Below are 57,671 nucleotides of genomic sequence, written 5' to 3'. Positions count from 1 at the left end.
TCCAGTCCGCAGAAGAGATGAATACTTGCGGATCACCATCGTTGTGCACCACCAACACGCGTGGGTGTTCTAAAAATCGATCAATGATGCTGATGATTTCAATGTTTTCGCTAATCCCTTCTAACCCAGGAACCAATGAGCACATGCCCCGAATGATCATGCGAATTTTCACCCCAGCGCTGCTGGCCGCATAGAGCTTACTGATCAACCCTTTATCGACCAAATTGTTCACTTTGAGGGTAATTGAGGCTTTTTTGCCCGCTTGCGCGTTGTGAATTTCTCTATCCAATAAACGATAAAGTTGCGAGCGAGAGTTTCTGGGAGAAACGATGAGATGACGAAATTTTATCGGTCGGAAAGGATTCATGATGTAACTAAACACGCCTCTCACTTCTGCAGCGAGTTCTTGATCCGCCGTAAGCAGCGAAAAGTCGGTGTAGATACGGGCAGTGCGTTCGTGGAAATTACCCGTACCGATGTGCGCGTAGCGAACGAACCCTTGCTCTTCGCGACGTGTGATCAGTAGTAACTTGGCGTGAATTTTCATCCCCGGCACACCAAAAATGACGTGCACGCCCGCATCGGTTAGGCGTTTTGACCATTCAATATTGGCCTCTTCATCAAAGCGTGCTTGTAGCTCAACGACCACTGTGACCCGCTTGCCGTTATGCACCGCATCGATCAATGAGTTCATCAAGCGTGAATTCTTTGCAACACGATAAACATTGATTTTGATGCTGACGACTTTAGGGTCGAATGAGGCTTGACGCACCAATTCCGTAATATGCTCAAAGCTATGATAAGGGTAGTGCAGGAGAATATCTTGATTGCGAATGGCATCAAACGCGTTGGCGTAGCCTTCAAAATCTGCGCAGGCCAATGGTGGCAGCGGTTTGTTCTCCAAGTAGTCACGTCCAACGTTTGGAAAGGCGATAAAGTCTTTGAAATTGTGATAACGACCGCCAGGAATCAAACTGTCGTAATGAGAGATTTTGAGCTTATAGCAGAGATATTTGAGCATGTCCTCGGGCATGTCTCGCTCGTAAACAAAGCGCACTGGCAAGGCGGTTAGGCGTTGGCTGAGGCCTTCAGACATCTGCTCTAGCAAGCTGTATTCAACTTCATGACGCAAGTCGTATTCGGCGTCTCGGGTCATTTTCATCGCATAGCCATTGAGCTCGTCGTAGTCAAAAAAGCCACGGAAGATATCGTTAAGGCAAAAGCGAATGATGTTGTCGAGCAAGATAATGGTTTTCTTACGTTTGCCTTTTTGCTCTGGCACCATAATGAAGCGAGGAAGGTGATCGGTGGGGATTTCCAGTAAGGCATATTTGGCCTGTTCTTGTTGTTTCAACTCCACAGCGATGTACGCGTACTCGTCTTTCAAAAACTGCAGTACGTCAATTTCATCGGTCAACATCAGCGGAGTGATGTGAGGCAACACTTCTTTCTGGAAATATTTGATGATCCATTTTTGTTGAGCTTCATCGAGTTGGCTTTCGTTGACGAGAAAAATATGCCGCCTTGCCATATCTCGGATCAGTTCATTGTAGAGTTCATCAAAGCGTTCGTTGAGTTTTAAGGCTTTGCTCTGCATCTTTGACAACAAGTGCTTTGAAATGTCGTTGCCACCTTGCTCTCGATTAATCAAAATTCGGCGTTTCACATCCGAAAATCGCACTTTGTAAAACTCATCCAAGTTATTGGAGAAGATACCAAGAAAGCGAATGCGCTCAATGAGCGGCACGGTTTTGTCGGCGGCTTCTTGTAATACCCGTTCATTGAATGACAGCCAGCTAAGCTCTTTTTCTATATAGAATTTATCCGCACTCATAAATTGGCCTGACGTTGATCATGTAATTAAAAATGGACTCAATAAGGAGGCACAGTATGTGTTTTTTGTTACAGATTTATTTCATACCATGACTATCATAATAGTTGTATTATTTTCATATGGTTAATGTGATCTGTAATATAATTGTCATCTTAACGAAATATTATGTCAGCACGTCAAAAAGGGTAGAAAATTCGATGGCCAGAGCCGAGTTCACATTGCAGACCAGAGACAAGTCGAGATTGTTAAAAGATCGCCTAGTTCGTTTGGCTGTAACCAGTGGCGGTGTTGGGGTTTTGGCTGCCTTAGTGTTGATTTTTGTCTATTTAGCGATGGTGGTGATCCCACTCTTTTCGGACGCTAAACTAGAACCCAATAAACTCAGTATGCCTATTGCGACGAAGCCGCCTGTCGCGATTGCAGTTGATGATTATGGCCTTAGAGCATTGACTATTACCGAAGATGGTCGTCTAACGTTTTGGCAGCTAGATAGTGGTGAGGCAATACTCGAAACACAAATCAGTGAGAATCCGACCGCTTTTGCCAAGAGTGTTTCTGCTTTAGACAGCTATGGCTTTGTTTCTCAGCAAGGGCTAGTGACGTTGTTTAAACCTCGTTTTAACAGTTCGCTGGCGAAGAGTGTTCAGCGACCTGAGGTTGAGATTTATTCCCCTAGCTTTGATTTTCGTCTTGCGGCGCAAGGCAGTGATATCGCACGGTTTGCGTTCAGTAACTTAGAACCTTCTCCAACGCTAACTTGGCTAACAAACGATGGACGAGTCCACGTTCGTTGGCAGCAAAGTGTGCAAGGAGAGTGGGTGCAACGCGATTTCCAATTCGCAACCAGTTTTGATGCGGCATCGCAACTTCTTATAACGCCGGATGGAGAAACCCTCTACGTACGTTCTGGTTCTGAGCTGGTGGTGGCGAAGAAGCGTGATGAGCAATTTGTTGTGCGGGAGATTGTTGATCTCACCTTGGGTGATCAGAAGCACTCAGTGCGTCAAATAGACCTGCTTGCAGGAGCCTACTCTTTATTGGTCACTCACAATGATGGCCGGGTGTCGCAATGGTTTGATACCCGTCAGCAAAATCAGCGCAAATTGACGCACATTCGTGATTTTAAGTTAGCTTCAGAAGTGCAATTCCTCTTGCCGGATACGCATCGTAAAGGCTTCTACAGTTTTTATACCAACGGAACGTTACAGAGCCACTACACCACCAGTGAAAAATTGGCTCTGTTTTTGCGCGCCTATCAACAAGCTCCGCAAATGGCGGCCATGTCGAATAACGAACAATACCTTTTAACGTATTTTCCAGATCGATTAACGCTGGCGACGGTGGACAATCCATACCCTGAAATCTCGCTGTCATCGCTGTGGCAAAAGGTGTGGTATGAAGGTTATCCAGAGCCCGAGTTTGTCTGGCAATCCACTTCAGCAAGTGACGATTTTGAAGCGAAGTTCAGTATCGTTCCGATTGCTTTTGGTACCATTAAGGCCGCGCTGTTCGCCATGCTGTTTTCTGTTCCCATTGCGGTTCTTGGTGCCATCTATACTGGTTATTTTATGGCGCCGAAAATGCGTCGTATCGTTAAACCTTCCATTGAACTAATGGAAGCGATGCCAACGGTCATTATCGGTTTTTTAGCCGGTTTATGGTTTGCTCCGATCGTTGAACAGCATCTGATCAGTGTGGTGCTACTGATGGTTGTGCTACCTCTGAGTACCGTCTTCATTGGTGGACTCTGGACTCTGTTGCCCGCGACGATACGACATCGTATTCCTAATGGTTGGCATGCTCTGATCTTAATCCCGAGTATGGTGCTGGTCGTCGCGCTCGGAATACAGTTTGCTCCTGAATTGGAAGCGCTATTTTTTTCCGGCGATATTCGGTTATTTTTATCGCAGCATGGGATTGGTTTTGACCAGCGTAATGCGATGGTGGTGGGATTAGCCATGGGCTTTGCTGTGATTCCAACTATTTTTACCATAGCGGAGGATGCGATTTTCTCTGTGCCTAAGCATCTCTCTGATGGCTCGTTGGCGCTGGGCGCGACGGCGTGGCAAACGCTCACTCATGTGGTGATTCTCACCGCGAGCCCGGGGATTTTTTCTGCCATTATGATGGGGCTTGGGCGTGCTGTTGGGGAAACCATGATCGTCTTAATGGCGACTGGAAACACGCCGCTAATGGATTGGAATATTTTGGAAGGGATGCGCACCTTATCAGCGACCATTGCGGTTGAGCTGCCGGAATCAGAAGTGGGCAGTTCGCACTTCCGATTATTGTTTTTAGCCGCCCTATTGCTGTTTGTTTTCACCTTCGCCGTCAACTCGCTGGCCGAGTGGGTACGCCAAAGATTAAGAGATAAATATCGTGCGCTGTGATCATAGTCGAATGTTGGGAGAGCTAGCGTGCTGAAATGGATTCGTTCAGGAGCGCCGTGGATTTGGTTGACAGGGGGAGTGGTCAGTATCAGCTTGCTTTCGGTGTTGGCACTGCTGCTTTTGATCGGTTGGAAGGGGCTTAATTACTTCTGGCCTGCGCCTGTCTATCAGTGGATGATAGTAAAAACCTCACCTCAGTTGTCTCCACAAACATCGGTTGGAAGCCGTGTGATTGGCCAGGTTTATCAGCGAAACCAAGTGGACTATTCGCAACTGCCGCCATCTTTACAGGCTATTGTGCAAGATGAGCAAGAAGCGGTGCGTTTGAAAATCAAAGTGGCGAATCGAGGTTTGTATCCCTCCGAATTTATTTCGGTGTTGGAGTCGCAACTCAGTGAACCCACAACTCCGGAAGAGATTGTTGTGTTTGAACGCAGCAGTGGCGGCGATTTCTATGGCCGCTACTTAGCGTTTCGTGATGGCGATATACAGACTGACGAGAATATCTTCCCATTGTTGCGAGACAAGCTCGAATACGCTGAACGTTTACGTGAAGAAATTGCGCTGGTGGTTGAGCAAAACATCAAACCGTTAAGTTGGAAATTGGAACAGCTCCGTCTTGATAAGCGGCGCAAAGAGCTCAATGGCACGTTGAGCTCCGAGTATTTGCAGCAATATCAAGCGGAACGCGAACACTATGAACAGGAGTTAGCCAACTACGACCAGCAGCTTGACGGATTACGTTTGCAACTCACGGGTTATACGCTGCTGGTGGAAGAAATGAGTGGTAATGTGATCTCTATTCCTCTCAGTGAAATTTTGGATTTTTGGCAGCCAAACAAAATGAATGTTGGCGATAAAATTGTGCACTGGGGGAGAGAAATTTGGAAATTCCTCTCAGAAAATCCACGAGATTCCAACTCGGCAGGTGGCGTCTTTCCTGCCATATTTGGTACTGTGTTCCTTGTGTTGATCATGTCGATTATTGTGATGCCGCTGGGGGTTATTGCTGCCATCTATCTGCATGAGTACGCCAAAAATAACGCTTTTACACGAGTCATCCGTATCGCGGTCATTAATCTTGCCGGTGTGCCTTCCATTGTGTACGGCGTTTTTGGCTTAGGCTTTTTTGTTTACACCATCGGTAGTTCAATTGATAACCTGTTTTATGCAGAGCGCCTTCCTGCTCCAACCTTTGGTACACCTGGGCTGTTGTGGTCTGCACTGACCTTAGCCGTATTGACGCTGCCCGTGGTCATCGTGACCACTGAAGAGGGCCTAACACGCATTCCTAACTCGGTTCGACACGGCTCACTTGCGCTTGGAGCGACGCAATTTGAGACGTTGTGGCGCGTGGTGTTGCCGATGGCGACTCCCGCTATCATTACGGGATTGATTTTGGCGATTGCACGGGCGGCAGGAGAAGTAGCGCCGCTGATGTTGGTTGGTGTGGTTAAGTTAGCGTCCAGCTTACCCGTGGATGGCCAGTTTCCTTACATTCATCTTGAGCGTAAGTTTATGCACCTTGGCTTTCATATCTACGATGTGGGCTTCCAAACGTCGAACATCGAAGCGGCGCGACCACTGGTGTATGCCACGTCCTTTTTGTTGGTGACGGTCATTGTCGGTTTGAACTTAACGGCTATCAGTATCCGCAATAATTTACGCGAAAAATATCGAACATTGGGGCAAGACTAAGATGTATTCTTTCAATGACACATTGGGCTATCACGCCCCTTTAGATGTGAATAATCTGCCTGACGATAAAACGGCCATTACGATTGAGAACTTGGATCTGCACTATGGTCAAAGTCAGGCACTGTACGACATTTCGATGCGCATTCCCAAAGGGAGAGTGACGGCATTTATCGGTCCGTCAGGTTGTGGTAAGTCAACGTTGCTGCGTTGTATTAATCGCATGAACGATCTAGTGGAAGGATGCAAAGTGACAGGCAGCGTTAAGCTGTATGGCAGCAATGTTTACGATCCTAGTGTCGACGTTGCAACCTTAAGGCGTCGGGTCGGGATGGTGTTTCAAAGGCCCAATCCATTTCCTAAATCCATCTATGAAAATGTGGTGTATGGTTTACGCTTGCAAGGTGTGAAAAATAGCCGAACGCTTGATGACGCAGTAGAGCGATCTTTACGCTCGGCGGCGTTATGGGATGAAGTGAAAGACCGCCTGCATGAGAATGCCTTTGGTCTCTCTGGTGGGCAACAGCAGCGATTGGTCATTGCCCGAGCGGTCGCCATCGAGCCAGAAGTGCTGTTATTGGACGAACCTACATCGGCTTTGGATCCTATATCAACTTTAACGATTGAAGAGCTTATCAACGACCTAAAGACTCAATATACTGTGGTCATTGTCACTCACAACATGCAGCAAGCTGCGCGAGTGAGCGACTATACTGCCTTTATCCACATGGGTAAGCTTATTGAGTATTCGGACGCAGACACTATCTTCACCTCTCCGATGAAAAAGCAAACTGAAGATTACATTACCGGCCGCTACGGCTAGCACATATTTTAGATAAGGATCGTTATGCATTTCGGGCGTCATATCTCAGGGCAATTCAATGTAGAACTTGAGTCTATTCGTACTCATGTCTTGACGATGGGGGGCTTGGTTGAACAACAGCTTTCTTTTGCCATGCAAGCGCTGCATAACGACGATATCGACCTTGCCAGACGAGTGGTGCGTGATGATCACAAAGTCAATGCGATGGAAGTTTCCATTGATGATGCCTGCACGCGAATCATTGCCAAGCGTCAGCCAACCGCAAAAGATTTGCGCCTCATCATGGCGATCATCAAAACCATTACCGATTTAGAACGCATTGGTGATGTGGCAACTAAAATGGCCTATGTCGCCATCGAAAGCCCTTCATCCAAAGAGCGTCAGTTTAATGTTTCCTTAGAGCCACTGGCTCGACAAGCCATTCAGATGTTGCACTTGGTGTTAGACGCGTTTGCGCGGATGGACGTGGATGCGGCAGCCGAAGTGCACAAAATGGACGATAAAATCGATGCGGAGTATGAGGCGGTGATTCGCCAGCTTATGACGTATATGATGGAAAATCCGAAGAATATCCCCAACATCCTTCAAGTAATGTGGTCTGCTCGTGCGATTGAACGAGTTGGTGATCGTTGCCAAAATATCTGCGAGTACATCATCTATTTCGTCAAGGGAAAAGATGTGCGCCATTTGGGTGATCAAGGGATCAATGACGCACTAAGATAATCGTTAGAAACGTAAGCCAAAGCCGAGATTAAAGTTAGGCGAGGTATCGGATGGGATATATGTTGCATTGGTGTCAAACACGTTGAAGTCAACACCGGCGCGTAAAAACAAATGTTGGTTTGCTTGGAATACATAGCTACCACCAATGCTTAAACCATTCGCTGTTTTATGCTCTTCTCTTAAATAGCCATCATATTGAGCCAACCCGAGGCTTGCCTGAAAACCATGCTGTTTGCTGGCACCAAACATTTGTTGAAAACCAACGCGGTATGAATAGATTTCTTCATCGTAGATTTTGCTTTCATAACGCGTTTTCGCCAATTCGGCAAACACCGCATCAAAACCGAGAGTGTTTGTTAAACCCACTTGAATTCCGGCACCTTTATAAGGACCCAGTTTGAGCTCTGGTGAAATAGTGATTCCCGCGTAAGCACTAGAGCAAATAAGTGAAGAGAGAATTATCGCCATCTTTTTCATAATATTACCTAAAAGTTGATTGTATTAAGATGGAGTTCCATTCCTGTATGAGGTTATCTTAGTTATTAATTTTGTTTATGTATAAGTCGTAATGATTATCTCTTTAATAAGTCTTGCTTATTATGTGTGTTAAAATGAAATGGTTCCGCCCATCGACCAACTTACATTGGTGCTTTGGCTTCCGTAATAGGTACCATTAGGGCTTAAAATATTGGCTTTGAGATAAGGATAAATTTTCCATATTGATCGCATGGTGCCGATTGAGAATTCCCATTCGTTGGCGTGTCCTTGATTGAAATCGATCATGTCTGAGCGATCAATGGCGTAATGATGTTCGTATCGGCCAGTAACATAAAGAGACTGAAAATAGCGGGCTACAGAAGCATACATGGAATACTTATCAGAATCGTCCACTGTAATCCAAGTAAAGCCGTTGCGCGTAAACTCTCCTGTGATACCCAGCTTAGTCGAATAGTCATCAAAACGGTGCGTGGTTGAAAAATCTAAAAAATGGCTTTTGGTTTTCACCCCATCAACTTCTAGCATGTCATTCATCAGCCAATCATTTTCCAAGCCAAACTCGTAGTAGGCATTAGTGGTCCATTTTGATGACAAACGGTGTTGGTAGCCAACGCCAACGCCTAACCATTCATTACTGTCTGCGCCAATGTACAAATAGCTTTGTTCGGTGATGGCGGCTGATACACTGAGTTCAATTAAGTCCTTTTCAATTGAAACATTAAAGCCCGCTTGAACTGCTTCACTAATAATTAAGCAGTAAAAGGCCATTGCTTTTTTGCTCATGAAAATACCTGTTCAGAGAGTGGCTCCCACAATGGGAGCCAAAGAAAAGGAGAAGACGTTATTGGTTGATTCGCGCGCGAATCGTATCTCTTACTGCTTGACGGTCCAACTTAGGTTTTGCTGCTTCAAGTGCTGGAGCGATACCACCCTTAACGGTGTCACCACCGACATAAATAAGTTTGTCGTTGAAGTATATTTCAAAGTTTCCTTCGTATTTGCCTTGGGTCACGTATCGAACCATGTACTCATTACCGTCTTTATCTTGAATCACATAATCGTGGCCGTTCCAAATCTTTCTTACGATGTTGTATTCATTGCCATTGGCATCGGTAATTTTATCGCCGTCGATCACGTAAGAGTAAAGCGGTGAGTTCCACATCGGGGGTTGCTCAGGGTCATTCCAAGTTGGTGGCAAACGATCGGGCGCATTAACATTGTCTGTTGGGCCTCCCCATAGTGGTGGCTGGCGATCTGGGGTATTACCATCGTCAGTTGGGCCTCCCCATAATGGCGGCTGGCGATCCGGTGTGTTTACTGCGTCTTCTGGTGAGTGCCACACTGGTGGTAGTCGATCGGGTGTCGCTTCAGTGCCTGAATGACTAGCGTTGTTGGCGCTAGAGGAACAACCAGCTAAAACAAGTGAGCTAGTAATGACCAGTGACATCAGTGATTTTTTCATATCAATACCTACAATCTTGAAGTTGGGCTCACGGCTAATGAGCAAACGGGATTCGTCTAATCCTTCAGCAAGAGGCAAGTATTGATATGGTAGGGTTGCTTGTAACCATCAATTTGCCTCAGAAATTGATTCCTTGTTTCACATGACAATTTCTGATGGCAATGATGATTGATAAGTGTTTGGTTATCTAATATCAGTTAATTATCTTTATGATAATCTTAAGTTATCACTAAGCTGTTTTTCAAGGACAGCGTTGATCTCGTGGTGTATCCAATGCATTAACGGGTTATTGCGGTTTCTGCTGTGGTAGTAGCTAAATACACCATGCATAAACGGCCGACCAGCCACTAAAATGTCAAGCGCTCTTAGATTGGGGTACTGTGCGAGAGGAAATAAATTAGAGTGAGGCATAAAGTAGTTGGTATGTTGAACAATATCGATCACGGCAAGAATGATCTCTGAGCGAAAGCCAACGGTTGGAGTGGCGCCTTCTTTTTCCATTAGTTGCGCTGCATGGGTAAAGTTGTCATTCCATCCTGGAGTGATAATTGAAGCGATAGGGTAAGGTTCGAGATCTTTTGCTGTCACTGTTTGTTTATCAATCGGATGATCACGTCTTACAATCAGTTTTCCGGTCAGTTCGACCAGCTTTTTACAAGAAATATTCTGCAGAATGTCTTGCTCTAAGTTGACGCCGAAATCGATGGTTCCTTGTTGGATGTTGGTAAAGGTATCTTTGTTCCAACCCACCAGTTCAATCGTACAATTGGGGGCTTGAGTAATAAAGCGAGTGAATAAAGCCCCAGTCAAAGAGGCCATCACAATAGGTGAAAGCGCAATTTTAATTCGGCCAGAAAGCTCGATTGGATTGAACTCATAGGTTTGATTGAGGGCAGAAGCCAACCCGTCGAGATGGGGCGTAATAGCCGTCAACACAGTTTCGGTAAATGGGGTGGCTTCTAAGCCGGTGGGGACTTTGACAAACAGTTCATCACCAAAATGATGGCGCAGTTTTTGTAGTGCTTGGCTAATTGCTGGCTGTGAAACGAACAATCGCTTTGATGCTTTACGCATGTTTTTTTCTTGGTAGAGCACCATGAAGGTGCGCAACAAGTTTAAATCGAGAGAGTAAAATAGATCTTTGGCCATGTTGTATTAATCAGTATTTAAAAGGGACAAAGGTTTGTTCATCAACAGGAGAACGGACGTAGCCCTCTTTATTAAGCTCCGGTAATGTGACGGGTGGATGCACCACATCCTGATAGTCAATACTGCTGAGTAAATGACTAATGCAGTTGAGGCGAGCACGGCGTTTATCATCTGAGGGTACTACCCACCAAGGACAATATTTCGTGTCGGTATAAGCAAACATTTCATCTTTGGCTTTGGAATATTCTGCCCAGCGATTACGCGATTCGAGATCCATCGGGCTAAACTTCCAGCGTTTGATTGGCGTGTTGATGCGTTCGATAAAGCGTTTTTCCTGCTCTTCATCGGAAACGGAGAACCAGTATTTTAGGAGTATGATGCCCGAGCGCTGTAGCATGCGCTCAAATTCAGGACAGGATCGCAAAAACTCTTCATATTCCTCCTCACTGCAAAATCCCATCACTTTTTCCACACCAGCGCGATTATACCAGCTGCGATCAAACAGCACGATTTCACCGCCGGCAGGTAAATGCGCAACATAACGTTGGAAATACCATTGCGTTTTTTCTTTCTCTGTCGGAGCAGGCAATGCTGCGATACGACAGATGCGAGGATTCAATTTTTCAGTAATGCGTTTGATAACACCGCCTTTACCAGCGGCATCTCGCCCTTCAAAAATGACGACGACTTTGAGCTTTTTATGCTTAACCCATTCTTGAAGTTTGACTAACTCAATTTGTAAGTTCTCGAGTTCTTGTTCATAGAACTTTTTTTTCAGCTTTCCCATACGCCCTCCTTTGCTTTGTTAAATCATAGCATTGAAGGAGGGCGTTCGGGCAGTTAGCGGATTGATTTGAGAGCTAATACGGTATTGCGAATGGTGGCTGTATGAGTAATCGGGATAATAAAATCGTCTTGGTCCGCTGCGCCCATCTTGCTGTCAGAAGCAATAAAGGTCATTTTGCTTGGGCGAGTGCTCTTGCCTGAAAGATGCAGTTCTTTAACCCCTGTTGTCAGTGCCAGATCGGCAACGTTAACAGGGGAGACACCTGCGCCAGCCATGATAGCGAGGCGAGATTGGCTGTGAGCCACGAGCTGAGTCAGCATTTCTTTACCTAAAGGCGCGCTGGCGGCAAGCCCGGAAGTTAAGATTCGCTCGCACCCAAGGTCAATGATCTGCTCCAAAGCGGCAAAAGGTTCTCGGCATTGATCAAAAGCACGGTGAAAAGTCACGCCAAGATCTAGCGAGTGGGCGAGTTCGACCAATATGCGGGTTCTTGGGACATCAATATCGCCATCTGCTGTCAGCAGGCCAAATACCACACCTTGTAAGCCTGCTTGCTGAGCGGACAAAATATCTTGCTGCATGATCGCAAATTCATCATCGCTGTATAAGAAGTCTCCCTGTCTTGGCCTGATCATGGCGTAAATCGGAACCGTCGACAATTTTGCCGCAAGGGTCATAAACCCATAACTAGGGGTTAACCCACCTAATGCGAGGGAAGAACAAAGCTCAATCCGAGTCGCGCCACCTTCAAGAGCATTGTGTAGAGATTCGATATTATCGATACAAACTTCGACTTGGTAACTCATGTTTTTTCGTTTGAATAGAGAGAACAGAGGTTCATCATAGCAGGAGCATGGTGAAGAATAGGGGTAAACTTTTTCGCTTCAATTACCGGATTTAAGAGGATGTTTTGTGCGAAAAAGAAAAGCCCGATGCAATGCATCGGGCTTTGGAAGGACTTTACTTTATACTGATTGGCGCGTTGCGGTTTCCGCAATCTATTGTTTTATTACGCTCTTTGAGCGTTTCCAACCATTCACCCGTTTGAGCTCGGGCGTTAAAGAACCTTATTTTTTAAGGTCAGCTGCGTGCTCAGATAGGAACGCTGCAACACCTTGAGGTGATGCGTCCATACCTGCTTTACCTTCTTCCCATTGAGCAGGACATACTTCGCCGTGTTTCTGGTGGAAGTTCAGTGCATCAACCATGCGTAGCATTTCGTCGATGTTACGACCTAGAGGTAGATCGTTCACTACTTGGTGACGTACTAGACCATCTTCATCGATTAGGAAAGAACCACGGAAAGCAACGCCTGCTTCTGGGTGCTCAACATCGTACGCTTGACAGATTTCGTGTTTAACGTCAGCAATTAGAGGGTATTTAACTTGACCGATACCGCCATTTTCAACTGGCGTGTTACGCCATGCGTTGTGAGAAAACTGAGAGTCGATAGAAACACCGATCACTTCAACGCCTTTTGCTTTGAAATCTTCGTAACGGTTGTCGAATGCGATCAGTTCAGATGGGCAAACGAAAGTGAAGTCTAGTGGGTAGAAGAAAACAACAGCTTTCTTACCTTTAGTAAACTCTGCAAAATTGAAGTTATCAACGATCTCACCGTTACCTAGAACAGCTGCTGCAGTAAAATCAGGGGCTTGACGACCTACTAGTACCATTTTTTTGCTCCTAAAAATGTCTTATTTCTAAACCAGAGATTAAGTTTTTGGCTTAGTCCGTGTTTGTACGCGACAAACTATAGTACAGATTGTAGTATTGAAAAAAGCGAATTAAATAGATTAACTTCATCGAAAAAAGCGATAAGAGCAATTCTATCGAGTTAATCATACAAACGACGGTAAGTATTAATAATTTTATGAATAAATGGCCCAGTCTGAAGCAGTTACACTATCTTATTACTCTGCATGAAACGCGACATTTTAGTGATGCGGCTGAACGTTGCTTTGTGAGCCAATCGACGTTAAGTAAAGGCATACAAAATTTAGAAGAGTTGATCGGCTGTCCTCTCTATGAGAAGAAAGACAAAAAAAGCCCTTTGGTTTTTACTCAGGCAGGTGAACTGGTGGTAATGCATGGCAGAGAACTATTGGCAAAAGGGCAAGACTTGGTTGAGCTGGGTAGCCTTTGTCAAGGAGACAGCATGCAAGGGCAATTGAAACTGGGCTGCATTCCTACCATCGCACCATTTTTATTGTGCGATTTAGTACAAGAGATCAACCAACGTTTTCCTCAGCTGAATCTTCTATTACGTGAAGATACAACAACCAACTTGTTGACAGCTTTACGTCACGGCGAATTGGACGTATTGATCCTTGCTTTACCCGTTGAGATCGATGGGATGGAAAGTCGCGTTGTTGGGCAAGATCCTTTTAAAATGGTGATCAGTCGAAACCAAGTAGGGGCGATTAAAGTGCCAATAAAATATGACGACTTGCCTGACGAGTCAGTGTTTTTATTGGAAAAAGAGCATTGTCTGACCGAGCACGCGGTGTCGGCCTGTAAACTGACTGACAAAGAGAAGATTAACCCATTTAGTGCGACCAGTTTGCATACCTTAGTACAAATGGTGGCAAATGGACTTGGCACTACTTTTATTCCTCAAATGGCCATCGATCACGGTCTATTGGACAACCAAAACTTAGTGGTGATCGAGCCTCCTGGCCAGCAAGCTTATCGTGATATTGGGCTGGTTTGGCGGCCAAGTTCTTCACGCAGTAAAACATTTAATCAACTTGCAGAGGTTGTTTCAGAACTGCTTTAGCAAATAGTAGTAGCCAGTAAATCGCAGTAATCAATAAAAAGCGCACTAAGTTTAGTGCGTTTTTTAGTATTTTATTCTGATGGTGTAGTTTGACTTGTAAAATTTCACATAACTTTCTTAATGAAGCTTTCATAAAATTGTGAAATTTCACATTGTTAATTTTACATATACAACTTGTTTCTCTGTTTAAACTTCCACCTCAAATCTCCCCTGAAGTCTTAGCTCTACAGGCTTTCACTCCTTTTAGATGAATTCATACGCTTGTTTAAAACTGATTTTTGCAAGCTTACTTAGTGTAATTAAATTACGTAATTAATTACACATTGATATCAAAAATCAAGCACTTGTTTGAAACGGAATAAAACTTTGAATTTAACCTTTTGTTTACTTTTGAACTTTTACTCTAATGCTTGTTGGTGTAAGTTATTTAAAGGCTTGTAAGACTTATGTCTAGATTGTCATGTGACGTCTCATCATGGATGTTATAAGCGTAAAGACGAAATGCTGGATGGATTTTTGAACAAAGTGATGGTTTGGTTTTTGTGGTTTAAAACTTACAAATGTTGTTCTGAAATCGTCGAAAAGCAAAATGAAAGGAAGAAGAATGATGCTTGCTCAAACGCCCGAAAAAGAAAACACACAGGCTGAACAACAGACCCAAGGCATGCTTGAAGTAACAGGAACCCTGTCTCCTGAACATCAAGCAATTTTCCCTGTTGAAGCCCAAACCTTTTTATCTCAGCTGTGTGAGCGATTCTCATTGCGCGTCGATCAATTGTTAACTGCCCGAGAAGAGAGACAGAACAAGATCGACCAAGGAGAGTTACCTGATTTTCTTGCAGAGACTCAGGATATTCGAGAAGGGAGCTGGAAAATTTTGGGGATTCCCAACGATCTACAAGATCGTCGAGTAGAAATTACCGGGCCAACTGATCGCAAAATGGTGATCAACGCTCTAAACGCCAATGTAAAAGTCTTTATGGCGGATTTCGAAGACTCGATGTCTCCGGCTTGGGATAAGGTGTTGGATGGCCAGATCAACTTGCGTGATGCGGTCAATGGCACCATCTCCTACACCAACCATGACAATGGCAAGCATTATCAGCTGGGCAACAATCCAGCGGTGTTGATCTGCCGTGTCCGCGGTCTTCATTTAAAAGAAAAGCATGTAACGTGGCGCGGTCAGATCATTCCAGGTTCCTTATTTGATTTTGCTCTTTATTTCTTTAATAACCACAAAGCGTTGCTGAAAAAAGGCAGTGGTCCTTATTTCTATCTTCCTAAGTTACAGTCTCATCATGAGGCGAAATGGTGGAGTGAAGTGTTCCATTTCACTGAAGAGTATTTCGGTTTGGATACCGGCACTATCAAAGCCACGGTATTGATCGAGACGCTGCCTGCCGTCTTTGAAATGGATGAGATTCTCTTCTCGTTAAAAGAGCATATTGTTGGCCTCAACTGTGGCCGTTGGGATTACATTTTTAGCTATATCAAAACACTGAAAAAGCACCCAGACCGTGTGCTACCTGATCGTCAGGTGGTCACCATGGACAAGCCGTTCCTCAATGCTTACTCGCGTTTACTTGTCCGCACCTGTCATAAACGTGGCGCGTTTGCGATGGGAGGGATGGCCGCCTTTATCCCAGCCAAAGATCCACAAGAGAATCAAAAGGTATTGGATAAGATCCAGAACGATAAATCACTCGAAGCCAGCAATGGCCATGATGGCACTTGGGTTGCGCATCCTGGTTTAGCCGACACCGCCATGGACGTGTTTAATCGTGCTCTAGGTGAGCGTAAAAACCAGCTTGATGTCACTCGCCAAGACGATGCGCCGATTACAGCTAAACAGTTACTTGAGCCTTGTGATGGAGCAAGAACAGAACAAGGTATGAGACACAATATTCGTGTTGCATTGCAGTACATCGAGGCGTGGATCTCGGGGAATGGCTGTGTACCGATTTATGGCTTGATGGAAGATGCAGCGACCGCAGAGATCTCACGCGCTTCTATCTGGCAGTGGATTCAACATAGTAAGTCGTTAGATAACGGTGAAGTGGTGACCAAAGCGTTGTTTAAGCGTTATCTCGACGAAGAGATTCAAGTCGTAAAACAAGAAGTGGGGGAGACTCGTTTTGACTCAGGCCGTTTCCATGAAGCCGCCGAGTTGATGGCTAGCCTGACCACCAGTGATGAGCTAACCAACTTCTTAACCGTACCGGGTTATGACTACCTAGATTAATGAGTAAACCAATCAACAACCAATAACGTGAACCTTCATTGGCGGAGCAGGATGTACCGCTAACGAAATGGAATATATAGCGCACTCAATTTTAATAATCAGCGCTCATCAAAAGAGGGATAGACCGATGACAAACTTAACTCGCCGCCAGCAAATCGAAGCTCTGGAAAAAGATTGGGCAACCAATCCTCGTTGGAAAAACGTCAAACGCACTTACACAGCTGAGGAAGTCGTGGCCTTACGTGGCTCTATGGTGCCAGCTAATACCATCGCGCAGCGCGGCGCCGACAAGTTGTGGTCGTTGGTGAATGGTAGCTCGAAAAAAGGCTATGTGAATTGTCTAGGCGCACTAACCGGTGGCCAAGCGGTGCAGCAAGCCAAAGCGGGGATAGAAGCGATCTACCTATCGGGTTGGCAGGTTGCAGCGGATAACAACACCGCCTCGACCATGTACCCAGACCAATCACTTTACCCTGTGGATTCGGTTCCTTCAGTAGTAAAACGCATTAACAATTCGTTCCGCCGCGCAGACCAAATTCAATGGTCGAATGGTAAGTCGCCAGAAGAGGGTGGAATTGATTACTTCTTGCCTATCGTTGCTGATGCAGAAGCGGGCTTTGGTGGTGTGCTGAATGCGTATGAGCTGATGAAGTCGATGATTGAAGCGGGGGCCGCGGGTGTACACTTTGAAGACCAATTGGCTTCGGTGAAGAAGTGTGGCCATATGGGCGGTAAAGTATTGGTTCCAACGCAAGAAGCGGTGCAAAAACTGGTTGCTGCGCGTCTAGCCGCAGATGTTGCTGGTACAACGACATTGGTGATTGCTCGAACCGATGCCAATGCTGCGGACTTGTTGACGTCAGATTGTGACCCATATGACGCAGACTTTATTGTTGGCGAGCGCACTCAGGAAGGTTTCTATCGTGTTCGTGCAGGGATTGACCAAGCGATCTCACGTGGCCTTGCTTATGCGCCATATGCGGATCTTATTTGGTGTGAAACGGCAACTCCGTGTCTTGAAGAAGCGCGTAAGTTTGCTGAGGCTATTCATGCGGAATACCCAGACCAACTGTTGGCATACAACTGCTCGCCATCATTTAACTGGGAGAAAAACTTGGATGCTGAGACCATTGCTAAGTTCCAACAAGAACTCGCAGATATGGGCTACAAGTATCAGTTCATCACCCTAGCTGGTATTCACAACATGTGGTTCAACATGTTTGAACTGGCACACGCATATGCTCAAGGTGAAGGTATGCGTCACTACGTTGAGAAAGTTCAGCGTCCTGAATTTGAAGCGGCGGAAAAAGGCTACACCTTCGTTGCACACCAACAAGAAGTAGGTACGGGTTACTTTGATAAGATGACCAACACCATCCAAGGTGGTAACTCTTCAGTCACGGCACTGACGGGCTCTACCGAAGAAGACCAGTTCCATTAATACCTTTCCATCTTTAGGTATTAACCACTGCATGAGCGGCGAAAGCCGCTCTTTTTCCTTTCCTATCAGGACAAACAAGGATCTCGCAGCTAAGAGTGTCGCGGGAATTACAAATCGTCTTCGACTTCTAACTCTTCTGGTTCGGCTTCTTCTTGCAGCTCCAGCAGATTGATCGCGATAGTGACGAAATCGGTGTCAGTAATGATTCCCACTAAATGGCCTTTCTCTACTACCGGTAAACAGCCGACTTTATGTTTTTGCATGTAGATCGCACTTTCTTTTAGTCCCGCTTTGGGTTCAACGGTCATGATGCTGGTGTGCATTACTTCATACAAAGGGGTAGCAGCAGTGTAAGAGTTTTCAGCAGACGATTTGTGTAAGCTGGATTCTTGCGCGGAAAGCAAATCACGTTGAGTGACGATACCGAGCAGCTGTTTGTTTGCATCGACAACGGGAATGTGTCGAATATCCAGTGCTTCCATCATATTTTTGGCGTCACCTAATGTGTGTGAACGCAACAAGGTATGAGGGTGGCGAGTCATCATATCTTCGACTTTTATCATGGTGTCCTCCTAGAGTTCCGTTCTCTTTTTACTATAGAAACAAATGGCATAAATATCTGGGAGCTAGACCATTTTTCCGCAACAAAATTGATGCGAGTCAGTTTGCATTTTGGGCGTAAGTGTTGCGTTCTAGGTGAGTGTGGAAAAGACATTCCTCGCACATTTTTGGGCAAGGGATTTCACAATTAAACAGGCTGCATGAATATGAGCTCAGTTGAGCGATAAGTGGTCTTTATTATGTGGAAAAAAACAGTTCTTTTGTCAGGGATGTTGGCGATCAGCAGTGGTGCCCAAGCCATTATCATGGGGGAGGCGGATCCGGACGCAACGTATCGAGTGACCATTCGTGCCAGTAATATGGCCGAATTTCCAATTTGTGGCGGAACGGTCGTTGCACCTCGTTGGGTGTTGACCGCGGCACACTGTGTGGTGATGGGCGAAGGCACCAATGTCGCCAGTTACTATGTGACAAAGCCTAGTGAGATTTCAGTCACGGCGAGAACACCGGATCTTAATAGTTCAACAACGGACAATTACTTCACTGTTTCACATGTGGTGGTGCACCCGAAATACACTCGCTTAACGGAATACAAGAAGAATAATGACGATAGCTATACTTTGGTCAGCACCAGTTTAGATAGTGATGTTGCACTACTTTATCTCGACCGCCCCGTTACCGGAGCGCCTCTCTCAGATTTGCCCACAGCGGCAGAAATGAGCGAGATAGAAAGCCGACTCAATAAAGAATGGGATGATGAATTTGCTACCAACGTCCGAGTGAAAAATGTCACCGCGTCTGGCTGGGGGGCAACCGTCGCAGATGCGTCAACTCCAGCCATCACTTTGCAAAAAACACAGTTAACTTATCTGCCCATAGCAAATTGCTATCAACGATTAGAGCTAGGTAACCACTTACCGGGTATTATTGAAGCCCCCACCAATGTGACTAAGATCTGTACCATGCCCAATGAAGTGTTGCCTTGGCAGCCAGATGAACGCACTCAGTATGGCAATAATGTGTGTAAAGGCGACAGTGGTGGCCCTTTGATTGACGATGTCACTGGCAAACAAATTGGTATTGTGAGCGGCATTCCGCTCATTACGCCGATTTGCGCCTCGGTTACGCAGCCCAGTTTCTATACCAGAGTGAGCAATTACTACGACTGGATTCAAAGCTATATTACGGCTGCCAATCCTCCAAGCAGCCACATTCTAAAACCAGACTTCATTTTGAATGCGGGTTCTGGTGGTGACGGTGGTTCAGGTGGTGATAACGGCAATGGGACAGGCGGAAATGGCGAAGGTTGCCACGGGGGGATTTCAACCAACAGTTGCAGTTTTACTGGTACTGCAGAAGGTGGAACCCTTGGCGCGTTGACGCTTTTGGCCCTGTTTGTGCTGGGTAGGTATCGTCGAAAAGTCGCTTAACTTAGCCACAAGCCGTGTTTGCTATGTCTGCGCTCCACTCATTTGAGAGGAGCGTTATTCTTTCTTTGCGTCCCCCCTCAAGCTGGCGGGAAGTTGTTACATTCTCAATCTGAACTTTTCTTGCTATTGACTGGTCTCGCTCTATACTAGCCCACTGCGAAAATTTTACTCGCAACAGAACTCCTTTATTTCGACAAATTTACCAAGAGCAGTAGCATGCAAGTTTCAGATTTTCACTTTGACTTACCTGACGAACTGATCGCTCGTTATCCTCAATCGGAGCGTACCGCCAGTCGTCTACTTCAGCTAAATGGCAACACCGGCGCTGTAAAAGATGGCTCGTTCAAAGATGTGTTGGAGCTGGTTCAAGCAGGGGATCTTGTGGTGTTTAACAACACGCGAGTGATTCCTGCACGCATGTTTGGTCGTAAAGAATCTGGCGGCAAGTTGGAAGTCTTGGTCGAGCGCATGCTTGATGAGAAGCGCTTCCTCGCGCATGTACGCAGTTCTAAGTCTCCGAAACCGGGTACGTTAGTCTTTCTTGGGGAAGAAGACCAATACTCAGCAGAGATGGTAGCACGCCAAGATGCGTTGTTTGAGCTCCGTTTAAAGGCAGACAAAACCATTCTCGAAGTGTTGGAAGAAATTGGCCATATGCCTCTTCCACCTTACATTGATCGTCCAGATGAAGATGCGGATAAAGAGCGTTACCAAACGGTTTATAACCAAAAACCGGGTGCGGTTGCTGCACCGACGGCGGGATTGCATTTTGACAATCAACTGCTTGAGCAGATCAAAGCCAAAGGCGCTGAGTTTGCGTACGTGACGTTGCATGTCGGTGCTGGCACATTTCAGCCAGTGAAAGTGGACAATATTCTTGAGCATCACATGCACTCTGAGTATGCAGAAGTACCACAAGAGGTGGTGGATGCGATTAAAGCCACGAAAGCACGTGGTGGCCGCGTCATTGCGGTTGGTACCACGTCAGTACGCTCTCTAGAGAGCGCGGCGCAAGAGTCGTTGAAAAACGGCACTGAGTTGATGCCTTTCTTTGGCGATACGGAAATTTTCATTTTCCCTGGCTATCAATATCAGTTGGTGGACTGTTTGATCACCAATTTCCATTTACCAGAATCGACGCTGATTATGCTGGTGAGTGCGTTTGCCGGTTATGACCATACCATGAATGCGTATCAGCATGCCGTGGCCAATCAATATCGCTTTTTCTCTTACGGGGATGCGATGTTCATTGAGAAGAAAACGCAATAAGCAATAAAAAGCGCAACAAATGTTATCTAAAGTGAAGTAAGTTTCATTTTAGTGGTGCAGATCGGGATAATCTTGGCTGCATGCAAAACGAGTGCTAGCAGCAGGCTAGAGGGATGGATTCACTCCATTTTTTCGCAAGGAAAACGCGACCGCTCTGGTGGGACGGAAACGTCCGTGACAATACCGTCAGACTGTTTCTCTGACGTTGGAGGCTTCGTGAAATTAAAATTTGATCTTAAAAAGAAAAATGGCAATGCCCGTCGTGGTCAATTGACATTTGAACGTGGAACAGTGCAAACCCCGGCGTTTATGCCTGTCGGTACTTACGGTACCGTCAAAGGTATGACACCAGAAGAAGTAAAAGAGACGGGTGCAGAAATTCTACTAGGCAACACATTCCACTTATGGCTACGTCCTGGCCAAGAAGTGATGAAAATGCACGGCGATCTGCACGATTTCATGAACTGGCAAGGTCCTATCTTGACTGACTCAGGCGGTTTCCAAGTATTCAGCCTTGGTGATATTCGTAAAATTACCGAAGAAGGCGTGCATTTCCGCAACCCAGTAAACGGTGACAAGATTTTCATGGATGCTGAGAAATCGATGGAAATTCAAAAAGACCTCGGTTCTGACATCGTAATGATTTTCGATGAGTGTACGCCTTACCCTGCGACTCACGCTGAAGCGAAAAAATCGATGGAAATGTCTCTGCGTTGGGCACAACGCTCGCGTGACCATTTCGATAAGCTCGAAAACCCAAACAACCTATTTGGTATTGTTCAAGGCGGTGTCTACGAAGATCTTCGTGATGTGTCAGTTAAAGGCCTAACAGAGATTGGTTTTGATGGCTATGCGGTCGGTGGTCTTGCGGTTGGCGAACCTAAAGAAGACATGCATCGCGTACTTGAGCACACCTGTCCTCAGTTACCAGAAGATAAACCGCGTTACCTGATGGGCGTGGGCAAACCAGAAGACTTGGTTGAAGGAGTTCGTCGCGGTATCGACATGTTTGACTGTGTAATGCCAACGCGAAATGCACGTAATGGACACCTATTTGTGACTGGTGGTGTGATCAAGATCCGTAATGCGACACATAAAACGGATACAACCCCTCTCGATCCGCACTGTGACTGTTACACTTGCAAAAATTACTCTAAGTCGTATCTGCACCACTTGGACCGTTGTAATGAAATCCTTGGTGCTCGCTTAAACACTATCCATAACCTGCGTTATTACCAACGTCTCATGGAAAGCATTCGTAAAGCGATTGATGAAGATCGCTTCGAGCAGTTTGTGGAAGAGTTCTACGCTCGACGCAATCGCGAAGTGCCACCACTTGGTAAACAGGCATAAGTTCGCAATAGTAAAAAAGTGTTACGCCATCTTGTTTTTGTGAGTGAACTCGCTTGAAAATGAGGTGGCGTTACCCAATTTATTGGATTATTAATAAAAATTAATGAGGATGTTTTAATGTTTATCTCTCAAGCTCACGCAGCAGCAGAAGGCGCACAACAAGGCGGCATGTTCGAAATGCTCATCATGTTGGGTATGTTCGGTGTGATTTTCTACTTCATGATTTACCGTCCACAAGCGAAACGTGTTAAAGAGCACAAGAGCCTAATGGCATCCATGGGTAAAGGTGATGAAGTTCTGACCAATGGTGGTCTTGTGGGTAAAATCACTAAGATTGCAGAAGACAATGACTTCGTGACAATCGAACTTAACCCAAACAACGAAGTTGTGATCAAAAAAGACTTCGTTACCGCTGTGCTACCAAAAGGTACGCTTAAATCTCTATAAAACAGCTAGAGGATCCTCGCTGTGCTGAACCGTTATCCTTTATGGAAGTACTTGATGGTTATGTTTGCCATTGCCATCGCTGCCTTGTACGCACTTCCAAATATCTACGGTGAAGATCCGGCTATTCAAGTTACAGGGGCGCGTGGCGCCTCTGTAGATATGTCAACGCTGGATGCTGTCACTAACGCTCTTAATAAAGAGAATCTTTCCCATAAATCCATTGCTTTAGAGAATGGATCCATTCTTGTTCGTTTTAACGACACCGATACGCAAATTAGTGCTCGTGATGTGATCAGTGAAGCGTTGGGCAAAGACAAAATTGTTGCTCTGAACTTAGCACCTTCAACGCCAGACTGGCTTGAATCGATAGGTGCTGCTCCTATGAAACTGGGTCTTGACCTACGTGGTGGTGTGCACTTCTTGATGGAAGTGGATATGGATGCCGCGATGGAAAAGCTGGTGGGGCAACAAGAAGATGCTTTCCGTAGTGAACTTCGTGATGCAAAAATTCGCTATCGCTCTATTCGCCCTGTTGGCAGTGATGCGATCGAAGTGTTGCTCAGAGATGGTGAAGAGCTATCTCAAGCAAAACGTGAACTTGAAAAACTGCATCCTGATATGGCTTTTGTCGAATCAGACAAAGATGGCCGTTACGCCTTAATTGCTACCTTTACTGAAACCCGTCTGCAAGAAATCCGTAACTACGCTGTTGAACAGAACATCACCATTCTACGCAACCGTGTGAATGAGCTAGGTGTTGCTGAGCCACTTGTTCAACGCCAAGGTGCTAGCCGTATCGTGGTTGAACTGCCAGGTGTGCAAGATACTGCTCGTGCCAAAGAGATTTTAGGTGCGACAGCAACGCTAGAATTCCGTGAAGTGGATGACAAAGCGGATCTTGCTGCTGCTGCAAGTGGTCGAGCGCCTGCGGGCAGCGAGATCAAGCAAGATCGTAATGGTCGTCCTGTGGTGTTGAAGAAACGCGTTATTCTCAGTGGGGCAAGCATCACCGATGCAAGTTCAAGTGTTGATGAATATGGTCGTCCTCAAGTAAACATCTCGCTAGACAGCGAAGGTGGTAACAAGATGGCTGCGTTTTCGAAGAAAAACATTGGCAAGCTAATGGCCACCGTGTTTGCGGAATACAAAGACAGCGGTCGTAAGTCTCCAGAAGGCAAAGTCATTTTGACCAAGCATGAGGAAGTCATTAACCAAGCCACGATCCAGTCGGCTCTTGGTCGTAACTTCCGCATTACGGGTATCGATTCTGCTGCTGAAGCACATAACCTTGCGTTGCTACTGCGTGCTGGTGCTTTGATCGCACCTATCTCAATCGTTGAAGAGCGTACCATTGGTCCATCAATGGGTCAGCAAAACATCGATATGGGTATCCAAGCGTGTATTTGGGGCATGGTTGCGGTGATGTTGTTCACACTGCTTTACTACCGCAAGTTTGGTCTGATTGCGAACGTCGCCTTGATGGCAAACCTTGTCCTGATCATCGGCGTGATGTCCATGATTCCAGGTGCGACCATGACGCTACCAGGTATTGCCGGTATTGTTTTAACGGTCGGTATGGCGGTCGATGCAAACGTACTGATCTTTGAGCGTATTCGTGAAGAGCTGCGTGAAGGACGCAATCCTCAGCAAGCGATTCACCAAGGTTATGCCAATGCATTTAGCACCATTGCGGATGCAAACATCACAACCTTGATTACCGCGATTATTCTATTTGCCGTCGGTACGGGTGCAATCAAAGGCTTTGCTGTGACGCTCTCTATCGGTATTTTGACCTCAATGTTTACGGCCATTATTGGTACACGTTGTATCGTGAACCTGCTTTATGGTGGTAAACGCATTAATAAACTGTCGATCTAAGGCTGGGAATTGTTATGTTTCAAATTCTAAAAGCAGAGAAAACGATCGACTTTATGCGTTGGTCGAAATTCGCATTTGTCTTCTCTTTGTTGATGATCGGTGCGTCGATTTTTACTCTCTCAACCAAATGGTTGAACTGGGGCCTAGACTTTACAGGCGGTACGCTGATTGAAGTGGGCTTTGAGCAGCCAGCAAACCTTGAAGAGATCCGCAGTGCACTTGAAGCCAAAGGTTTTGGTGACGCAACGGTACAGAACTTTGGTTCTGCTCGTGATGTCATGGTTCGCCTTCGCCCTCGTGAAGATATGGCAGGTGAAACCTTAGGGAACCAAATCCTAAGTGCGATCAAAGAAGGTACGGGTAAATCAGTCGAGATGCGCCGTATTGAATTCGTTGGTCCAAATGTAGGTGATGAGCTGACAGAAGCGGGTGGTTTGGCGATCTTGGTGTCGTTGATCTGTATCTTGATCTACGTCTCGATGCGTTTTGAATGGCGTTTGGCGGCAGGTGCGGTAATGGCACTGGCGCATGATGTTATCATCACATTGGGTGTATTCTCTTTGATGCAAATTGAAGTTGATCTCACCATTGTGGCGGCATTGCTGACGGTGGTGGGTTACTCACTCAACGATACCATTGTTGTCTTTGACCGTATTCGCGAAAACTTCCGTAAAATGCGTAAGGGTGAACCGGCTGAGATCATGAACAGCTCGATCACACAAACACTAAGCCGTACGTTGATTACCTCAGGTACGACCTTGTTTGTGGTGATTGCACTGTTTGTTCAAGGTGGGGCGATGATTCACGGTTTCGCTACCGCATTGCTACTTGGTATTACCGTCGGTACTTACTCTTCTATCTATGTGGCATCTGCTTTGGCGCTCAAACTGGGTATCCAGAAAGAGCATTTAATGCCTCCGCAAGTCGAGAAAGAAGGTGCAGAATTCGAAGAGATGCCTTAATACTCTGCTCGAATCATCGATTGAAGCCACTGCAATTGCAGTGGCTTTTTTTGTTATAGACATATCACTTTCATCTAACGTATATATTCGTCTAAAAAACAAACTGCAAACTTGAGTTTTCCCCATCAGAATTAGATGCTCTTGGTATTAAGTTGAAAACAGTTTCTGTGACTTTTAAACCGGGAGAAAATGGCAAGTTAACTTATATGGGAAGTGTTTCATTTTTTGGTGCTGTTACTTTTGGTGTGAGCGGTGAATTTGATCTGAGAACACTTGTAGAGAAATGTAATTGGGGTCTATGTAAATATAGGTTTGAACCTGGCAAGATTGATGATGCTCTTGCTAAAGCGGGAGTACTATAATGGCACGCCATTTTATCTTTTCATTGAGTTTGTCATTATTGTCACTGTCGTCTAGTCATGCTATGTCATTGGAACTCCACACTACTTACCTTGATTTAAGAGCTCAGATGTACCATCGTCAGTACGAGCAAGTTTTAGAGTCTTTGGCAAAAAAGCTAAAAAAGAACATTGAAGATGTAGATATTGGAAAAAGTCCTGTTAAATTCGGGCAAGCTTTTCCATTTGTTTCCTCTATTTCTGGCAGTCTAATTACTGAGCTCTCTTTCTTCCAAACCGTGGATAAAGAAACGGGAAAAGGATGCCTTTCTGTTAATGGTTTAACTGACAACTACGAACCGGTTGTTCTGTCATTGGAATTTGTATGGGAAGAGAAACGCTGGAAGGTTAGCCACAGTAAAATTGATTTTATTGCTAACTACGATCTGTTTTATAAAGAGGCTGATTGCTCTAAATAATTAAGCCCCCGCATAATGCGAGGGCTTATTCAAAAGTAATCAGCGTGACGGGCTAGAGATTACTTAAGAATCGCTTCGTTGCCGTTTTCACGGATGTGTTTCAGTAGTGATTTAACACCACGAGCACTTGATGCAACAACGTTACCTGACTTGATGTATTCTGTACCGCCAGCAAAGTCGGTGATGATCGCGCCTGCTTCACGAGCAATAAGCTCACCCGCTGCGATATCCCAAGGTTTTAAGCCTAGCTCAAAGTAACCATCTACGCGGCCAGCTGCCACATAACAGAGATCAAGTGCAGCAGAGCCAGCGCGGCGGAAATCAGCCACTTCTACAAACATCGCAGACATGATCTTGAAGTAAGACTCTGAGTGTTGCTTTTGCTTGAATGGGAAACCTGTTGCGATGATTGCGCCTTGAAGGTCTTTTGGTTGTTTAACGCGGATACGTGCGTTGTTAAGTTGAGCGCCAGCACCACGTTGAGCGGTGAATAGCTCGTTTAGCATTGGGTCGTATACACAAGCAACTTCGGTTTTGCCTTTGATGCGTACAGCGATTGAAACAGCGAAATGAGGCAAACCTTTTACAAAGTTTGTCGTGCCATCCAGTGGGTCGATGATCCATTGCACATCTTTATCTTTACCGTTGATCAGGCCGTTTTCTTCAGCCACGATGCAATGCTCAGGGTATGAGCTCTTGATGGTGTCGATGATGATTGTTTCAGCTTCTTTATCTACGTTAGTCACAAAGTCGTTTGTGCCTTTTAGTGTAGATTCAATCTTCTCAACGTTTTCTAGTGATTTAGCAATATGGTTACCTGCTTTTCGCGCAGCGCGAATAGCAATGTTTAGCATTGGATGCATACGATTTTCCCAACGGATGTTAAAGAACAAATAAAAGCGGCGGGGAGTATACCAGAGAAAACCCAAAAGGGAAGTGGTTAATTTTTGTTCTTTTGAGGTTGGCTGGTGTGACGAAACTCAAGAAATCGTTTACATGAAAAAGGAAGAGAGGGCGTGAGGCCTGTTCTCATCATATCCAATATAGGGTGTGGGAAAAAACTATGATAAAATCCCGCGGTTTGAAATCAGCCATTGAAAGTTTGCATGTTAGATAAAGTAAAAGTCGTCCTTGTTGGTACCTCTCACTCCGGAAATATTGGGTCTGCAGCTCGTGCCATGAAGGTGATGGGTTTATCGCAGCTTGTGCTTGTTCAGCCTGAATGTGAGGTTGACGCTCAAGCCATCGCTTTGGCATCGGGAGCGGCGGATATCGCATTGAATGCCTTAGTGGTGAATTCGTTGGAAGAAGCGGTGGCCGATTGTGCGCTGGTTGTCGGTTCGAGTGCCCGCTCTCGTACCCTTGAATGGCCGATGCTGGAACCGTTTGAATGTGCGGAAAAGTTTGTCCAAGAGGGGCAAACGAGTCATGTGGCTTTGGTGTTTGGCCGTGAGCGTACTGGTCTCACAAACGACGAGCTTCAACGCTGCCATTATCACGTTTGTATTCCTGCAAACCCAGAATACAGCTCATTGAATCTCGCGATGGCAGTACAGACCTTAAGTTACGAAGTTCGTATGGCTTATTTGCGTCATCAACAAAGCCTATATCCAACGCAAGAAACCGCGGAATACCCACGCCACAGCGAACTTGAACTGTTTTATCAGCACTTAGAGAAAGTGTTACTGAAAACCGAGTTTGTGCGAGCAGATCAGCCTAACCAAGTTATGAATAAAATGCGCCGACTGTTCAGCCGAGCTCGTCCAGAAGCGCAAGAGTTGAACATTTTGCGTGGCATTTTGACTTCGGTAGAAAAGAGCATCAATAAGCAATAGTATCCCTGCTATTCATAGGGATGAATACCTGACTATTTTAGTCAAATAAATACTTGACCATTTTAGTCGGGTATGGAAAAATCCGTATCATTACAAACAGTGTGGATACGGTGTGATATGAAACTGACATCTAAAGGAAGATATGCGGTAACGGCAATGCTGGATGTGGCACTGCATTCGCAAAAAAGTCCTGTACCTCTGGCTGATATTTCCGAGCGTCAGGGGATTTCGCTCTCTTACTTAGAGCAACTTTTTCCAAACTGCGTAAAGCGGGTTTGGTCGCGAGTGTTCGTGGTCCTGGCGGTGGTTACCGTCTTGGCGCAGACGCATTTACCATTTCAATTGGAACGGTGATCGCGGCCGTTGACGAATCGGTTGACGCAACTAAGTGTCAGGGCAAAGGAGATTGCCAAGGCGGCACTCGCTGCCTTACTCATACACTTTGGCGTGACCTGAGTTCGCGCATTACAGACTTCCTAAACAACATCACGCTTGGCGAGCTCATGAGTGATAATGAAGTCATCGAAATTTCCGACCGTCAGGATATTGATCTTGCGGTAAATCATGGGTTGGCTAACAAAACAATTAACACCGCGCCCATCGGTGTAAATTTCCGCTCTTAAGCGGCCAAAAAGTTTACATTGGAGTGAAGAATGAAACTGCCTATTTATCTAGACTATTCGGCAACTTGCCCGGTAGATCCACGTGTCGCTGAGAAAATGGTTCAGTACATGACGATGGATGGTACCTTTGGTAACCCAGCGTCACGTTCTCATCGCTACGGTTGGCAGGCAGAAGAAGCGGTTGATACCGCGCGTGAGCAAATCGCAGAATTGTTGAATGCCGACCCTCGTGAAATTGTGTTTACATCTGGTGCGACAGAATCAGATAACCTAGCGATCAAAGGTGCAGCTCACTTCTACTCAAAACAAGGTAAGCACGTCATTACTAGCAAAACTGAGCATAAAGCCGTACTGGATACTTGCCGTCAGCTTGAGCGTGAAGGTTTTGAAGTGACTTATCTCGAGCCTGAATCAAATGGTCTTATCAGCCTAAGCAAGCTTGAAGCCGCAATGCGCGACGACACCGTTCTTGTGTCTATTATGCACGTGAACAATGAAATTGGTGTGATTCAAGATATTGAAGCCATTGGCGAACTTTGCCGTTCTCGTAAAATCATCTTCCACGTCGATGCAGCGCAGTCAGCGGGCAAAGTGGCGATTGATGTACAGAAGCTAAAAGTAGACTTGATCTCGCTTTCTGCACATAAGATTTACGGTCCGAAAGGTATCGGCGCGCTTTATGTACGCCGCAAGCCACGTATTCGTCTTGAGGCTCAAATGCACGGTGGTGGTCATGAGCGTGGTTTCCGTTCAGGTACGCTACCGACTCACCAAATCGTTGGCATGGGTGAAGCTTTCCGTATCGCCAAGCTTGATATGGAAAAAGACTACCAACATGCGTTAGCGCTTCGTAATCGTCTGTTAGACGGCGTGAAAGACATGGAAGCGGTGACCATCAACGGCGATCTTGACCAGCGTGTACCGCATAACTTGAACATCAGCTTTGCTTTTGTTGAAGGAGAGTCGCTACTGATGTCTCTAAAAGATCTTGCAGTATCGTCAGGCAGTGCTTGTACTTCAGCGAGTCTAGAGCCTTCTTATGTACTGCGTGCTCTCGGTCTAAATGATGAGTTAGCACATAGCTCGATTCGTTTCTCTTTTGGTCGTTTTACCACGGAAGAAGAGATCGACTACGCAATTGAACAAATCCGTGTAGCGGTTGAAAAGCTGCGCGACATGTCTCCTCTATGGGATATGTACAAGGAAGGAATTGATCTCAACACGGTTGAGTGGGCTCATCACTAAGATCAATTCATAGACAAGTTATAGAGGATTCGAGGTAAATATCATGGCATACAGCGAAAAAGTAATTGATCACTATGAGAACCCACGTAACGTTGGTTCGTTTGACAAAGAAGATCCATCGGTAGGTAGCGGCATGGTTGGTGCTCCTGCATGTGGTGACGTAATGAAACTGCAAATCAAAGTAACGCCAGAAGGCATCATTGAAGACGCAAAGTTCAAGACCTACGGTTGTGGTAGTGCGATTGCATCAAGCTCATTGGTTACTGAATGGGTAAAAGGCAAGAGCATCGAAGAAGCGGCTTCGATCAAAAACTCGGAAATTGCAGAAGAGCTAGAATTGCCACCAGTGAAAGTGCACTGTTCAATTCTTGCAGAAGATGCAATTAAAGCCGCAGTGGCTGACTACAAGAAAAAACACCAACTTTAAGGCGTTTTTTGAGGTTATAATGGGAGCCCGATGCTCCCATTCCATTGGTAAACTATTTAACTAAGGTGCAGTATGGCCGTCACATTAACAGAAACCGCAGCAAGTCGAGTAAAAGCGTTCCTAGATAACCGAGGCAAAGGCGTTGGTTTGCGTTTAGGTGTGAAGACGACCGGTTGTTCGGGAATGGCCTATGTCCTTGAGTTTGTTGACGAACTGAATGAAGAAGACGAAGTGTTTGAACATTCAGGCGTTAAGGTGATTATCGATAAAAAGAGCTTGGTGTACCTCGACGGCACGCAACTTGACTACGTAAAAGAAGGGTTGAATGAAGGCTTTGAATTCAACAACCCAAATGCGAAAAGTGAATGTGGTTGCGGTGAAAGCTTCAACGTCTAATGACTGAAATTCTGAGCCGTTACCGTCGGCTCAGAAGATTTATTCAAGGACCATAGATCAATGAATCACTTTGAATTATTTGGGCTACCACCTCAGTTTTCGCTGGATGGTAGCCTTCTTTCTTCTCAGTTCCGAGAATTGCAAAAACGCTTCCATCCGGACAATTTTGCGACCGCTTCTGAACGCGATCGTTTGTTAGCGGTACAAAAAGCGGCGCAAATTAATGACGCTTACCAGGTGCTTAAGAATCCCATTTCTCGTGCGGAATACCTTTTATCGCAAAACGGTTTAGAAATCCGGGGTGAGCAGCAAACCATGCAAGATCCCATGTTTCTGATGGAACAGATGGAATTGCGTGAAGAGTTGGAAGAGATCCCTCATGGCTCAGATGCTGAGAGTGCTTTGGCTGCGTTTGATGCCAGAGTGAGTAAAATGTACAAACAACATCTCGCAACGATTGAGCAAGAGCTGAACGACGCTCAGTGGCCACAAGCCGCCGATCGCGTACGTAAGCTGAAATTTATTGCCAAACTAAAGAATGAAATAGAGCTAGTGGAAGAGAAACTCTTCAGCTAGTTTGAAAAACAAGGATCCATCATGGCATTACTTCAAATTGCAGAACCGGGCCAAAGCTCGGCACCTCATGAGCACAAAAGAGCAGCCGGTATCGATCTTGGTACCACTAACTCTTTGGTCGCTTCATTCAGAAGCGGCACCGCAGACACTTTGAAAGATGCTCAAGGTCGTAGTCTTCTTCCATCGATTGTTAATTATGCCAATGAAGAAGCGATTGTCGGTTACGAGGCGAAAGCGCTGTCTGAATCTCAGCCACAAGATACCATCATCTCGGTAAAACGCTTATTGGGTCGTTCGTTAACGGACATTCAGGCTCGTTATCCTTCTTTGCCTTATCGTTTTAAAGCCAGTGAGAATGGTTTGCCTGTTCTCCAGACGACTCAAGGGGACAAAAACCCAATTGAAGTTTCTGCCGATATCCTAAAGGTGCTAGCGAAACGCGCAGAAGAGAGTCTCGGTGGTGAGCTTTCTGGTGTGGTCATTACCGTTCCTGCCTACTTTGATGATGCGCAGCGAGCTGGCACTAAGGATGCGGCGAAACTTGCTGGCCTGCATGTGCTTCGCTTACTGAACGAACCGACAGCCGCCGCCATTGCCTATGGCTTAGACTCTGGCCAAGAAGGGGTCATTGCGGTCTACGATTTGGGTGGTGGTACGTTTGATATCTCAATTTTGCGCCTCTCTAAAGGGGTGTTTGAGGTATTGGCCACCGGCGGTGATTCTGCATTAGGTGGTGATGATTTTGACCATCTGTTGGCCGATTTTCTTGCCGAGCAAGCGGGCTTAGAGCTGCCTTTGAGCGCAGAAAAAAACCGCACCCTATTGAACATTGCGACGGCCACTAAGATTGCTTTCTCTGAGCAAGACTCTGTTGAAGTAGAAGTCTTTGGTTGGAAAGGCGTAGTCACGCGTGAGCAATTTGAAGAGCTGATTCGTCCGCTAGTGAAAAAAACGCTGATGTCCTGTCGTCGAGCGTTGAAAGACGCAGATGTGGAGGTTGACGAAGTACTTGAAGTGGTCATGGTCGGTGGATCTACTCGCACTTTATTGGTTCGCGAAATGGTGGGTGAGTTCTTTGGTCGCACACCATTAACTAACATCAACCCTGATGAAGTGGTTGCCATTGGTGCCGGTATTCAAGCGGATATTCTGGCGGGCAATAAGCCTGATTCTGAAATGCTATTGCTGGATGTGATCCCTCTTTCGTTGGGGATTGAAACCATGGGTGGTTTGGTTGAGAAAATCATTCCTCGCAATACCACCATTCCGGTCGCACGCGCTCAAGAATTCACTACGTTTAAAGATGGCCAAACCGCAATGAGCGTCCATATTGTTCAAGGTGAACGTGAGATGGTGGATGACTGTCGTTCGCTCGCTCGCTTTTCACTCAAAGGCATTCCGCCAATGGCGGCGGGTGCTGCTCATATTCGCGTTACCTACCAAGTGGATGCAGATGGCCTGCTGTCAGTGACCGCGATGGAGAAAAGCACGGGTGTTCAATCAGAAATCCAAGTGAAACCATCTTATGGTCTGAGTGATGACGAAGTGGCGAACATGCTTCGTGACTCAATGACGTATGCCAAAGAAGACATGCAAGCTCGTGCTTTAGCTGAGCAACGTGTAGAAGCGGATCGAGTGATTGAAGGTCTTATTGCCGCGATGCAAGCTGACGGGGATGAGCTACTCAGCGAAGCTGAAAAAGCCACCTTACTGCAAGCGATTGAATCCTTGATTGAACTGCGCAATGGCAACGAAGCGAATGCGATTGAGCAAGGTATTAAAGACACTGACAAAGCGAGCCAAGATTTTGCCTCTCGTCGAATGGATAAATCCATTCGTGCAGCGCTGGCTGGCCAGTCAATTGACACTATTTAAGAGTAATAACTATGCCTAAGATTATTGTATTGCCTCATGAAGATTTGTGCCCAGAAGGTGCAGTGCTAGAAGCAAACAGTGGTGACACAGTATTAGATGTGGCACTGAAAAATGGGATTGCTATTGAGCACGCGTGTGAGAAGTCTTGCGCTTGTACTACGTGTCACGTCATCATTCGTGAGGGCTTTGATTCACTTGAAGAAAGCGATGAGTTAGAAGATGACATGCTCGACAAAGCATGGGGGCTAGAGCCTGAATCGCGTTTAGGCTGCCAAGCGAAAGTGGCGGATGAAGACCTAGTGGTTGAAATTCCAAAATACACGCTAAACCACGCATCGGAAGACCATTAATCGATGTGTCGCGCAGTTTACTGGGTCTTTTGACTTAGTGAACTGGTACTGAAGTGACGAATGTTTCAAAGGAAGATGAGTATGAAATGGACAGATTCGCGTGATATCGCCATTGAGCTTTGCGAACGCTTTCCTGAGATGGATCCAAAAACGGTGCGTTTTACCGATCTGCATCAGTGGATTTTAGAGATTGAAGATTTTGATGACGAGCCCAATCATTCCAATGAAAAGATCCTCGAAGCGGTGATTCTTTGCTGGTTGGATGAATGGGAATAAATCCAGCCGAGTTAACAAAATTCATCAAAAAAAGCGGACCTTTTGGTCCGTTTTTTTATCAATTTGACATTTCTACCCTACATAATGCTAACATCCGTGAGTTATTCCAATAGAAAGGCGTAGGTAACGCCGTTATAAGGCAAGGAGAAACCATGTCTACACAGATGTCTGTATTTTTAAGTCACGAAGTCGCTGCTCCACAGTGGGGCGAGAAAGCACTGGTATCATTCAATGAGCAGGGCGCTCTTATCCATACAGGCGAAAGTACGGATTTAACTAAAATCCAACGTGCAGCGCGTAAGTTTGATGTGCAAGGCATCAAGAGCGTGGTGTTGGCTGGTGACGGTTGGGATGTGGAAGCGATTTGGGCTTTCCACCAAGGTTATCGTAATCCGAAAAAATACAGCCAACTTGAGTGGGTTGCGCTAGAAGAGAAAGCACAAGCAGAGCTGGAAGCGCGCATTAAAGCCACTGAGTTTACTCGCGATATCATTAACAAACCGGCTGAAGAAGTCGCCCCTCGCCAACTTGCGACGATGGCGGCGGAATTTATTCGTTCTGTGGCTCCAGAAGGCACAGTGACAGCACGTATCGTCAAAGATAAAGATCTGCTTGCTGAAGGCTGGGAAGGCATTTACGCCGTAGGCCGTGGTTCTGATCGCACTTCAGCAATGCTTCAACTCGACTTTAACCCTACGGGTGATGAGAATGCGCCTGTTTGGGCATGTTTAGTCGGTAAAGGTATTACCTTTGACTCTGGCGGTTACAGTATCAAGGCGTCCAATTTCATGGATTCAATGAAAGCGGACATGGGCGGTTCAGGTACGATTACTGGTGGTCTAGGCCTCGCAATCATGCGCGGACTGAACAAGCGCGTAAAACTGATCCTATGCTGTGCGGAAAATATGATTTCTGGCCGAGCGTTGAAATTGGGTGATGTGATTACCTACAAAAACGGTAAGACAGTTGAAATCATGAACACCGACGCGGAAGGTCGCCTAGTACTTGCAGATGGCCTGATTTACGCCTCGGAACAAAATCCAGAGTTGATCATTGATTGCGCGACCTTAACGGGCGCGGCGAAAAATGCGCTAGGTAACGATTACCACGCGCTACTGACGTTTGACCAAGCGCTTGCGCAAGAAGCGCTAAAGTCAGCAGCAGAAGAAAAAGAAGGTTTGTGGCCTCTGCCACTAGCAGAATTCCATCGTGAAATGCTGCCATCAAACTTTGCCGACCTGTCTAATATCGGTGGCGGTGATTACTCTCCTGGTGCCAGCACGGCAGCGGCATTTCTTTCTTACTTTGTGCAAGATTACCAAAAAGGTTGGTTGCACTTTGACTGCTCGGGGACTTACCGTAAGTCAGCCAGCGACAAATGGTCTGCGGGTGCGACAGGTATGGGGGTTTGTACTCTGGCCAATCTGTTAGTGGAACAAGCGAATAAGTAATACTTCACAGCAGCCCTATTGGGCTGCTGACTATAACAACGACATGAAATAAAGGGACACCTTATGGCTCTAGAAAGAACATTTTCGATCATTAAGCCTGACGCTGTAGAACGCAACTTAATCGGTGAAATTTACCACCGCATTGAGAAGGCGGGATTACGTATCATCGCTGCAAAAATGGTGCATCTTAATGATGAACAAGCAAGTGGCTTTTACGCTGAGCACGAAGGAAAAGAATTTTTCCCAGCATTGAAAGAGTTCATGACTTCAGGACCCATCATGGTTCAGGTTCTAGAAGGCGAAAATGCCATTGCACGTTACCGTGAATTGATGGGTAAAACTAACCCAGAAGAAGCAGCTTGTGGCACCATTCGCGCCGACTATGCACTGAGTATGCGTCACAACTCCGTTCACGGCAGTGACAGCCCAGCATCAGCAGCGCGTGAAATTGCTTTTTTCTTCCCGGAGTCGGAAATCTGCCCTCGTTAAGCGGTTTGAATAAGTAGACGAATTCCCAAGCCCAGCACGCAAGCTGGGCTTTTTTCTGACTAAGGAAAAGTGTGGCGATATTTTAATCGTTTGGTTTTATTGCCTTAGCATCTTCGGGGTTTTACAGCCCTTGTTGTCACTGCATAAAGCCTGTACAATTCGCGCCCTTAATCTTGTTCAGTCATTGAGAGGCACCATGAGCACTGAAAAAATTAATCTACTCGACTTTGATCGCAAAGGCCTGCGTGAACTGTTCGCCCAAGAGTTAGGCGAAAAAGCGTTTCGTGCTGATCAGGTAATGAAGTGGATCTACCATTTCGGTGTGGATGATTTCGATAACATGACCAACATCAACAAGCAGTTGAGAGAGAAGCTTAAGCAGAAATGCGAGATCGTCGCACCTGTTGTTTCAGAAGCTCAACACTCATCAGATGGCACCATCAAGTGGGCAATGCGTGTTGGCGATCAAGATGTTGAAACGGTCTATATCCCAGAAGAAGATCGCGCAACGCTTTGTGTTTCATCTCAAGTGGGTTGTGCACTGGAATGTAAATTCTGTTCAACGGCGCAGCAAGGTTTCAACCGTAACTTAAAAGTGTCAGAAATCATCGGTCAGGTGTGGCGTGCGGCACGTGAAGTGGGGCTTGAGAAAGAGACTGGGCGTCGTCCGATTACCAACGTGGTGATGATGGGCATGGGCGAACCGTTGCTGAACATGAAAAACCTCATTCCTGCTTTGGAAATTATGCTGGATGATCTAGGCTTTGGCCTATCTAAACGCCGCGTTACTGTGTCGACTTCGGGTGTGGTTTCTGGCTTAGATCAGATGACGGGCAAAATTGACGTTGCACTGGCGATTTCTTTGCATGCACCTAATGACAAACTGCGCAGTGAAATTATGCCGATCAACGATCGTTGGGATATTCAGGATTTCTTAGCATCAGTGCGTCGCTACATTGCTTCTTCCAATGCCAACCGCGGTAAAGTGACGGTGGAATACGTGCTACTTGATCATGTTAACGATGGCACTGAACATGCCCATGAGCTTGCGCAGTTGATGAAGGATACACCTTGTAAAATCAACTTGATCCCATTTAACCCATACCCAGGCTCACCATACAAGAAACCAAGCAACTCACGTATTGATCGTTTCCAAAAGACATTGATGCAATATGAGCATACGGTGACAATTCGTAAGACGCGCGGTGATGATATTGATGCCGCATGTGGTCAGTTAGTGGGGGACGTGATCGACCGAACCAAGCGTACCGCCATGCTGAAAGCGGCCAAAGGTGAGACCATCGAGGTTAAAGCGCTGTAAGCCATCATTTTCTTATTAAACAGCCAGAGCTACGCTCTGGCTGTTTTGCTTTCTAATCGTCATTTTTTGCTTGTTTGGTGGACTTTCTATGCTGAATTGGACGATATATCGAATTTCTTGTGTCAAACTTTGGACAAAAGCTTGAGCTAAAGGTAAATTTCTCAGCATAGAGTTTTTGTCAATAACGCAGTTTGGCTTATCATGTTTAAAGCTACAGCTCTGTTTTGGCAGTGTAGGTTGGCTAATAAAATAATTAGGGCTGCGTCCAAAGCACCGCAGCAAACTTTTTCCAAAGTTCAGTGCAAACCAAGAACGATGAATAATAAGCGCACTTAACTTTCATTATTTGAAGATTTTAGACAGTTATGACTACAGATAACGATTTTTCACAAGACAGTGCCACAGAATCTCTCGCCATTGAACAAGTCGGTACCTTACTCAAACGCCAACGCGAATCAATGGGTTACACGCAAAAACAAGTCGCAGATCGATTACGTTTACGCGTTAACGTGATTGAACAGATCGACGACAACCAGCTTGAAAGTGGCCAAGTGGCGACCTTTACTCGCGGTTATTTGCGCTCTTACGCCAGATTGGTTGGTCTTGATGAAAAAATCATTCTTGATGCGCTAGACAATACTGGTGACGCGCAGCACCAAGAACAGGAGATGCAGAGCTTCTCACGTAAAACCAATACGGAGAAACACAATAGCCGCATCATGCTGATTACTTGGGGTATTTTCATCATCATTACGGGTATTTCTTCACTTTGGTGGTGGCAAAATCAGCAAGAGAACAGCTTAGCTCAGTCGGTCAATCAAGCCGCTCAACTTGAGAATGCAGTGATTGAAGAGAATGAGCCACCAGTGCTTGACGATGTTGTGATGCAAGAAATGAGTATGGCAGAAGGGGATGCTCAGCCAGAGATCGCGACAGAAGTGGAGGTTGAGCCTGCTCAGGTTGAGACAACGGAAAGCACTCCCGTTGAGGAAGCGGTGGAAAGTGATGCCCAAGCACAACTGACACCGCCAGTGGCAGAAGAATCACTCCCGTTAGAAGCACCCAAAGCCAATGGTGAAACCGCCTTAACAATGTCTTTTCGTTCGGACTGCTGGGTTCAAGTTAAAGATGCCAGTGGTAAGACATTGATTTCTGGTATTCGTAAATCGGGTCAAGATTTAAACCTCTCTGGTCAGGCCCCTTTTAACGTTATTTTGGGTGCGCCAGAAGGCGTGACCATGACATTTGCAAGTGAACCTGTCGACCTTTCTCGGTATACTGCAGGCAAAGTAGCTCGATTCACCTTACCTTTGTAAAGATTATGCACAACGAATCTCCAATTATCCGTCGTAAATCGACGCGAATTTATGTGGGCGATGTTCCAATCGGTGATGGTGCGCCAATCGCGGTGCAATCCATGACCAATACTCGCACCACGGACGTAGCAGCCACCGTTGCTCAAATTAAAGCATTGGAAAATGTCGGCGCCGACATTGTTCGTGTTTCTGTTCCGACGATGGATGCGGCTGAAGCTTTCAAGCTGATCAAACAGCAAGTATCGATTCCATTAGTCGCCGATATTCATTTTGATTATCGTATCGCACTGAAAGTGGCTGAATACGGGGTGGATTGTTTACGCATCAACCCAGGCAACATTGGTAATGAAGAGCGCATTCGCTCAGTCGTTGATTGCGCGCGTGACAAAAACATTCCAATTCGCATCGGTGTCAACGGTGGGTCGCTAGAGAAAGATCTTCAAATGAAGTATGGCGAGCCGACACCAGAAGCTTTGGTCGAGTCTGCCATGCGCCATGTCGATATTCTTGATCGCCTCAACTTTGATCAATTTAAAGTCAGTGTCAAAGCGTCAGACGTTTTCCTCGCGGTGGATTCTTACCGACTGTTGGCGAAGAAAATCGATCAACCTCTGCATCTCGGCATTACAGAAGCGGGTGGTGCTCGTGCTGGTGCAGTGAAATCAGCGGTTGGCTTAGGCATGCTTTTAGCGGAAGGTATTGGCGATACGCTACGTATCTCTTTGGCGGCGAACCCTGTTGAAGAGATCAAAGTGGGTTTTGATATTCTTAAGTCATTGCGAATTCGTTCGCGAGGCATCAACTTCATCGCGTGTCCATCGTGTTCACGTCAGGAATTTGATGTCATCAGCACGGTCAATGCACTGGAAGAGCGACTCGAAGACATCATTACTCCGATGGATGTCTCCATCATTGGTTGCGTTGTGAATGGTCCGGGTGAAGCTGAGGTATCGCATCTCGGTCTGGCTGGCAGCAACAAGAAGAGCGCTTTTTACGAAGATGGTAAACGTCAAAAAGAGCGCTTCGACAATGAAGATCTGGTGAATCAACTAGAAGCGAAGATCCGTGCCAAAGCGGCACGCATGGATGAAAGCAACCGCATCGACATTAAAGTGCAAAACTAAATCTCAACGAAGTCATTCAAATTACGGTAATTATTGTGGCAAAAACAATCCAAGCAATTCGAGGCATGAATGATTGTCTCCCAACTCAATCACCACTGTGGCAGAAACTAGAAGGCGCAGTGAAGAACGTAATTAGCGCATACGGTTACAATGAAATGCGCATGCCAATCGTTGAGATGACGCATCTATTTAGCCGTGCTATTGGCGAAGTGACCGATGTGGTTGAAAAAGAGATGTACACCTTTGAAGACCGTAATGGTGATAGCTTAACATTACGTCCAGAAGGCACCGCGGGTTGTGTGCGTGCCGGGATTGAAAACGGTTTGCTGTACAACCAAGAACAGCGCGTTTGGTACATGGGTCCTATGTTCCGCCACGAGCGTCCACAAAAAGGTCGTTACCGTCAATTCCACCAGTGTGGTGTAGAAGTTTTTGGTCTCAATGGCCCTGACGTCGATGCAGAGCTGATCATGATGACTGCGCGTCTTTGGCGTGAACTTGGCATTGATAAACATGTGCGTCTAGAGCTGAACTCGATTGGTTCGTTGGAAGCGCGCGCAAACTATCGCACTGCACTGATCGCATTTCTTGAGCAACATATCGATGTGCTGGATGAAGATTGCAAACGTCGTATGCATACTAACCCACTACGTGTATTGGATACCAAGAATCCAGATGTACAAGCGATTTTGGGTGATGCGCCACGTTTGTCTGACTACTTAGATCCAGAGTCAACGCAACATTTTGCGGGTTTGTGTGAACTTCTTGACGCGGCGGGTATCGAATACACAGTCAACGAACGCTTAGTTCGTGGCCTGGATTACTACAACCGCACGGTTTTTGAATGGATCACGGAAAGCCTAGGCTCTCAAGGTACCGTTTGTGGTGGTGGCCGTTACGATGGCCTAGTCGAGCAACTTGGTGGCAAAGCTACACCAGCGGTGGGTTTTGCAATGGGCTTAGAGCGTTTAGTGCTAATGTTGGAAACGTTAGAGCTGACGGATGTTCGTCGTAGTGTGGACGTTTACGTCGTCACTGCGGGTGAAGGCACTATGATGGCTGGCATGAAGTTGGCGGAACAAGTTCGTGAAGCCATTCCTGGGGTTCGCGTGATGAACCACTTTGGTGGTGGTAACTTTAAGAAACAATTTAAACGTGCTGACAAAGTGGGCGCGGTTGTTGCCCTAGTACTGGGTGAGAATGAAGTTTCAGACAACACCGTTGTATTGAAAGATCTCGCTGGTGGTGAGCAAGTTACGTATTCACAGCAAGAGATTGCCAGCAAAATTGCTGAGCTGATTTAAGCTCTGGCAGCAGTCACAACAATGGCAGCGGTTTCGCTGCCATTGAATCAGTTTTAAAGAGGACAGGAAGTGGAAGTTTACAATACTGAAGAAGAACAAGTTGAAGCGATAAAAGATTGGTGGAAAGAGAACGGCAAAGCCGTGATCATCGGTGCCGTTGTTGGTCTCGGTGGTCTATTTGGCTGGCGTTACTACCAAGATAGCGTAACGCAAGCGCGTGAAGCTGCTTCACAAAATTATACTTCCGCAATTAATGCATTACAGGCGAAAGGCGCTGAAGCGGCTGCGGATGTTGAAGCTTTCATTGCCTCTAATGACGTCAAAGAGTATTCGGTACTAGCAGCGTTACAACTGGCTAAGGCACAAGTAACCGCTGGTGATCTTAATGCTGCGCTGACCCAGCTAAAATGGGCTCAGAGCAACAGCAAAGATGCGGCGCTTATTCCGTTAACGACTTACCGTATTGCGCGAGTAGAAGCAGAGTTAGGCAATTTTGATGCAGCAAAAGCTGAGTTAGCAAAAGTGACAGACGCTAGCTGGACGGGTCGTGTAGCAGAATTGCGTGGTGATATTGCTTTGCGTCAGGGTGACAAAGAAGCCGCTTATGCCGCTTACTCTGAAGCGCAACAAGCCGCTGATGCAGGTCAAACTCTGCAAATGAAATTGGATGATCTGGCAAAATAAGGACTTCATGGCATGAAGAAAATGGTCAGGAAAGCCTTATTAGGCATGATTACAGTGGGTGTGTTGGCGGGTTGTGCCAGTGAGGAAGACACCATTGTAATGGCGCCATTGCCACAGGTGAATAGCCAGTTCACTCCGCAATCTGCTTGGAGTACCAGTGTGGGGAATGGTGTAGGCCATTATTTCTCTAAACTCTCTCCTGAATATGCTTACGACAAGCTATTTATCGCCAGTCGTGATGGTGTGGTGAGAGCTCTGGATCCGACATCAGGTAAGCAACTGTGGAGCCAAAACGTCAAGCAAGGCGATACAGCGAGATTGTCTGGTGGCTTAACTGCGGCTTACGGCCATGTCTACATTGGCAGTGAAAATGGTGATCTGATCGCTTTGGACGAAGCGACTGGTGAGGTCTCTTGGCGCATCTCTGTGGTCGGCGAAATCTTAGCAAAGCCCGTTGCTGAAAATGGTCTAGTGATTGTGAATACCAGCAATGGCGTATTGATGGCCTTCGACCAAGATAATGGCGAACAAAAGTGGACCATCAGCACTGAAGTACCTAACTTGACTCTGCGCGGCGATAGTACGCCGACGGCGGTATCCGGTGGTGTGTTTTGGGGAACGGCGAATGGCCGTTTAGCGGCTGCTATTGTTGAGCGTGGTCAGTTGATCTGGCAACAGCCTGTTGGTACACCAAAAGGCGCGACTGAAATCGATCGTTTAGTGGATGTGGATTCATCGCCAATCGTGCTTGGCGGTATGCTTTACGTTGTCGGTTACAATGGCCAACTTATCGCACTCGATTTACGTTCAGGCAATGCCGTTTGGAAACGTAATTATTCGTCAGCCATTGATATGGCGACCGATGGCAGTCGACTTTTTGTCGTCACTGACAAAGATCATGTGGTTGCTGTCGATGCACGTAGCGGAACCGAGCTGTGGCAAAATGAACAGCTAGAGTATCGTTTGTTGACCGCTCCAGTCATGGTGAACAACTACTTAGTTGTTGGAGACAGCCAAGGCTACTTGCATTGGTTAGATCGTACTACTGGTGAGTTCGTGGCTCAGCAGATGATCAATGACAGTGGTTTCGCCGTTGGTCCAACAGTATTGCCAGATGGCTATGTCATTACAACGCGCAATGGCGATGTAAAGAAACTGACGATCAACGAATAATATCGTGATATAATTCACATTCGGCTCCTGGCTGGTGACAGTTAGGAGCCGTTTTGTTGCTAATTTTTAATAACACGCTGCAACGTTCAACATTGCAGTCGTGACAAGACGATTGTGGTTATAGGTAAAAAGCTGGTTTGAAGTGCTATCAAGCAAGTGGTTACCTATAACTACAGATCAAAGATTATTGTAGAGGTTGTTATGATACCTGTTGTTGCTCTAGTCGGTCGTCCAAACGTAGGTAAATCTACGTTGTTTAACCGATTGACTCGCTCTCGTGACGCATTGGTGGCGGACTTTCCAGGTCTGACTCGTGACCGTAAATATGGTCAAGCCAAAGTAGGTGAGCACGACTTTATTGTGATTGATACGGGTGGTATCGATGGTTCTGAAGAAGGCGTTGAAACCAAAATGGCAGAACAGTCACTTGCTGCGATCCGCGAAGCTGACGTTGTGTTGTTCATGGTGGATGGTCGCGCAGGATTGACGCCATCCGATGAGGCGATTGCTGCCCATTTACGTAAAATCGAAAAAGCCACCATGCTGGTGGTAAACAAAGTGGATGGCATTGATGCGGATGCTGCCAGCGCAGACTTTTGGCAACTGGGCGTTGATGAGATGTACCAAATTGCCGCAGCGCATGGTCGTGGTGTGACTGCGCTGATTGAACGTGCACTCGATCCATTCTTTGACAATCTTCTCAGTGCTAACAGCGAAGGTGAGATCGAAGATCTGACCAATATGGAAGATGAAGAAGCAGAACAGCAAGAGTACTCTGAAGAAGATGCCGAAGAGTCACTGAAGCGACTGCAAGACCAGCCAATTAAGCTTGCTATTATTGGTCGTCCAAACGTGGGTAAATCAACGCTGACTAACCGTATTTTGGGTGAAGAACGCGTTGTTGTGTACGACATGCCTGGAACCACGCGTGACTCCATTTACATTCCAATGGAACGTGATGGTCGCGAATACGTGTTGATCGACACCGCAGGTGTTCGTCGTCGCGGTAAAGTACATGAAACGGTTGAAAAATTCTCTGTTGTTAAAACATTGAAAGCCGTTGAAGATGCCAACGTTGTACTGTTAGTGATTGACGCTCGAGAAAACATCTCGGATCAGGATTTGAGCTTATTGGGCTTCGCACTTAATGCGGGTCGTTCTATCGTACTGGCCGTGAACAAGTGGGATGGCTTGGATAACGAAGTGAAAGAGAATGTGAAGAAAGAGCTCGATCGTCGTCTTGGCTTCGTCGATTTTGCTCGCATCCACTTTATCTCTGCGTTGCACGGTACTGGCGTAGGCCATTTGTTTGAATCAGTTCAAGAAGCTTACCGCTCTGCAACCACTCGTGTAGGGACATCGGTACTGACGCGTATCATGAAGATGGCAACGGAAGATCACCAACCGCCGATGGTTCGTGGCCGTCGTGTGAAACTGAAATATGCGCACGCAGGTGGTTATAACCCACCAATCGTGGTGATCCATGGTAACCAAGTTCGTGAATTGCCGGATTCTTACAAACGTTATCTAATGAACTACTTCCGTAAGTCACTAGATATCATGGGTACGCCGATTCGTATTCAGTTCCAAAACAGTGATAACCCGTTTGAGAACCGTGTTAATAAGATGACCCTTTCTCAAGAGCGTGCACGTAAGCGCATGATGAGTGCGGTAAAAAATCGCAAGAAATAATCTGAACTGTTTTTGATGCCCAAGTTTTACTTGGGCATTTTTTTATTTTCCGTTTCCCAATATGGATAACATGCCACATCATTTGTTGAGATAAGAAATATGCAGATAACACCCACTAAGGTTCGCTTTTGTCATCAGACCTGGCAGTTGGAGAGTGACATTGTACTCACTTCAGCCAATGAACATTCTCTTTATGTCGTGACTCAGCACACTCCATTTCATCCGGTTAGTCATATTTGGCCAGATCACCCTGCAGATCGGGGAAGTCTTATCGCGGATGGCAAAGAGTGGCCCATCATCGGTTGTTGGGTTGGCGCTGTAGAGTGCTCTACAGGGCGCCTGTTTGTTGATCAAGCGATACCTGTAAAGCGAGATACTGAGGGATGGAGCTTCGTAGTGGTTCATGAAATTGAAGCCGAGCGCGGGCAACTTTCTGTTGGAAGCAAAGTACGATTGAGTGTCGACAAAGAATATCAACAAAGCCTGAGTCGAGGTCACAGTGCAGGGCATTTAGCCTATCTGGCATTGAATAAAGTCTTGGCGCAAGGTTACTGGCGCAAAGATGCCGATCGCAAAGACCCTCATGGTTACTATGATTTTAACAGTTATGCTCAAGAGAGTAGCGTTGTGACGCCAGAGTGTTGTCTAGACACCTATCGACTGGGAAAAACGCTACGCAAAAGAGGGCTGAACAGTGCTGATGTTGTGGAAAATATTCAAGAGATTGAATCCGAGGTCAATGTACAGCTTGAGCACTGGCTTGCTCGCGGATCCGAAATATTCATGAACTGTCATGGCGAATATTTAACCGACTCTCGTTACTGGCAATGTGATTTGGGAGAAGCCTCAACGGCGATTATCCCTTGTGGGGGAACGCATGCTGCTGGGCTGTTCGAAATGAAAGAGATTGCCGTTACATTGGTGCTGTTGGATGAGCAGACCATTGAAATGCACACGCAAGTCACGCCCAACAGAGAAAAATGATCTTTATATAAAAAACCAAAAATACAGATTCAAATATGCCTATATAGATTTTTGTGTTGTTTAAAATTGAAATGCAGCATATGTAACTTATGCTTTCGGGGTGTGGTTATATAAATGTTCTTTTTTAGGCAGATCGCTGATCAAAATAAAATAACCAGACGATCAAGATAAGATCCGATAAGCGTGTTTAAGGTCTGATTATTGATGTTATCGTTCTGTTAAACTCCAGCTAACCATACCCTAGAGTTGCTGAGTGAATCAACAACACTAGGGTAAATCATAATAATATTGAGTAAAGTTAGTACACTAGAGCGCTGTTATGGATAGCATGAGACTTTTGGACGCCCATAGGTCGATCAATCAATTGTTGGGGAAGTTAGCCTTAGGATTGGAGAAAGATCAGTTAAATCGAGAAATTGTATCCTTGTCAGAGCATCTGTTTGGATCTCGTAAGGCCTCGATTTTGAAGCTGGATCCGCAGCACAATACGCTGCATCTTGAATACGCCCCGAATCTTCCTGATTTTTACAATCAAGCAATTGAAGGTGTCGAGATTGGTGAAAGGATAGGATCGTGTGGAGCTGCAGCTTATAGCGGAAAGTCCGTGGTCGTGAGTGATATTGAGAGTCACCCGAATTGGCAGCCCTATGCCGAGTTAGCGAAAGCGGCGAATGTGGCGGCATGTTGGTCCGTCCCGATTGTTTCCCGACAAGATAAAGTGCTGGGCACCTTTGCCATTTACAGCGACATGCCTTCTAAACCAGCAAAAGAAGAACTGGAAATCTTGGATCTTCTCGCTGCGCTTTATTCGATAGCACTAGAAAAGTATCACTTAGAAGAACAACTTCACTATCACGTAAATCGCGATCCTCTGACGCAGTGTTACAACCGACGAATCTTCTACTTGGAATCCGAACCTTTGCTAGAAACAGCTCGGCACAGTGAGTATGGGATTGGCTGTTTTTTTATTGATGTTGATGAGTTTAAGTACATTAATGATCGGTTTGGCCATGATGTTGGCGATGCCGTGTTAATCAACTTGGCCAATTGGTTGATGGCGCAGTTTCCTCAACACGCTGTCATTTCTCGTTACGGAGGTGATGAGTTTGTCGCGATTTGCCCATTTGTGCACAAACAGGCGTTCCAAGCGTTTTATCAGCAATTACAAAGCAAGATCAAAATGTTCTTCTTGATAGAGGATTATTCTGTTTCAGTCAGTATTGGCGCGGACTATGCGGAAGGTGAGTCCTTGGCCAACGTGGATGCACTTATTCGTCAAGCTGACATCTGCATGTATCAAGTAAAACGCGCTCACCAAACCGTGAGTGCAAGATTGAATTGATCTCATAGTGACAACGAGAAAAGAAAATGAACGAGAATCATTGCCCGATTTGCCAGCAGGAGCTGGAGTGGAACGGACAGTATCACTGCCAACAGTGTGATAAAGAGTTTACCAAGCTTGGATTTTGCCCAGAATGTGAGGCTGAATTAGAGAAACTGCAAGCGTGCGGTGCGGCGAATTACTTCTGTAATCACTGCAACGAGCTTAAATCAAAATCAAGAATTCGCTTTCAGTTCAAAGAGAAACCCGCAGAATAAGCCCAAACCGTTACCACAGATTAAGCCATGGATTAGTTCACGGTAGAGCGTATTTCACCATCGGATAAGCGGGTGACCAAAGTGTCGCCCGTTTTAATTTGTGATTGACGCGTAATCACTTCACCTGATTCACTTTGCGTAATGGAGTAGCCTCGTTTCAGTGTCGCCAAGGGGCTTACAGTGTCGAGTTTCTCCGCCGCGATCGCGATCTGGTGGCGCAACCTTAGCAGCTTGCGGTCCATTGCATCCATCATCTTCTGTTCCACTCGTGCAAGCGCATTTTTTTGTTCACTGATTTGACGAACAGGTGAAAGCAACTGCAGTTTGTGCTGAACACGAGATACCTTTTGTTCTCGTTGTGCCAGATACTTTTCCATCGTCCGTTGTAAGCGGATCTGCAACTCATCAGCTTGCTGAGTCTGACGCATCAAGCGATAGCGAGGATGCTGTTTCTCTAGTCGATGGCTCAGCGAGACTATGGTGCGATTTTGCTCGGTGAGGTAATGACGCCATGCTGCGCGCAGTTTTTGCTCACGGCTCATTAAGGCTTGATCTTTGTGGCTGTTATCACGGCTAACCAGTTCTGCTGCTGCGGATGGCGTTGGTGCGCGTAAATCTGCAACAAAGTCTGCGATCGTCACATCAATCTCGTGGCCAACCGCAGAGATAATTGGGATTTGGCTGGCAGCAATAGTGCGGGCGACAATTTCATTGTTAAAGCACCAAAGATCTTCCAATGAGCCACCGCCACGGCCGACAATCAATACGTCACATTCGTTACGGCTGTTTGCACGTCCAATTGCTTGAGCAATTTGAATGGCGGCCTCTTCTCCTTGTACCAGAGTCGGATAAATGACCACTGGTAGGGAAGGATCTCGGCGTTTCAGTACATCGAGAATGTCATAAAGCGCTGCACCTGTCTTCGAGGTGATAATGCCTACACACTTCGGGTGCTCTGGAATGGCCTGTTTGCTGGATTGGGCGAAAAGCCCTTCGCTGGCCAGTTTCATTTTTAACGCATCAAATTGCTGTTGCAGACGACCATCGCCTTCTGGCTGCATGCTTTCGATGATCAACTGATAATCACCACGTGGCTCGTACAACGAAAGACGTGCTTTGACCAACACTTGATTACCATTGGTGGGCTTAAAAGAAACGAGGCGGTTATTCCCTCTAAACATGGCGCATTTTACTTGTGCCATTGAATCTTTAAGAGTGAAGTACCAGTGACCAGAAACCGGTGCAGAGAAGTTAGAAATCTCTCCCACTAACCAAACAATGCCTAATTGGTTTTCAAGCAATAAACGAACTTCAGAATTTAAACGTGAGACGGTGAAGATGTTTGGATTGGTCAGAGAAGACAAAGCTAATCCCGTAGACGTGGGTATGGAAGTTAGCCGCAATATAATACATAGCAAGTGGGTTAATGCAAGAAAAAAATTAAAAAATTTGTGGTCAAGCGATTGCGTTGGCCGTATAATCCGTCCGCAATATCTAATCCAAATGTAGCAAGTTGCTTAAAGCCTGCTGCCCTCATTATGCGAAACGATGAGATTGGATTGTTCTTTTTACCTCTACATATTGTGAGATATTGCAAATGCTAAGAATTGCCAAAGAAGCGCTGACATTCGATGACGTACTACTCGTGCCAGCTCACTCCACTGTTCTCCCAAACACAGCTGATCTTCGCACTCAGTTGACCAAAAACATCACACTGAACATTCCTATGATCTCTGCCTCGATGGATACCGTGACGGAAGCTCGTCTCGCTATTGCACTTGCGCAGGAAGGTGGCATTGGCTTTATTCACAAGAATATGTCTATTGAACAGCAAGCTGCTGAAGTTCGTAAAGTGAAGAAGTTTGAAGCGGGTGTGGTAACGGATCCTGTCACTGTAAGCCCTGATGCGACCATCGCGGATGTGGTTGCGCTGACCGACAAGCACGGTTTTGCTGGTTTCCCAGTGGTTACTGAAAGCAATGAGCTAGTGGGTATCATCACCGGTCGTGACGTACGTTTTGTGACAGACCTGTCTAAGAAAGTCTCTTCTGTCATGACACCAAAAGAAAACTTGGCTGCCGTAAAAGAAGGTGCAACTCGCGCTGAAGTGCAAGAAAAAATGCATGAAGCCCGCGTTGAGAAAGTACTGGTTGTGAATGATGATTTCCAATTGACCGGCATGATCACGGCAAAAGACTTCCACAAAGCAGAACGTAAACCAAACGCATGTAAAGATGCGCAAGGTCGTCTACGCGTAGGCGCAGCGGTTGGTGCGGGCGCGGGTAACGAAGAACGCGTTGCTGCACTGGTTGAAGCCGGTGTTGATGTACTGTTGATTGACTCTTCACATGGTCACTCAGAAGGTGTTCTACAACGCATTCGTGATACACGAGCAGCATTCCCTAATCTTGATATCATTGGCGGCAACGTTGCGACAGCGGCGGGTGCAAAAGCCCTGATTGAAGCGGGTGTTAGCGCAGTAAAAGTGGGTATTGGCCCAGGCTCTATCTGTACGACTCGTATCGTTACTGGCGTAGGTGTTCCACAAATCACCGCGATTGCAGACGCAGCGGAAGTAGCGAACCAATATGGCGTGCCAGTGATTGCTGATGGCGGTATCCGTTTCTCTGGTGATATCTGTAAAGCGATTGCGGCGGGCGCATCTTGTGTGATGGTTGGTTCTATGTTTGCGGGTACTGAAGAAGCACCGGGTGAAGTGATTCTTTACAACGGCCGTTCTTACAAAGCTTACCGTGGTATGGGTTCTTTGGGCGCAATGTCTCAAGGTTCTTCAGATCGTTACTTCCAGTCAGACAACGCAGCAGACAAGCTGGTACCAGAAGGTATCGAAGGCCGTATCGCGTACAAAGGCCGCCTAAAAGAGATCGTTCACCAGCAAATGGGTGGTCTACGTTCAAGCATGGGCCTAACAGGCAGTGCAACGATCGAAGAAATGCGCACTAAAGCTGAATTCGTACGCATTACGGGCGCGGGCATGCAAGAGTCTCACGTGCACGATGTACAAATCACCAAAGAAGCACCTAACTATCGCTTGGGTTAATTGACCCTGAGTTGAAATTTAAAGCTTATGGGGAGCGAGATGGGCTCCCCATCCACCAAATTTGATATCGAGATTAACCTCAATGACTAAAAATATTCATGACCAACGTATTCTGATCCTAGATTTCGGTTCGCAGTACACTCAACTTGTTGCGCGCCGCGTACGTGAAATCGGCGTTTACTGTGAGCTTTGGAGCTGGGATGTTGAAGAAGCGGATATTCGTGAATTCAACCCAGACGGTATTATTCTTTCTGGTGGCCCAGAGAGCGTGACAGAAGATAACTCTCCTCGCGCACCTCAATATGTATTCGATTCAGGCGTGCCAGTACTGGGTGTGTGTTACGGCATGCAGACCATGGCTGAGCAGCTAGGCGGCAAAGTATCGACTTCTGACGAGCGCGAGTTTGGCTATGCAGCTGTAAAAGTGTCTGGTGAGTCAGCTATTTTCAAAGATCTTGAAGCTACTCAAGATGTGTGGATGAGCCACGGTGACAAAGTCGTTGAGATTCCAGCGGGCTTCACCAAAGTAGGTGAAACAGACACTTGTCCTTACGCTGCAATGGCGAACGAAGAGAAGAAATACTACGGTGTTCAGTTCCACCCAGAAGTAACGCACACTAAAAATGGCTTACAAATGCTAGAGAACTTTGTTCTTGGCGTCTGTGGTTGTGAGCGTCTATGGACTTCAGAATCCATCATCGAAGATGCGGTTGCTCGTATTAAAGAGCAAGTGGGTGACGATGAAGTGATCCTAGGTCTATCTGGTGGTGTAGATTCATCAGTAGTAGCCATGTTGGTTCACCGTGCAATCGGCGACAAGCTAACGTGTGTCTTCGTTGATAACGGTCTACTTCGTTTAAACGAAGGTCAGCAAGTGATGGACATGTTTGGCGACAAGTTTGGCCTAAACATCATCAAAGTTGATGCTGAAGAGCGTTTCCTAAAAGCACTTGAAGGCAAATCTGATCCTGAAGAGAAGCGTAAGACCATCGGTCACGTATTCGTCGATGTATTTGATGAAGAATCGAAGAAGCTGAAAAATGCGAAATGGCTCGCTCAAGGTACTATCTACCCAGACGTAATCGAGTCAGCAGCCTCTAAGACAGGTAAAGCGCACGTAATCAAATCTCACCATAACGTGGGCGGTCTGCCAGACGAGATGGAAATGGGTCTTGTTGAGCCACTGCGTGAGCTGTTCAAAGATGAAGTACGTAAGATTGGCCTAGAACTTGGCCTACCTTACGAAATGCTTTACCGCCACCCATTCCCTGGTCCGGGTCTAGGTGTTCGTGTTCTTGGTGAAATCAAGAAAGAGTACTGTGATTTGCTACGTCGTGCGGACGCTATCTTTATTGAAGAGCTCCACGCTGCGGATCTTTACAACAAGGTATCTCAAGCGTTTACGGTATTCCTACCAGTGCGTTCTGTAGGCGTAATGGGCGATGGCCGTAAGTATGACTGGGTTGTTTCTCTACGTGCTGTAGAGACCATCGACTTCATGACGGCGCATTGGGCACACCTACCGTACGATTTCCTAGGTAAGGTTTCTAACCGTATTATCAATGAAGTAAACGGCATCTCACGCGTGGTTTACGATATCTCTGGTAAGCCACCAGCAACCATCGAATGGGAATAATCTTGCGTTAACGCATTGCATTGATCTATCGAATAAACCCCGAGTGAACTCTCGGGGTTTTTTATTACTGTTTACTCGGGTTGTTGGTTTTGGAACAGGGGCTGCATTCGCTTTGTCGTAGAACGTTGTTCCATTTGCATGATGCTGAAATGACTCGCAGTTTTGTTCAATAATGGTGAATCTCTCTGACTTTACCGAGGATTAAGGTCTAATCTGCCAGAAATGTAACATTTTTTGTGTAGAGAAAAAGGATAAGGAAGAATGAAGATCTCCCATCTGTCGGTTCTGATCGGATGCACGTTAGCCGCTGGAGCGCAAGCGGCAATGAATATCCAACCAGACCCTCAAAACCCGAATGGATATGTTGTTTCACGAGTGGATCTGCAAGCCGCAGAGCAAGCGCAAACGGCAGATCCCATGTACGCAATTTGGTCGAAGGCGTTAGAAACACGCTCGAATACCATCGTCGAAGCCATTGCTCCCGGGGCGGCGAGCAACCCTGATAACGTAAAGCGTACTGAACGTGTTTTCCCACAAAGTGAATGGGATTTTCTCACTCATATGGCTGCGCCCGAATACACTTATACGCGTTTTTTAAAGGCGATAGGTAAGTTCCCTGCTTTCTGTGGCGAGTACACCGACGGGCGAGATTCAGATGCGATCTGTAAAAAATCCATCGTGACTGCCTTTGCTCATTTCGCGCAAGAAACCGGTGGCCACATTGCGATTGACAACGTCTCTGATAACCCACTAGGTCTGGAAGAGTGGCAACAAGCGTTAGTTCACGTTCGTGAAATGGGGTGGTCGGAAGGCCAAGCCGGTTACACCACGGGTTGTGGCCAAAACGATTGGCAAAACAAACGTTGGCCGTGTGAAGCGGGGCAGGGCTATTTTGGCCGTGGAGCAAAACAGCTTTCTTACCACTTCAACTATGGGGCCTTTTCGGAAGTGATGTACGATGGTGATGCCACCGTGCTGCTTAAGAATCCAGCTTTGGTGGCGGACTCTTGGTTAAACCTCGCTTCAGCCATTTGGTTTTTCTTAACGCCTCAAGCGCCGAAACCAGCCATGCTGCATGTGATCGACCGTACTTGGGTGCCATCCCAGCGTGAAGTGGACGCAGGCATTGGCTATGGCTTTGGTACCACGATTAACGTCATCAATGGTGGTATTGAGTGTGGTGAGCAGAATAAAGACAAAGGCCAGCCGGTTAACCGTATTCGTTACTGGGAAGGGTTAGCATCGCACTATCAAATCCCTGTGGAAGCGGATGAGAAGAACACCTGTTGGCAGCAAACCCCTTATGGCAGTTTGAACCTCAATGGTGCAACCGACGTGCTCTACACCAACTGGGACGGCAACTGGAAATATTACGCCGATCGCCCAGGAGGCTATTCCTTTGAGTGTGAATTGGTGGGCTTCCAAACGGCCTATTCGGCGTTAGTACCAGGCGACTACGAAAAATGTGTGACTAACTTCTATGGCTCGCACGCAAGTTGGCCAGAAGTGCGTGTGGTTGACAAACTAGACCCTGTTGACCCAGGAACCCAACCGGGTGGCAATGAGTGGAGCGCAAGTAAAGTTTACGTTGCTGGCGACCAAGTCACTTACAAAGGTACGACATACAAGGCGAAATGGTGGACACAAGGCAACGATCCAAGCTTAGGTGGGCCTTGGGAATTGGTGGCGGGAACACCAACAGAGCCAACGCCAACACCAGATCCTGTACCAACGCCAGATCCGACTCCGGACCCAGAGCCAACACCGGATCCGACGCCAGAGCCAACCCCAGTCCCAGGTACCTTTATTCAGTGGGAACCGGGAGTGACGCAGGTTGCGAATGGTGAAAAAGTGACTTACAACGGTAAGTGCTTTATCGCTAAAAATGGCCCAGGAGTTTGGGAGACGCCAACGCAATCAAACTGGTTCTGGGATGAGATTTCTTGTCAGTAACCTTTCTAACCTCAAACAAACTCTGGCTATGCCAGAGTTTGTTTATTCAGCTCGTTTAATATGAAATCTTAGTTTGCACTTTAGCTAGCTATCTTTTATCCAACGCTTCATTAAAATCCGCGCGTAATTTTTATAAACATTTTTGAAAAGGTACGCGTTTATGTCTACTAAACTGGCTAACCCAGCGCCACTTGGTCTAATGGGTTTCGGTATGACTACTATCCTGCTCAACATTCACAATGCAGGTTTCTTCCCGATTGACTCAATGATCTTGGCAATGGGCATCTTTTACGGTGGTCTAAGCCAAGTGATCGTAGGCATCATGTGCTTTAAGCGTGGTGATACCTTTGGTACCACAGCGTTTACGTCTTACGGTCTATTCTGGTTGACGCTGGTTGCGTTGATCGTGATGCCATACATGGGTCTACCAGCAAGCCCTGCAAATTTCATGGGTTGGTACCTTGCTCTGTGGGGTATTTTCACTGGTTTCATGTTCATTGGCTCGCTGTGCTACCCAACAGCAAAACAAGTGGTATTTGGTTCATTGACCATTCTGTTTGCACTGCTAGCAGCACGTGATTTTACGGGCAGCGAACTTATCGGCACGATCGCGGGCTTTGAAGGCATCTTCTGTGGTGCGAGCGCAATCTATTTTGCTATGGCGCAAGTGCTAAACAACGAATATGGCCGCACTATTTTGCCTATTGGTGAAAAGAAAGCACCAGCCGTGAGCGCGCAAGAGCTTGCTGCATAAGCCACATCGTTTTGGGAACAGAAATGAAAGGGGTTAGCCAATGGCTAACCCCTTTTTTTATTTGCCCGTGAGGGCAACACTGCCTTTTTCTTATTGTACGATGTTGTGTTTACTTCCTGAGAAGTTAGAGTGAAGGTTGCTCCACGACGGTGGTTTGTTTTTCTTCCGTTTGTGGATCTTGACCTGTTTTACGTTTGTATTTCTCTTCCCAGTAAGTCGCTCCTGAGATACCCAGTTTTACAGGGTTGAAGGTGTAGTCGGTCACGCCTTGCTTTTGTTGCTCTTCATAATCTTGCAGCGCTTTGATCGCTGGCTTCGACATGAAGAAGATGATTAGAATACCAACGATGTTGAGCCATGCCATCAAGCCAACGCCCACATCACCCATTGCCCATGCCAAGTTCGCGGTTTTCACTGTGCCGTAGAAGACGACAGCAATCAGTGCGACTTTCAGTACAAACATCAAACCATTCACTTTGAAGCTGCGACGGATGTACGCGATGTTCGTTTCTGCAATGTAGTAGTAAGCAAGAATCGTAGTAAAGGCGAAGAAGAACAGCGCAACCGCAATGAATGGTTTACCTACGCCTGGCAATGCACTTTCAATCGCCATTTGTGTAAACACAGGGCCGTTGGCTGCGATTTCTGCCGAGATGTTTTGTACGAGGAAACCTTCTGCACCATGAACGTTATACGCGCCAGTGATCAGAATCATAAAGGCGGTCGCTGAACAGACGAGCAGAGTATCGATGTAGATTGAGAACGACTGCACCAAACCTTGCTGCGCAGGGTGATCAACACTGGCTGCTGCCGCTGCGTGAGGGCCTGTTCCTTGACCTGCTTCGTTTGAGTAAACACCACGTTTTACACCCCAACCAATTGCAGAGCCGACACCCGCCATTGGTGTGAATGCATCACCTACGATCATCGCGATGATACGTGGTACTTCACCAATGTTGAGTAGGATGATCACGAACGCCGTGATGATGTAAGCCAATGCCATGAATGGCACCACGACTTGGGTGAAGTTTGCGATACGTTTTACACCACCAAAAATGATGAACGCTAGGATGACAGAGATGACCGTACCAGTGAAAATTTTCGCAAAACTGAAGGTGCCGATGGCGGTCTCAATCATCTCTCCAGGACCAAATGCCGCTTCAACCGCATTACCAATGCTGTTCGACTGCACGCCTGGTAGTAGGAAGCCACACGCAAAGATGGTCGCAATGGCGAAGATCCACGCGTACCACTTCTGACCCATGGCCTTCTCAATGTAGTAAGCTGGGCCACCACGGAATTCACCGTTGTCTTCTTCTTTGTAGATTTGCGCCAGTGTGGATTCTGCATAGGCGGTTGCAGCGCCAAAGAAGGCTACGACCCACATCCAGAATACCGCACCCGGACCACCAAAACCGATCGCTGCTGCGACACCTGCGATGTTACCTGTACCGACGCGACCAGAAAGTGAAACGGCTAATGCTTGGAAAGAGGAGATCCCTTTTGAAGAGCTTTTACCAGAAAGGAGTAGGCGCCACATTTCGAAGAAGTGACGCACTTGAACGAAGCGAGTCACGATGGAGTAGAACAGACCAGCGCCCAAGCACAGATAAATCAGCACCGGGCTCCAGATAATTCCATTCAGAAAATCAACTAAAGACTGCATGAGTATTTTTCCCTGTTAGATGTTTGTGTTGTTTGTTTTCTGTTCGGTATATTAATCTTTTTGTAATGCAATTGTTAATTAAAATATCCAAAACATATCACCTTCGTGACTGTGAACACAAAATGCTAATAAATTGTTAAATGGAAAAGAGTAAAAACGCTGTATGGAACAATATGCGGGATATCGGTGGCTATTTACTTTTATTGCAGAATAATGCATCGCAGAACCATTCATCTTTTGTATGAAATGAGTTCTGCGATGTTGGGGAATTTTAGATAAATCCTCTAATGGCTTATCTGGCCGCTTTATTGCGTGTTGGGTTAGCTGGCGTAGCGGAAGAGATCCAACCCTGCCGGATTCTCCGATTGCTCGCCAGTGATGATTTGGCTCAGCAAGTGACCTGAGCCACACGCCATGGTCCAACCTAAGGTGCCATGTCCGGTATTGGTATAGAGATTCTTGAGCGGGGTTTTGCCGATGAGTGGTGTGCCGTCTGGTGTCATAGGGCGAAAACCTGTCCAGAATTCCGCCTTAGCAAAATCACCGCTATGAGGGAAAAGATCGTTCACCACCATAGAAATGGTTGCTTTGCGTTTCTCAGGAATCGCAGGATCGAACCCCGCGAGCTCTGCCGTGCCTGCCACGCGAATGCGGTCATCAAATCGAGTCAGCGCCACTTTATAGGTTTCATCCATGACCGTAGAAACCGGAGCTTGGCTTTCATCGGTGATCGGAACGGTCAGTGAATAACCTTTGACAGGATAAACAGGTATCGTGATCCCCAGTTGTGCCAGTAGTGCGGTGGAATAACTGCCCATGGCCACCACGTATACATCGGCTTGCAATTCGCCAGCATCAGTAGACACACTCACTACTTGGTTACCTTGAGTGTTGACCTTATTCACGTTCGTATTGAACAAAAAGGTCACGCCTTGCTGTTGTGCCAGTTCTGTCATCTGTTGGCAAAATAAATAGCAATCGCCCGTTTCATCGTCAGGTAGATAGAGACCGCCCGTCAGCTTATGGCTCACGGCTGCCAACCCCGGCTCTTGCTTAATGCACTCATCGACACTCATACGTTGATAGCGCGTACCGCTTTGCTCAAGTAGTGCGATGTCTTTTTCAATGGCGATCAACTGCTTTTGAGTACGAAAAACTTGCAACGTGCCTTGTTGGCGGCCTTGGTATTCAATATCGTGCTCTAGGCGAAGTTGGCTAAGGCATTCACGGCTGTGATTGGCAATTGCCAGCATCCTCGCTTTGTTCACTTGATAACGACTGAGTTGGCAGTTGGCCAACATTTGTGTCGCCCATTTCAGTA

At 46.4% G+C, this 57,671-nt stretch carries 52 protein-coding genes and 1 pseudogene (2 of these 53 cut by a window edge); 40 read left to right on the top strand and 13 right to left on the bottom strand.

The features are described from left to right. A protein-coding gene (gene ppk1 / locus PQQ36_RS13810; protein ID WP_011149582.1) for a polyphosphate kinase 1 crosses the window boundary here: on the bottom strand, nucleotides 1–1,834 show its 5' portion. It extends 269 nt beyond the left edge of the window; the window shows 1,834 of its 2,103 coding nt (coding positions 1–1,834); it begins with the start codon at nucleotides 1,832–1,834; the stop codon falls past the left edge of the window. 197 nt (nucleotides 1,835–2,031) lie between these two features. Between ppk1 and PQQ36_RS13805 the strand changes: the two genes are divergently transcribed. The 4 genes from PQQ36_RS13805 to phoU are packed head-to-tail and all read left to right on the top strand — an operon-like array spanning nucleotide 2,032 to nucleotide 7,465. Further along, nucleotides 2,032–4,224, top strand: coding sequence for an ABC transporter permease subunit (locus PQQ36_RS13805; protein ID WP_225470804.1), 2,193 nt, complete (start codon nucleotides 2,032–2,034; stop codon nucleotides 4,222–4,224). 27 nt (nucleotides 4,225–4,251) lie between these two features. Further along, nucleotides 4,252–5,922 carry a phosphate ABC transporter permease PstA gene (gene pstA, locus PQQ36_RS13800; RefSeq protein WP_273661686.1) on the top strand — a complete coding sequence of 557 codons (1,671 nt, stop codon included), beginning with the start codon at nucleotides 4,252–4,254 and terminating at the stop codon, nucleotides 5,920–5,922. A 1-nt stretch (nucleotide 5,923) separates the two neighbouring features. Then, a complete protein-coding gene (gene pstB, locus PQQ36_RS13795) occupies nucleotides 5,924–6,742 on the top strand; it encodes a phosphate ABC transporter ATP-binding protein PstB (RefSeq protein ID WP_011078559.1) in 819 nt (272 codons plus the stop codon). Between the two features lie 24 nt (nucleotides 6,743–6,766). After that, complete coding sequence (gene phoU, locus PQQ36_RS13790; protein WP_011078558.1) at nucleotides 6,767–7,465, top strand: phosphate signaling complex protein PhoU; 699 nt, start codon at nucleotides 6,767–6,769, stop codon at nucleotides 7,463–7,465. Between the two features lie 3 nt (nucleotides 7,466–7,468). Here the strand turns inward: phoU and PQQ36_RS13785 are convergent, their stop codons facing one another. The 7 genes from PQQ36_RS13785 to PQQ36_RS13755 all read right to left on the bottom strand — a co-directional run bounded on the left by PQQ36_RS13785 (nucleotide 7,469) and on the right by PQQ36_RS13755 (nucleotide 13,037). Next, complete coding sequence (locus PQQ36_RS13785) at nucleotides 7,469–7,942, bottom strand: hypothetical protein (RefSeq protein ID WP_011078557.1); 474 nt, start codon at nucleotides 7,940–7,942, stop codon at nucleotides 7,469–7,471. 129 nt (nucleotides 7,943–8,071) lie between these two features. Then, entirely contained in the window at nucleotides 8,072–8,746 is a 675-nt protein-coding gene (locus PQQ36_RS13780; protein ID WP_047108960.1) for a hypothetical protein, read from the bottom strand. A gap of 58 nt (nucleotides 8,747–8,804) precedes the next feature. Further along, nucleotides 8,805–9,425 carry a hypothetical protein gene (locus PQQ36_RS13775; RefSeq protein ID WP_047108969.1) on the bottom strand — a complete coding sequence of 207 codons (621 nt, stop codon included), beginning with the start codon at nucleotides 9,423–9,425 and terminating at the stop codon, nucleotides 8,805–8,807. Between the two features lie 207 nt (nucleotides 9,426–9,632). Beyond that, entirely contained in the window at nucleotides 9,633–10,574 is a 942-nt protein-coding gene (locus PQQ36_RS13770) for a LysR family transcriptional regulator (protein WP_047108959.1), read from the bottom strand. Nucleotides 10,575–10,584: 10 nt separating this feature from the next. Then, nucleotides 10,585–11,361 carry a polyphosphate kinase 2 gene (ppk2, locus tag PQQ36_RS13765; protein ID WP_039552831.1) on the bottom strand — a complete coding sequence of 259 codons (777 nt, stop codon included), beginning with the start codon at nucleotides 11,359–11,361 and terminating at the stop codon, nucleotides 10,585–10,587. Nucleotides 11,362–11,414: 53 nt separating this feature from the next. Then, a complete protein-coding gene (locus PQQ36_RS13760) occupies nucleotides 11,415–12,167 on the bottom strand; it encodes a copper homeostasis protein CutC (RefSeq protein WP_047108958.1) in 753 nt (250 codons plus the stop codon). A gap of 261 nt (nucleotides 12,168–12,428) precedes the next feature. After that, nucleotides 12,429–13,037: a peroxiredoxin C gene (locus PQQ36_RS13755; protein WP_011078551.1), complete on the bottom strand. Its 609-nt coding sequence runs from the start codon at nucleotides 13,035–13,037 to the stop codon at nucleotides 12,429–12,431. A gap of 197 nt (nucleotides 13,038–13,234) precedes the next feature. Between PQQ36_RS13755 and PQQ36_RS13750 the strand changes: the two genes are divergently transcribed. The 3 genes from PQQ36_RS13750 to aceA all read left to right on the top strand — a co-directional run bounded on the left by PQQ36_RS13750 (nucleotide 13,235) and on the right by aceA (nucleotide 17,823). Next, nucleotides 13,235–14,140 carry a hydrogen peroxide-inducible genes activator gene (locus PQQ36_RS13750; RefSeq protein ID WP_039552838.1) on the top strand — a complete coding sequence of 302 codons (906 nt, stop codon included), beginning with the start codon at nucleotides 13,235–13,237 and terminating at the stop codon, nucleotides 14,138–14,140. A 607-nt stretch (nucleotides 14,141–14,747) separates the two neighbouring features. Next, nucleotides 14,748–16,382: a malate synthase A gene (aceB, locus tag PQQ36_RS13745; RefSeq protein WP_165480073.1), complete on the top strand. Its 1,635-nt coding sequence runs from the start codon at nucleotides 14,748–14,750 to the stop codon at nucleotides 16,380–16,382. A 127-nt stretch (nucleotides 16,383–16,509) separates the two neighbouring features. Beyond that, on the top strand, nucleotides 16,510–17,823 hold the full coding sequence (aceA, locus tag PQQ36_RS13740; RefSeq protein WP_011078548.1) for an isocitrate lyase: 1,314 nt from the start codon (nucleotides 16,510–16,512) through the stop codon (nucleotides 17,821–17,823). Nucleotides 17,824–17,930: 107 nt separating this feature from the next. Here aceA and PQQ36_RS13735 read toward each other — a convergent pair whose 3' ends face one another. Further along, the gene (locus tag PQQ36_RS13735) at nucleotides 17,931–18,386 is read right to left on the bottom strand and encodes a CBS domain-containing protein (protein ID WP_011149592.1); all 456 of its coding nucleotides are present in this window, start codon (nucleotides 18,384–18,386) and stop codon (nucleotides 17,931–17,933) included. Nucleotides 18,387–18,611: 225 nt separating this feature from the next. Between PQQ36_RS13735 and PQQ36_RS13730 the strand changes: the two genes are divergently transcribed. From PQQ36_RS13730 to PQQ36_RS13695, 8 genes are all read left to right on the top strand, one after another. After that, a complete protein-coding gene (locus PQQ36_RS13730; protein ID WP_011149593.1) occupies nucleotides 18,612–19,814 on the top strand; it encodes a S1 family peptidase in 1,203 nt (400 codons plus the stop codon). Nucleotides 19,815–20,030: 216 nt separating this feature from the next. After that, nucleotides 20,031–21,083 (top strand): tRNA preQ1(34) S-adenosylmethionine ribosyltransferase-isomerase QueA, encoded by a 1,053-nt coding sequence (gene queA / locus PQQ36_RS13725; RefSeq protein WP_273661679.1) that lies wholly within the window; start codon nucleotides 20,031–20,033, stop codon nucleotides 21,081–21,083. A 216-nt stretch (nucleotides 21,084–21,299) separates the two neighbouring features. Beyond that, on the top strand, nucleotides 21,300–22,436 hold the full coding sequence (gene tgt, locus PQQ36_RS13720) for a tRNA guanosine(34) transglycosylase Tgt (protein ID WP_013572355.1): 1,137 nt from the start codon (nucleotides 21,300–21,302) through the stop codon (nucleotides 22,434–22,436). 117 nt (nucleotides 22,437–22,553) lie between these two features. Beyond that, on the top strand, nucleotides 22,554–22,883 hold the full coding sequence (gene yajC, locus PQQ36_RS13715; RefSeq protein WP_011078543.1) for a preprotein translocase subunit YajC: 330 nt from the start codon (nucleotides 22,554–22,556) through the stop codon (nucleotides 22,881–22,883). A 21-nt stretch (nucleotides 22,884–22,904) separates the two neighbouring features. Beyond that, the gene (gene secD, locus PQQ36_RS13710) at nucleotides 22,905–24,761 is read left to right on the top strand and encodes a protein translocase subunit SecD (protein ID WP_011078542.1); all 1,857 of its coding nucleotides are present in this window, start codon (nucleotides 22,905–22,907) and stop codon (nucleotides 24,759–24,761) included. A 14-nt stretch (nucleotides 24,762–24,775) separates the two neighbouring features. After that, nucleotides 24,776–25,723: a protein translocase subunit SecF gene (gene secF, locus PQQ36_RS13705; RefSeq protein ID WP_011078541.1), complete on the top strand. Its 948-nt coding sequence runs from the start codon at nucleotides 24,776–24,778 to the stop codon at nucleotides 25,721–25,723. Between the two features lie 152 nt (nucleotides 25,724–25,875). Continuing rightward, entirely contained in the window at nucleotides 25,876–26,085 is a 210-nt protein-coding gene (locus PQQ36_RS13700) for a hypothetical protein (RefSeq protein ID WP_011149596.1), read from the top strand. Then, the gene (locus PQQ36_RS13695) at nucleotides 26,085–26,540 is read left to right on the top strand and encodes a hypothetical protein (RefSeq protein WP_225470806.1); all 456 of its coding nucleotides are present in this window, start codon (nucleotides 26,085–26,087) and stop codon (nucleotides 26,538–26,540) included. The genes PQQ36_RS13700 and PQQ36_RS13695 overlap by 1 nt, the downstream gene beginning before the upstream one ends. 59 nt (nucleotides 26,541–26,599) lie before the next feature. Here the strand turns inward: PQQ36_RS13695 and suhB are convergent, their stop codons facing one another. Continuing rightward, nucleotides 26,600–27,403, bottom strand: a complete 804-nt coding sequence (gene suhB, locus PQQ36_RS13690; RefSeq protein ID WP_011078540.1) for an inositol-1-monophosphatase — start codon at nucleotides 27,401–27,403, stop codon at nucleotides 26,600–26,602. A gap of 243 nt (nucleotides 27,404–27,646) precedes the next feature. Here suhB and trmJ point away from each other — a divergent pair, with 243 nt between their 5' ends. The 21 genes and pseudogenes from trmJ to PQQ36_RS13585 all read left to right on the top strand — a co-directional run bounded on the left by trmJ (nucleotide 27,647) and on the right by PQQ36_RS13585 (nucleotide 47,280). Next, on the top strand, nucleotides 27,647–28,375 hold the full coding sequence (trmJ, locus tag PQQ36_RS13685; protein WP_011149599.1) for a tRNA (cytosine(32)/uridine(32)-2'-O)-methyltransferase TrmJ: 729 nt from the start codon (nucleotides 27,647–27,649) through the stop codon (nucleotides 28,373–28,375). 117 nt (nucleotides 28,376–28,492) lie between these two features. Continuing rightward, a pseudogene (gene iscR / locus PQQ36_RS13680) lies at nucleotides 28,493–28,998 on the top strand (Fe-S cluster assembly transcriptional regulator IscR). A gap of 30 nt (nucleotides 28,999–29,028) precedes the next feature. Continuing rightward, nucleotides 29,029–30,243 (top strand): IscS subfamily cysteine desulfurase, encoded by a 1,215-nt coding sequence (locus PQQ36_RS13675; RefSeq protein WP_017789361.1) that lies wholly within the window; start codon nucleotides 29,029–29,031, stop codon nucleotides 30,241–30,243. A 43-nt stretch (nucleotides 30,244–30,286) separates the two neighbouring features. Beyond that, a complete protein-coding gene (gene iscU, locus PQQ36_RS13670; RefSeq protein ID WP_011078536.1) occupies nucleotides 30,287–30,670 on the top strand; it encodes a Fe-S cluster assembly scaffold IscU in 384 nt (127 codons plus the stop codon). Between the two features lie 72 nt (nucleotides 30,671–30,742). Beyond that, entirely contained in the window at nucleotides 30,743–31,066 is a 324-nt protein-coding gene (gene iscA / locus PQQ36_RS13665) for an iron-sulfur cluster assembly protein IscA (RefSeq protein WP_011078535.1), read from the top strand. Nucleotides 31,067–31,126: 60 nt separating this feature from the next. Then, nucleotides 31,127–31,642: a co-chaperone HscB gene (gene hscB, locus PQQ36_RS13660; RefSeq protein WP_072610751.1), complete on the top strand. Its 516-nt coding sequence runs from the start codon at nucleotides 31,127–31,129 to the stop codon at nucleotides 31,640–31,642. A 21-nt stretch (nucleotides 31,643–31,663) separates the two neighbouring features. Then, complete coding sequence (gene hscA, locus PQQ36_RS13655) at nucleotides 31,664–33,517, top strand: Fe-S protein assembly chaperone HscA (RefSeq protein ID WP_263137666.1); 1,854 nt, start codon at nucleotides 31,664–31,666, stop codon at nucleotides 33,515–33,517. 11 nt (nucleotides 33,518–33,528) lie between these two features. Next, entirely contained in the window at nucleotides 33,529–33,867 is a 339-nt protein-coding gene (fdx, locus tag PQQ36_RS13650) for an ISC system 2Fe-2S type ferredoxin (RefSeq protein WP_011078532.1), read from the top strand. Nucleotides 33,868–33,948: 81 nt separating this feature from the next. Beyond that, the gene (gene iscX, locus PQQ36_RS13645) at nucleotides 33,949–34,143 is read left to right on the top strand and encodes a Fe-S cluster assembly protein IscX (protein ID WP_045621491.1); all 195 of its coding nucleotides are present in this window, start codon (nucleotides 33,949–33,951) and stop codon (nucleotides 34,141–34,143) included. Nucleotides 34,144–34,295: 152 nt separating this feature from the next. Then, nucleotides 34,296–35,594 carry an aminopeptidase PepB gene (pepB, locus tag PQQ36_RS13640; RefSeq protein ID WP_011078530.1) on the top strand — a complete coding sequence of 433 codons (1,299 nt, stop codon included), beginning with the start codon at nucleotides 34,296–34,298 and terminating at the stop codon, nucleotides 35,592–35,594. Nucleotides 35,595–35,657: 63 nt separating this feature from the next. Next, nucleotides 35,658–36,083 (top strand): nucleoside-diphosphate kinase, encoded by a 426-nt coding sequence (gene ndk, locus PQQ36_RS13635; RefSeq protein WP_011078529.1) that lies wholly within the window; start codon nucleotides 35,658–35,660, stop codon nucleotides 36,081–36,083. A 196-nt stretch (nucleotides 36,084–36,279) separates the two neighbouring features. Further along, nucleotides 36,280–37,404: a bifunctional tRNA (adenosine(37)-C2)-methyltransferase TrmG/ribosomal RNA large subunit methyltransferase RlmN gene (locus PQQ36_RS13630; RefSeq protein ID WP_011149605.1), complete on the top strand. Its 1,125-nt coding sequence runs from the start codon at nucleotides 36,280–36,282 to the stop codon at nucleotides 37,402–37,404. A gap of 365 nt (nucleotides 37,405–37,769) precedes the next feature. Further along, a complete protein-coding gene (gene rodZ, locus PQQ36_RS13625; RefSeq protein WP_013572348.1) occupies nucleotides 37,770–38,720 on the top strand; it encodes a cytoskeleton protein RodZ in 951 nt (316 codons plus the stop codon). Nucleotides 38,721–38,725: 5 nt separating this feature from the next. Next, complete coding sequence (ispG, locus tag PQQ36_RS13620) at nucleotides 38,726–39,844, top strand: flavodoxin-dependent (E)-4-hydroxy-3-methylbut-2-enyl-diphosphate synthase (RefSeq protein ID WP_011078526.1); 1,119 nt, start codon at nucleotides 38,726–38,728, stop codon at nucleotides 39,842–39,844. Between the two features lie 35 nt (nucleotides 39,845–39,879). Next, nucleotides 39,880–41,148 carry a histidine--tRNA ligase gene (gene hisS, locus PQQ36_RS13615; protein ID WP_072610749.1) on the top strand — a complete coding sequence of 423 codons (1,269 nt, stop codon included), beginning with the start codon at nucleotides 39,880–39,882 and terminating at the stop codon, nucleotides 41,146–41,148. A gap of 69 nt (nucleotides 41,149–41,217) precedes the next feature. Next, entirely contained in the window at nucleotides 41,218–41,832 is a 615-nt protein-coding gene (locus PQQ36_RS13610) for a YfgM family protein (RefSeq protein WP_011078524.1), read from the top strand. A gap of 12 nt (nucleotides 41,833–41,844) precedes the next feature. Next, nucleotides 41,845–43,005, top strand: coding sequence for an outer membrane protein assembly factor BamB (gene bamB, locus PQQ36_RS13605; protein ID WP_045598210.1), 1,161 nt, complete (start codon nucleotides 41,845–41,847; stop codon nucleotides 43,003–43,005). Between the two features lie 201 nt (nucleotides 43,006–43,206). Next, nucleotides 43,207–44,697 (top strand): ribosome biogenesis GTPase Der, encoded by a 1,491-nt coding sequence (gene der, locus PQQ36_RS13600; protein ID WP_013572346.1) that lies wholly within the window; start codon nucleotides 43,207–43,209, stop codon nucleotides 44,695–44,697. Nucleotides 44,698–44,796: 99 nt separating this feature from the next. Further along, entirely contained in the window at nucleotides 44,797–45,681 is an 885-nt protein-coding gene (locus PQQ36_RS13595) for a metal-dependent hydrolase (RefSeq protein WP_011078521.1), read from the top strand. Nucleotides 45,682–46,000: 319 nt separating this feature from the next. Further along, nucleotides 46,001–47,023: a sensor domain-containing diguanylate cyclase gene (locus PQQ36_RS13590; protein ID WP_072610748.1), complete on the top strand. Its 1,023-nt coding sequence runs from the start codon at nucleotides 46,001–46,003 to the stop codon at nucleotides 47,021–47,023. A gap of 26 nt (nucleotides 47,024–47,049) precedes the next feature. Continuing rightward, entirely contained in the window at nucleotides 47,050–47,280 is a 231-nt protein-coding gene (locus tag PQQ36_RS13585) for a zinc ribbon domain-containing protein (protein ID WP_011078519.1), read from the top strand. Nucleotides 47,281–47,312: 32 nt separating this feature from the next. Here PQQ36_RS13585 and xseA read toward each other — a convergent pair whose 3' ends face one another. Then, a complete protein-coding gene (gene xseA / locus PQQ36_RS13580; protein WP_072610747.1) occupies nucleotides 47,313–48,644 on the bottom strand; it encodes an exodeoxyribonuclease VII large subunit in 1,332 nt (443 codons plus the stop codon). Nucleotides 48,645–48,877: 233 nt separating this feature from the next. Here xseA and guaB point away from each other — a divergent pair, with 233 nt between their 5' ends. The 4 genes from guaB to PQQ36_RS13560 all read left to right on the top strand — a co-directional run bounded on the left by guaB (nucleotide 48,878) and on the right by PQQ36_RS13560 (nucleotide 54,684). Continuing rightward, complete coding sequence (gene guaB, locus PQQ36_RS13575) at nucleotides 48,878–50,341, top strand: IMP dehydrogenase (RefSeq protein ID WP_013572343.1); 1,464 nt, start codon at nucleotides 48,878–48,880, stop codon at nucleotides 50,339–50,341. Between the two features lie 82 nt (nucleotides 50,342–50,423). Further along, on the top strand, nucleotides 50,424–51,977 hold the full coding sequence (gene guaA, locus PQQ36_RS13570) for a glutamine-hydrolyzing GMP synthase (protein WP_072610746.1): 1,554 nt from the start codon (nucleotides 50,424–50,426) through the stop codon (nucleotides 51,975–51,977). A 261-nt stretch (nucleotides 51,978–52,238) separates the two neighbouring features. Beyond that, a complete protein-coding gene (locus tag PQQ36_RS13565) occupies nucleotides 52,239–53,930 on the top strand; it encodes a chitinase (RefSeq protein WP_039552865.1) in 1,692 nt (563 codons plus the stop codon). A gap of 160 nt (nucleotides 53,931–54,090) precedes the next feature. Further along, nucleotides 54,091–54,684, top strand: a complete 594-nt coding sequence (locus tag PQQ36_RS13560; RefSeq protein WP_013572341.1) for an acetate uptake transporter — start codon at nucleotides 54,091–54,093, stop codon at nucleotides 54,682–54,684. Nucleotides 54,685–54,808: 124 nt separating this feature from the next. On the opposite strand, the gene PQQ36_RS13555 is transcribed toward PQQ36_RS13560, so the two are convergent. After that, a complete protein-coding gene (locus PQQ36_RS13555) occupies nucleotides 54,809–56,350 on the bottom strand; it encodes an alanine/glycine:cation symporter family protein (RefSeq protein WP_273661676.1) in 1,542 nt (513 codons plus the stop codon). A 320-nt stretch (nucleotides 56,351–56,670) separates the two neighbouring features. Beyond that, nucleotides 56,671–57,671 carry the 3' portion of a D-amino acid dehydrogenase gene (locus PQQ36_RS13550; RefSeq protein WP_013572339.1) on the bottom strand. It continues 253 nt past the right edge of the window, so only the last 1,001 of its 1,254 coding nucleotides appear in the window; the start codon falls outside the window, past its right edge; it ends in the stop codon at nucleotides 56,671–56,673.

Origin of the sequence: Vibrio sp. CCUG 15886, from assembly GCF_028570825.1 — a bacterium.
In the GTDB taxonomy this organism is placed as follows: Bacteria; Pseudomonadota; Gammaproteobacteria; order Enterobacterales; family Vibrionaceae; genus Vibrio; species Vibrio vulnificus_B.
This window is presented reverse-complemented; position numbering and strand designations above follow the sequence as displayed.

What these genes read in the sequence shown, in the direction of transcription:
- PQQ36_RS13805 (WP_225470804.1), top strand. Translation starts at nt 2,032, where the DNA reads ATGGCCAGAGCCGAGTTCACATTGCAGACCAGAGACAAGTCGAGATTG.
- pstB (WP_011078559.1), top strand. Translation starts at nt 5,924, where the DNA reads ATGTATTCTTTCAATGACACATTGGGCTATCACGCCCCTTTAGATGTG.
- phoU (WP_011078558.1), top strand. Translation starts at nt 6,767, where the DNA reads ATGCATTTCGGGCGTCATATCTCAGGGCAATTCAATGTAGAACTTGAG.
- PQQ36_RS13785 (WP_011078557.1), bottom strand. Translation starts at nt 7,942, where the DNA reads ATGAAAAAGATGGCGATAATTCTCTCTTCACTTATTTGCTCTAGTGCT.
- PQQ36_RS13780 (WP_047108960.1), bottom strand. Translation starts at nt 8,746, where the DNA reads ATGAGCAAAAAAGCAATGGCCTTTTACTGCTTAATTATTAGTGAAGCA.
- PQQ36_RS13775 (WP_047108969.1), bottom strand. Translation starts at nt 9,425, where the DNA reads ATGAAAAAATCACTGATGTCACTGGTCATTACTAGCTCACTTGTTTTA.
- PQQ36_RS13770 (WP_047108959.1), bottom strand. Translation starts at nt 10,574, where the DNA reads ATGGCCAAAGATCTATTTTACTCTCTCGATTTAAACTTGTTGCGCACC.
- ppk2 (WP_039552831.1), bottom strand. Translation starts at nt 11,361, where the DNA reads ATGGGAAAGCTGAAAAAAAAGTTCTATGAACAAGAACTCGAGAACTTA.
- PQQ36_RS13760 (WP_047108958.1), bottom strand. Translation starts at nt 12,167, where the DNA reads ATGAGTTACCAAGTCGAAGTTTGTATCGATAATATCGAATCTCTACAC.
- PQQ36_RS13755 (WP_011078551.1), bottom strand. Translation starts at nt 13,037, where the DNA reads ATGGTACTAGTAGGTCGTCAAGCCCCTGATTTTACTGCAGCAGCTGTT.
- PQQ36_RS13750 (WP_039552838.1), top strand. Translation starts at nt 13,235, where the DNA reads ATGAATAAATGGCCCAGTCTGAAGCAGTTACACTATCTTATTACTCTG.
- aceB (WP_165480073.1), top strand. Translation starts at nt 14,748, where the DNA reads ATGCTTGCTCAAACGCCCGAAAAAGAAAACACACAGGCTGAACAACAG.
- aceA (WP_011078548.1), top strand. Translation starts at nt 16,510, where the DNA reads ATGACAAACTTAACTCGCCGCCAGCAAATCGAAGCTCTGGAAAAAGAT.
- PQQ36_RS13735 (WP_011149592.1), bottom strand. Translation starts at nt 18,386, where the DNA reads ATGATAAAAGTCGAAGATATGATGACTCGCCACCCTCATACCTTGTTG.
- queA (WP_273661679.1), top strand. Translation starts at nt 20,031, where the DNA reads ATGCAAGTTTCAGATTTTCACTTTGACTTACCTGACGAACTGATCGCT.
- yajC (WP_011078543.1), top strand. Translation starts at nt 22,554, where the DNA reads ATGTTTATCTCTCAAGCTCACGCAGCAGCAGAAGGCGCACAACAAGGC.
- secF (WP_011078541.1), top strand. Translation starts at nt 24,776, where the DNA reads ATGTTTCAAATTCTAAAAGCAGAGAAAACGATCGACTTTATGCGTTGG.
- PQQ36_RS13695 (WP_225470806.1), top strand. Translation starts at nt 26,085, where the DNA reads ATGGCACGCCATTTTATCTTTTCATTGAGTTTGTCATTATTGTCACTG.
- suhB (WP_011078540.1), bottom strand. Translation starts at nt 27,403, where the DNA reads ATGCATCCAATGCTAAACATTGCTATTCGCGCTGCGCGAAAAGCAGGT.
- trmJ (WP_011149599.1), top strand. Translation starts at nt 27,647, where the DNA reads ATGTTAGATAAAGTAAAAGTCGTCCTTGTTGGTACCTCTCACTCCGGA.
- PQQ36_RS13675 (WP_017789361.1), top strand. Translation starts at nt 29,029, where the DNA reads ATGAAACTGCCTATTTATCTAGACTATTCGGCAACTTGCCCGGTAGAT.
- iscU (WP_011078536.1), top strand. Translation starts at nt 30,287, where the DNA reads ATGGCATACAGCGAAAAAGTAATTGATCACTATGAGAACCCACGTAAC.
- iscA (WP_011078535.1), top strand. Translation starts at nt 30,743, where the DNA reads ATGGCCGTCACATTAACAGAAACCGCAGCAAGTCGAGTAAAAGCGTTC.
- hscB (WP_072610751.1), top strand. Translation starts at nt 31,127, where the DNA reads ATGAATCACTTTGAATTATTTGGGCTACCACCTCAGTTTTCGCTGGAT.
- hscA (WP_263137666.1), top strand. Translation starts at nt 31,664, where the DNA reads ATGGCATTACTTCAAATTGCAGAACCGGGCCAAAGCTCGGCACCTCAT.
- fdx (WP_011078532.1), top strand. Translation starts at nt 33,529, where the DNA reads ATGCCTAAGATTATTGTATTGCCTCATGAAGATTTGTGCCCAGAAGGT.
- iscX (WP_045621491.1), top strand. Translation starts at nt 33,949, where the DNA reads ATGAAATGGACAGATTCGCGTGATATCGCCATTGAGCTTTGCGAACGC.
- pepB (WP_011078530.1), top strand. Translation starts at nt 34,296, where the DNA reads ATGTCTACACAGATGTCTGTATTTTTAAGTCACGAAGTCGCTGCTCCA.
- ndk (WP_011078529.1), top strand. Translation starts at nt 35,658, where the DNA reads ATGGCTCTAGAAAGAACATTTTCGATCATTAAGCCTGACGCTGTAGAA.
- PQQ36_RS13630 (WP_011149605.1), top strand. Translation starts at nt 36,280, where the DNA reads ATGAGCACTGAAAAAATTAATCTACTCGACTTTGATCGCAAAGGCCTG.
- rodZ (WP_013572348.1), top strand. Translation starts at nt 37,770, where the DNA reads ATGACTACAGATAACGATTTTTCACAAGACAGTGCCACAGAATCTCTC.
- ispG (WP_011078526.1), top strand. Translation starts at nt 38,726, where the DNA reads ATGCACAACGAATCTCCAATTATCCGTCGTAAATCGACGCGAATTTAT.
- bamB (WP_045598210.1), top strand. Translation starts at nt 41,845, where the DNA reads ATGAAGAAAATGGTCAGGAAAGCCTTATTAGGCATGATTACAGTGGGT.
- der (WP_013572346.1), top strand. Translation starts at nt 43,207, where the DNA reads ATGATACCTGTTGTTGCTCTAGTCGGTCGTCCAAACGTAGGTAAATCT.
- PQQ36_RS13595 (WP_011078521.1), top strand. Translation starts at nt 44,797, where the DNA reads ATGCAGATAACACCCACTAAGGTTCGCTTTTGTCATCAGACCTGGCAG.
- PQQ36_RS13590 (WP_072610748.1), top strand. Translation starts at nt 46,001, where the DNA reads ATGGATAGCATGAGACTTTTGGACGCCCATAGGTCGATCAATCAATTG.
- PQQ36_RS13585 (WP_011078519.1), top strand. Translation starts at nt 47,050, where the DNA reads ATGAACGAGAATCATTGCCCGATTTGCCAGCAGGAGCTGGAGTGGAAC.
- guaB (WP_013572343.1), top strand. Translation starts at nt 48,878, where the DNA reads ATGCTAAGAATTGCCAAAGAAGCGCTGACATTCGATGACGTACTACTC.
- guaA (WP_072610746.1), top strand. Translation starts at nt 50,424, where the DNA reads ATGACTAAAAATATTCATGACCAACGTATTCTGATCCTAGATTTCGGT.
- PQQ36_RS13565 (WP_039552865.1), top strand. Translation starts at nt 52,239, where the DNA reads ATGAAGATCTCCCATCTGTCGGTTCTGATCGGATGCACGTTAGCCGCT.
- PQQ36_RS13560 (WP_013572341.1), top strand. Translation starts at nt 54,091, where the DNA reads ATGTCTACTAAACTGGCTAACCCAGCGCCACTTGGTCTAATGGGTTTC.
- PQQ36_RS13555 (WP_273661676.1), bottom strand. Translation starts at nt 56,350, where the DNA reads ATGCAGTCTTTAGTTGATTTTCTGAATGGAATTATCTGGAGCCCGGTG.